The organism is Deinococcus betulae (assembly GCF_020166395.1).
Taxonomy (GTDB): Bacteria; Deinococcota; Deinococci; order Deinococcales; family Deinococcaceae; genus Deinococcus; species Deinococcus betulae.
The window spans coordinates 55,038-110,379 of sequence record NZ_JAIQXU010000003.1; the positions used below are offsets into that span (position 1 = coordinate 55,038).

Consider the following 55,342-nt stretch of genomic DNA (forward strand, 5'->3'; position numbering starts at 1 on the left):
TGGGTAACCCGGCGGCCTTTCACCTCGTTGTGGCCGAGATGCACGCAGCCGTAGAAGCCTTCGCCGCGCTACCCATCCCAGTGGTGGCGGCCGTCCACGGCTGGTGCATTGGGGCTGGGCTGGAACTGATGGCCGCCTGCGACCTGCGCCTGTGCAGCGCCGACGCGCGCTTTTCATTGCCGGAAGTGCGCCTGGGCATCACCGCCGATCTGGGCGGCCTGCAGCGCCTGCCCCACCTGGTGGGGCAGGGCCGCGCCGCCCACCTGGCCCTGACCGGACTGCCCATCGACGCCGCTACTGCCGAGCGCTGGGGCCTGGTGACCGAGGTCCTCCCCACCCCTGACGCCCTGTTTGCCCGCGCCGAAGAACTGGCAGCTTATCTGGCTACCTCACCCCCCAGGGCCCTGGAAGGGACCAAACGGACGCTGCAAGACGGCCTGTCCCACACGGAGAGCCTCCACGCGGCCGTGGCCTGGAACGCCCAGCACATGACCGCCGAAGGGCTGATGAACGCGCTGAACCGGGATGTGAGGGGGACGCAGCAGGAAAAGCCGAACCCGTAAACTCTCTGACCTTTCAACCTCTTGCAAGGAGCCTTATGACCCAGAATTCCCCCCTTTCCTCGACCTTTCGTCCTGACCTGCTGGCGGGCAAGCACGCGCTGATTACCGGCGGCGGCAGCGGCATTAACCTCGGCATCGCCCAGACCTTCGCCGCGCATGGCTGCGCCGTAACGCTCCTGGGGCGCAACCTCGACAAAGCCCAGACGGCGGCCCAGGGCATCGTGGCCGCCGGCGGGCGCGCGTTGGGTGTCAGTGCCGACGTGCGCGATTTTGCGGCGCTTCAGGCGGCGGCCGCGCAGGCGATCACCGAGTTTGGTGAGCTTGACATCGTGCTGGCCGGGGCCGCCGGCAACTTTCCTGCCCCTGTGGACGGCATCAGCCCCAACGGCTTTAAAACGGTGGTGGACATTGACCTGCTGGGCACTTACAACACGATTAAGGCAGCCGCGCCCCACCTCAAAACGCCCGGCGGCAACGTCCTGAGCATCAGTGCTTACGGCGTGCCCATCCCCATGCAGGCGCATGTGGTGGCGGCCAAAGCCGGTGTGGACGCCCTGACGCGCACGCTGGCCGTGGAGTGGGGCCTGCGCGGCATTCGCGTGAACGCGATTATCCCTGGCCCTATTGACGGCACCGAGGGTATGGCCCGCCTGGCCCCCGACGAGAAGACGCGCCGGCAGTTTATGGGCACTGTCCCGCTGGGCCGCTTTGGGGTGCCGCAGGACATCGCCAATGCTGCCCTGTTTCTGGTGTCGGACGCCGCCAGCTACGTCACCGGCGTGATTCTGCCGGTGGACGGCGGCCAGAACATGCTGGGCGGCGCTCCGCAGTACCAGATGTATCAGGCGATGGGTCTGGCCCTGCCGAAGCAAGAAGCGTAAAGACTTACGCCAGAGCGCCGATGCCCAGCCTGGCCACTCGGGGCAGCATGGGCACATGAGGCTGCTGCACCTTGAAGAACGTCCATTTCACCGCCTGCGATTCCTCAATGCGGGGAAAAGGGGTGGAACCGAGACGCAGCAGCTGCCGTTTCTGCGTGGGGTTGTAGACACCTTGCCTGATGGGGTGGACGTTCTCGTCCTGACCAGTGACCTTCAAGGCGTGGTGCGGGACTGGGCCGGCGCTTCCCAGCTGCTTGGCGTAGTCCTGAGGAACGAACTTCAAACGCTGATGTCTCAGGGGCTCCTCCCACCACTGGCCCGCACCGGAGCTGTTCTGGCCGGTGACCTTTACTCGGCCCCTGGCGCTGACCAGCGCGGTGCCTCTGGCGATGTCTGGCCAGTTTGGTCTGCGTTTGCGTCGGCCTGCGCCTGGGTGGCCGGCGTTCAGGGCAATCATGACCAGTACAGCCAGGACGTTCATGACCTGCCCAACGCCTGGCTGCTGGACGTAGAAGAAATCGCTCTGGGCGGCCTGCGGATCGCGGGGATCGGCGGTGTGGTGGGCGACCCAACCAAGACCGCGCGGCGTTCCGAGGAGGACTATCTGGCTGCCGCCGAACTGGTGCTGGCTCACTCACCCGACCTCCTTATCCTGCATCAAGCGCCACAGGGGGGAGCCGGACAACGAGGCTGGGCGGCGCTGACCGCCGCTCTTCGAGAATGCCCCGTGTCTCTGACCGTCTGCGGCCATGTTCATTGGGAACAGCCGCTCTTTCGCCTAAGTTCTGATCAGACGGTGCTGAATGTGGATAAGCGGGTCATCGTGCTGACGACCTCACCTCACTTACACAGGTCTGCCGCACATACGTCCAACACGGCGTAATCCTTGTCCTTCTGCACGACCAGTTTCAGGTACAGGGTGCCGCCCTCGTAGGCGTAGCTGTCGCCCGTGGTCGCCGCCAGGTTGGCCAGGGCCACCTTTTTCAGCCGGTTGCGGTTGTCCACCCACCAGTCGCGGTACAGCACCGGCTCGGCGGCGGCGGGCAGCGACAGGCGCAGTGTGTCGCCCGGCTGGCGCCCACTGAAGCCCAGTCGCCACTGGGCGCTGGTGTTTGTTGGGGTCACGGTGTAGGTCTGCCCCAGGCGCGCGGTGGTGCTCACGGTGGTGAAGTTGCCCGGCGTGCCCGTCAGGCTGACCTGCCCGTGGGGCCCGGCCACCGTCACGGGGCCAGGCTTGCCGCCCTTGACGTCCTGCAGCCACAGGCGGGCGTAGGTGCCGGCGCAGACGCTGGCATTCCAGGCGGCGCGCACCTGGCAATCTGGGGCGCCGGCCAGCAGGGCGCTGCCCGTGACGCTCAGGCCCGCTGTGCCCGTCACGCTGCCGTCGCTGTCCACGAAGGTGGCCGACTTATCGCCGTCCTTATCGGCCTGCGCGGCGGGCAGGTACACGCGCTGGCTGCCGTCCAGCCAGGTCAGCCCGCGTGCCTGATTGGCTGGGTTGAGGGGAAAGGCATTTTTCGTCTGGTAGCCCACCCCGCTGGCCTGACGCACGCTGCTGGGCGCAAACGCCGCAATGGCCGCGTCCTGAATGCTGACCTGACCGTCGTAGAACTGAAACCCGCGCACCGGAAACGCAGCGTCCCAGGGCCGGGGCAAGCTGCGGCCCCCCTCGCCCTTGGCTTCCCAGCTTTCAGGCTGGCCCACGTTGGGGGTCTCGCCCACCAGCAGGCCCCCCTTAAACACCGAGAGATTCGAGGCAAAGGTGGCGCCCACGGCGTTGTCGGCCAGGACAGCGTTCAGCAGCGTGTGGTTTTCCCCGCGCAGCCAGACGCCGTGGTCGCGCTGTTTGTAGGCCGTAAAGTCGCTGAAGATGGCGGGCACGGCGGCGCTTTTGGGGTCAGCGGGGGTCGTCACGGGGTCGTAATACGCAGTCTCGGTGGCGCTGCCGTCGGCCGCTGGGCCGTTGTCCACATTCAGGCCACGGTCTCCGCTGTGGGCCACATTGCCACTGAATTCGCCCAGCGGCGTGCGCCGGGGCCAGAGGTTGGTCTTGCTCGCCGCTAAGCCGGTGGGATGCTCGGCCAGTCCGTACCAGAAGCCCGTGCCGTCCACGCCCGCCGCCACGTTGTTCTTGACCGTGTTGGCCGGGTTGGCAATCCAGAAGCCGGACGGGCGCTTGTCGCTCTCCAGCAGCGGGTTCTGGCCCTGCTTGCTGTCGGGCGCCTTGACACGCGTGACCAGATTGCCCTGGATCAGGGTGCCGGTTTCGTCGCCGTCTTCCAAGAAAATGCAGTGGCCCAGCGTGTCGTAGGTCACGTTGTCCTGCACGCGCAGGTCACTGGTGCCGTGCACCACCACGCAGCGGTTGAAGCTGGTGTGCAGGCTGTTGCCGCGCAGGTAAGAGGCCGGCGCGCTGCCCAGCTGGTGAAAGTGCACGGGGTAACGCCGCAGGGTGTTCAGCTGCCCCACCCGCACGAACTCGGTGCCTTCCAGGCGCGCGATGCTTTTCCCCATGACCATGACGTGGGCGCCCACGCGGCTTTGCACGGCGTCCTCGGTGGCTCCTACGACGATGTTGCGGCTCAAGAGGCCCACCTCGGCCCGCTCGTTGACGGCGCGGCCGGCCACCGTGATGGCCTCGCCCCAATGGGTGTACTTCAGCGGCGCACCCAGCGTCACGGTCGTCCCCGAGACGCGCTGCACCGTCACCTGTTCGGTCTGACCGGGATTGAAGTCAGTGCTGGCCAGGGTCAGGCTGTCGCCGCCCTTCCAATCCGGGGCGCGGTCCAGGGTCAGGGTGCTGCTGCCCGCCTTGGCTGTCGCGGCCAGGCGAGTCCAGGGCAGGCGCGGCTGGCCGTGCAATTCCAGCGTGCCGTCCATCACGCCCAGCGCGCGGTCGCCCATCCCCATGATGTCCTCGCCAGGCACCGTGTTGGTCAGCAAAATCTCGGCGTGGTGGGCAAACGGCTGGTCTTCGCGGCCCACCCGCAGTTCGCCGTGCACCATGATCCATTCGCTTTGCAGGGTCAGGTCTTTCTCGGCGAAGTCCAGGGCGCTGCCTGTAGGGATAGTCAGGCCAGCCAGCGCTGGAGGCGAGACGTCCAGAATCACGCGCTTGCCCGCCGGAAGGGTCACAGTGGCGCCGGCTGCTGGTACCGCCCCGCCCCAGGTCGCCGGGTCGCTCCAGGCGCTGCCTGACTGGGTGGGGGCCGGCGCAGGCGAAGGACTCGGAACAGCCGGAGAGGTGGGCGTGGCAGGGGCGGCCGGGCTGGTCGGCGCCGGCTCTCCGCCAGCCGACTGTCCACAGCCAATGAGCAACGCAGACAACGTGAGGGCCAGAGGCCAGCGGTGCTTGAGCATAAAGAGAGTGTAAATGAGCGGTCAGTCAGCCGCCGTGAAGGACTTCGCAGGGCAAGTGTAACCTTTAGCACCGTACAGCACACGGTTTAGCTCCAGAGCCGAAATCTCCCAAACTCAGCAGGATAGATTTTCTATATCTCATAGTTTTCATAGTTAACTTTTTAATTATGAGTCATAAGAAGTTTCGCCCGAGGAGGCACTCCCATGATTCCACTCAGCGACGACAACCTGATCCTCGACACCGACAGCTACAAAAGCAGCCACTTCCTGCAGTACCCGCAGGGCACCACCCGGCTGTTCTCCTATCTGGAATCGCGGGGCGGCCGCTACCCCGTAACACGCTTTTTTGGGCTGCAGTACATTCTCGACCGCTACCTGACGCGCCGTGTTACCGCCGAGATGGTTGAAGAGGCCCGCGCCCTCATTGAAGCGCATGGCGAACCCTTTCCTTACGAAGGTTGGATGCGCGTGGTGAACATGCACGGTGGGCGGCTGCCGCTGGAAGTGCGTGCCGTCCCCGAGGGCACGCTGGTCCCCATTCACAACGTCCTGATGAGCGTCACCAACACCGACCCCGAATTGCCCTGGCTGGTGGGCTGGTTCGAGACCATGCTGATGCGGGTTTGGTATCCAACCACCGTGGCGACCCAGAGCTACCACATCCGCGAAATTATTCGGGTGGCGCTGGAGAACACGAGTGACCGCGCCGCCGAGGAGCTGCCCTTTAAACTGCACGACTTCGGCAGCCGGGGCGTGTCCAGCCGCGAGAGCGCCGGCCTGGGCGGTCTGGCCCACCTGATTAACTTCCTGGGCAGCGATACTCTGGAAGCCCTGCGCGTGGCCCGCAACCACTACAGCGCCGACATTGCCGGGTATTCCATTCCGGCGGCCGAACACAGCACCATTACCAGCTGGGGCAAGGAACACGAGGTGGACGCCTACCGCAATATGGTGACGCGCTTTGGCAAACCCGGTGGCGTTTACGCCGTGGTCAGCGACAGCTATGACCTGAAACACGCCATCAACGTGCACTGGGGCGAAACCTTGAAAGAGCAAGTCATCCAGTCGGGCGGCACCCTGGTCGTGCGCCCCGACAGCGGCGAACCGGCCGCGATGGTTCGCCTGGCCGTGAATGCCCTGGCCGCCAAGTACGGCACCACCACCAACAGCAAGGGCTATAAGGTCCTGAACCACGTACGCGTCATTCAGGGCGACGGCATAGACGAAGGCACCATCCGGCAGATTCTGGGCAACCTGGAAATTGACGGCTACAGCGCTGAAAACGTGGCCTTTGGCATGGGCGGGGCGCTGCTGCAAAAGGTGGACCGCGACACGCAGAAATTCGCGTACAAGGCCAGCGCCGGCCTGATTGACGGAGCGTATCGGGGCATCTACAAAGACCCGGTGACCGACCCCGGCAAGCGCAGTAAGGACGGCGTGCTGGACCTGGTGCTGGAAGGCGAACGCATGGTCACGAAGGCCTACAAAACCTTTGACACCGACTTTCCGGGCAGCCTGATGCGGACGGTGTACCGCGATGGGGAATTGTTGGTAAGAGATACGCTGGATGATGTGCGGGGGCGAGCGTGAGTTCAGTCATTAATGCCGCCGCTGCATTGAAGAGTGCAATAGCCAGCAATGTAGCTCCTTCAGCTGGAACGTCAGCCCGACTAGTTAGTCGATTTATAGAGTCTTACTTTAGTATCAAAGACGATTTGATTTCGGAGATAGATCCGCCCAAGGGGATGCTGTCCTCTAAGCACATCCCTGAGACTTACGATGTGGGAACAGAAGAGCAGTACTATTATTCCGACGATGTTCAGGCAATCGCAGATGAAATAGGTATCCTTTTATCGCTTTGGAGTGAAAATAACTCACAAGGCTCCAAGCTTTCACCCAAGCCTCGGAGGGTTTTTATCTCCCATGGACGCGATGGCGCATGGAGAGAAGTTCAAGAGTTCATCGAAAGAACTCTCAGAATACCAACCCTCGAACTAGCCCAAGAGGCAAATAGGGGGAGAACTATTTTTCAGAAACTCATTGACGAATCAGATAATTGCGGTTATGCAGTTATAGTAATGACAGGCGACGATAGAGTTGAGGAAGAGCAGATCCGCGCACGCGAGAACGTTATGCATGAAATAGGATATTTTCAGGGCAAGTATGGTCCAGATAGGATATGTATATTGCACGAGAGCGGCGTAAATATTCCAACCAATATTCAGGGGATAGTTTATATCCCTTTTCCAAAGGATGGAGTTGCGGCAGCGCTTGGCGGCCTAACACGCGAACTCAGTCATCTATAAATGTCGTCCATACACTTAATTACCAGAGTATTAGATGTCTTGTCCACAGCATCTGATACCGCAAATCTAACTGAAAAATTAGCCAGGCATATTGGTATTTACGGAAGTGGTTTAGCATCTGGCCTACTGGATGAAACCTACCTTTCCTCCCCCGCTTTTCAAGCCAACATTGCCCAAGCTCTCCGCGCGGCCGAAATCGCTGAATCCGACGACAAGCTGGGGCTGATTGCGCGGGCGCTGGCCGGGTGCGCGCTGGCCTTTCCGCCGCCCACACCAGATAAAGTCCAGACCCTGCGCATCGTTGAGGCGCTGTCTATGCGGGAATTTCACGCCCTAGCGGCTGTCTTTGACCGGCTTGACCCGATTGATCCTTACGCCGATGCCCTCCCCGTGGAAGGCGCCTCTGCCCCCGGATTTTCGCGGCAGGAGTTCGAGGCCGCTCTGCTAGGGCTGGGGCAACTGGGCCTACTGATGCGAACAGAGCAGCGGCGAGAGCCCTACGCCTGGGCAAACGAATCAGCAGCGAATGTGCCGGTCTGGCGGCTGACCGCGTTGGCGAGGCAGGTCGCCCTGCTGATACGCCTGCAAGGAGCAGAGCAATGACCTCCAACTGGCTGGACACCCTCTTCCCCAGCAACGCCGAGCGCACCGTGCCCTGGCCGGCGGTCGGCGAACTCGTCACGCTCTACCGCCCCACGGGCCTGCAAGAGCTGCGCTTGGTGGCGCAGAGCGGCTGGCGAGCCTGGCCGCCGCGCCCGCCGGACCAACCGATCTTCTATCCAGTGCTGAATTTTGACTACGCCGAGGAGATCGCCCGCGATTGGAATGCCAAACGCAATGACCCGCCCGTCGGCTTCGTGACGGCCTTTGACGTGCGCGCCGAAGAGGCGACCCGGTACGAGATTCAGGTGGTCGGCGCGCAGGCGCAGCATCAGGAACTCTGGGTGCCTGCCGAGGAATTGGACCGCTTCAATGCCGCTATCGCAGGGCCCATTCGCGTACTGGCCCACTACGCCGGCGCAGGGTACACGGAACCGATCAATCCAGATACGCATCTGCCCATCCACTTTTAGATATGGCCCCTGCACAGGCGTCCCACGGAGTCCCCTATGACTGCATCCGACCTCAACAAAGCCCTGCAACTCAACCGCCTGACGGCGTTCATCGAAGGCCAGGCCGAGGCGCCTGTCGCCATCACCGGCCAGCTCACCGCCGACGGGGTCTACCTGCTGCCAGGGGAAACCCCACCGGATTCGGCGGCCCTGACAGAAGCCCTGGCTTTTGCCCACCACCTCGCGGACATCCTGAGCAGCGCGCAGGTCTACGAATCCAGCGACACGGACACGCCATATGTGCCGTTTGTGCTGCCCCACGCCTTTTCGCCAGCAGCGCTGGCCGAGCAAGCCCCCAACTGGCTGGGGCTCCTTGCTCTGCCCGAAGGCCAGGCGGTCGTGGACATTGATGAGTCGTCTTTTCGCGCGGCCGAGAAGTTAGCGGTCCACGAACAGGACGAGGATGTGGAGGATTACTACGAACCCGAGGAGATAGAGGCCATTCACGCGGCAGCCGACCTCTTCAATAACTCTTCAGACCGCCGCTTGGTGCAGCTGACCGCCGGCTACGTGGCCATCCTGCTGCTGGATCTGGCGCAACTGCCTGGCGGGTTCTGGGCGGGGGTCGCCACCTTGCGCATCGACACCTGACCAAGGCGCGCGGCGGGTTCCAGGCGTGGAGTATGGGCGCGACGCTGTGCTGAGTTCCCCGCATGACCGACAGAATTCCTAAAAGGAGACCCCATGACCCTGTTCGGCCTGACCATTCCAGCTCTCGCCCTCGACCTGGCTGGCGGCCTGTGCGTGCTGGTCAGCCTGTACTACCTGTGGGCCAAGAGCAGCACCTACTGGCACTGGAGCAATGCGTCCCTGCTGCCTTACTTCCTGTTGTTTCTGTCCGGCAAGCAGTGGATGTTTGCGGGCTTGCAGGTGACATACCTGCTGTTTGGCCTGCACGGGCTGTACCTGTGGCACCTGGAAACGCGCCGGGCACGCGGCGAGATTCAGTTCAACGAGCGCGGCTGGTACGGCGTGACCTGGGCCGCCAGCCTGCTGATTTTTGCCTACACCGTCGCCGCAACCGATTTCAGCGCGGCCTGGAACTGGGTGCAGTTTGCGGCCGTCACGTTGGCCCTGGTCGCCAACTTTGGCACCACGCGCCGCTGGTCGTGGTCGTGGCCAGTCTGGGTAGCCGTCAACGCCGTGCAAGCGGTGTACTTCTGGCATCTGGACTACTGGGTGCTGTTCGGGCTGCAGTTCGTGCTGGCGGCCATGAGCATGTACGGCTGGCGGCAGTGGCGGCGCGACGACGCGCGGGAGGTGGCCTTTGCCTGACGTGCCACACCGCTTTCAGCACGGACTGGTTATTGGGAAGTTTGCCCCCCTGCACCGGGGCCACCTGTGGCTGCTGGACACGGCCCTGGCGCAGTGCGAGCAGGTCAGCGTGTGGGTCTATTCCCGCCCAGACTTTCCCGACATGCCCACGCCGCTGCGCCGGAACTGGCTGCGCGAGCTGTACCCGGCGCGGCTGTTTCCGCACCTCACCTTGCTGCCGGACGCCCCCAACCCGCCCCTGAACGACGAACCCGACGCGGTGCATCAGACCTACGTGCGGGGCGTGCTGGAAGGCTGGGGCATTCAGCCGGACGCCGTGTTCACCTCCGAACACTACGGCGACGCGCTGGCGGCCGGGTTGGGGGCGGCGCACGTCTGCGTGGACCTGCCGCGCGCGGCCTTTGCGGTCAGTGGCACGGCGCTGCGGGCCGATGTTCACGCGGGCCGAGCGATGCTGGACCCCAGCGTCTACGCCCACTTTGTGCGGCGGGTGGTCATCCTGGGCGCCGAAAGCACCGGCAAAAGCACCCTGACGCGCGTCCTGGGCGAAGCCTACGGCACGGCGTGGGTGCGCGAGTACGGCCGCGACGTGTACGAACGCGAGCAGGGCGCCCTGTCGCCCGAGCATTTTTTAGAAATCGCGTGGGGCCACCGGGCTCTTGAAGACGAGGCGGCCCGCACGCCGGGCGTCCACCGCTGGGTCTTTTGCGACACGGACGCCGCCACCACCCTGATGTGGTCGTATCTGCTGACCGGCACCGCGCGCCCCGAACTCCACGCCCTGGCCGCCGACTGCGCCGCGCGGTATACCCACACGTTCCTGTGCGACACCGACCTTCCACACGAACAGGACGGCTGGCGCGCCAACACCGAAGTGCGGGCAGTACAGCAGGCCTTTATCCGGCAGGACCTGGGCACACGCGGGGTGCCGTACACGCTGCTGCGCGGCACTGTGGCCGAGCGGGTGGCCGGGGTGCGCGCGGTGCTGGACGCCAGCGCATGAGCGGCGAGCGCGAGGCCGCCAACGCCCGGCAATTTGACGCCCTGGCCTCCACCTACGACGAGGTGGGATTTCTGACGCTGGCGGCGCGGTTGACGGCCACGGCAGCGCAGGTCCGCCCCGACGAGGCCGTGCTGGACGTGATGACCGGCACGGGCACGGTTTTGGCCGCACTGGGCCAGCATGACGGGCCGCTGGTGGGCACCGACCTCTCGGCGGGGATGCTGGAGGTCGCGCGGAGGCGGGTTCCAGGGGCCACGTTCATGCAGGCCGACGCCGCAGCCCTGCCCTTTCTAGCTGCAACCTTCGACACCGTGATCTGCGCCGCTGGCCTGTTTTTCATGCCGGACATGGCCGGGGCCGTGCGGGAGTGGGGACGGGTGCTGCGGCCCGGCGGCCGACTGGTGGTTTCGGTGTTTGGGCGGGGCCTGCTGGGCGAGTTGCCAGGCCTATGGCGGGCCGAGTTGGCCGCTGTGGGCCTCAAGCCGGGAGCGCCGCCTCTGGGCCGCCTGCCCACGCCTGAAGCCCTGACCGGCGTGCTGCAAGAAGCTGGGCTGACCGACACTCGGGCCGATCTGACCCCACATCCCTACACCCTGCCGGACCCCAGCGCCCGGCTGGCCGACATTCGCGCGGGGCTGGAAGGACTGCCGATGCGCGACCTGCCACCAGAAGCACGCCTGGCACTGGACACTCAGCACCGTGCCACGCTCACGCCTCTATTTGCCGCTGGGCCGCTGACAGTCCCGCTGCCCCTCATCGTCGGCACGGGACATGCATCTTCCGGGGGACGCAACGCAGGGGCAAAGTGTCGCGTACTGTGAAGCATGACCAACCCTGACGACAAGACGCCTGCCCCGGCCCCCGATACGGCGCCGTCCTGGGTGGATGACGTGCTGAACTCCTCCAGCCAGGCCGGTGCCCCCACCGATCTGCGGATTTCTGAGGGGCCTCGCCAGAGCGCACCGGCACCGGCCTGGTTAGAGAAGCCGGCGGCCCCTCAGCCCGCCGCCCCCGCACCCTCCTGGGTGGATGAATTGGCGGCCTCGCCCACGGCGCCGCTGCCGCCGTCGTCCCAGCCGCCTGCCGCGCCGTATGACCCGGCCAGTGGCGCCCCCACCAACGACGACTGGGTCACCCGCGCCACTGGCGGCGCGCGCAATCCGACCGTTCCGCAGGGACCGCCGACGGCCCCGGCTGCCAGCCCCCGCCCCTTTGACGCCTTTGGCGACCCCTCGCGCCAGATGGCCCCCTCCTTCGGCGCGGGGCCGCTGTCCAGCGACGTGTCTCAGAAGAAGATGATTGCGGGCTTGCTGGCCATCTTTCTAGGCAGCCTGGGCGTGCACAAGTTCTTCCTGGGGCAGACCACACCGGGCCTGCTGACGCTGGGCGTCAATGTGGGCGTGTGGATTGTGGCCCTGCTGCTGGGCGTGCTGACGCTGGGGGCCGGCCTGCTGCTCACCATTCCCCTGGCCGCACTGGTCAGCAGCGCCCTGGGTCTGCTGGGCCTGGTGGAAGGCATCATCTACCTGACCAAGAGTGACAGTGAGTTCCAGCGCGACTACCTGCTGGGCGGCAAAGCCTGGCTGTAATGCTTTACCTTTGCCAGTGACTGTCAACCGTTTACAGTGCCTGCTCGATGTCCGCCTGTAAATCGGCCAGCGCCTCCACGCCCACGCTCATGCGGATGGTCAGGGGCGTGACGCCCGCTGCGTACCGGGCCGCTTCGGGGACACGCCCGTGGGTGGTGGTCCAGGGGTGCACCACCAGGGTACGCACGTCACCCAGATTGGGGGCGATCCGCAGGACCCCCACACGCGACAGGAAGGCCGAGGGGTCCGGCACCTCAAAGGTCAGCACTGCCCCTTGCCCGCCCCGCAGATAGGTCTGGGCCAAGGCGTGGTGCGGGTGATCCGGCAACCCTGGGTAGCTCACTTTGCCCACCTTCGGATGCTCTGACAGCCAGCGGGCCAGCGCCAACGCCGTCTCGCTCTCGCGCGTCAGGCGCAGTGGCAGGGTTTCCAGGCCCTGGGCGATCAGGAAAGCCGAGTGCGGCGCCAGGGTCATGCCCAGCTGGTGTGCGCCCAGCCAGCGCTGGCGCCAGGCCAGGGCCGCGTCGCCGCGCACGTTCAGGATGCTGGCCTCGCCGCCCTCGGTGAAGATGGGGTTGCGGGTCAGGTCATGCCTGGTCCCCACCGTCACGGCGCCGCCCAGGACGCTGCCGTGCCCGCCGGCCCACTTGGTCAGCGACTGCGTCACGATGTCTGCGCCGTGCTCCAGCGGCCGGCACAGAAAGCCCACGCCTCCGCAGGTGTTGTCAATCGCCAGCAGGGCGCCGTGCTCGTGGGCAATATCGGCAAAAGCTGCAATGTCCGCAATGTCGCCCGCCGGGTTGCTGATCATCTCGGCCCAGACCAGGCGGGTCTCCGGCCGTAGGGCCGCGCGGATGGCTGCCGGGGTGTTCTTGGTCAGCGTGGCCGAGATACCCATCAGGGGCAGGATGTTGCTCAGGAGGCCCGTGCTGCCGCCAAACAGACTGGACGCCGACACCACATGATCCCCTGCGCGGCACACGCTGAGAATGGCGGTGAGGGTGGCCGCCTGCCCACTGGCAACCGTGACGGTGGCGGCCCCGCCTTCCAGGGTGGTCAGGCGCTCTTCGAGGGCGCGCACCGTGGGGTTTTGCAGGCGCGCGTAACTGAGACCCGTGTTCTGCCCAAATTCGGCCTGGGCCTGTTCCAGCGTGTCGAATTGAAAGGCCGCCGCCGCGTGAATGGGAAAGCCGATGGTCTGCCCCAGGCCGCGCGGAATGGCGCTTTGCACGGCGGCGGTTTCGTAGCTCCAGTCGGCTGGTTCGGGGGCGCGGGCGTCGGTCATGCGCCCACGCTACGCCGCGCGGCGGGATAAGGTACGCCCCATGTCCGACCCACCTGGATTGTCGGTTGGCGTGAGTGTGCTGCTGCAAGACGAGGCAGGCCGGGTGCTGCTTCAGCGCCGGGGCGACGACGGCCGCTGGGGCACACCGGGCGGGCGCCTGAACCCCGGCGAAACCTTTCTAGCGGCGGCCCACCGGGAACTGCACGAGGAAACCGGCCTGAGCTGCCCTGGCCTGACCCTCCTGCCGCTGCCGGACGGCCTGGTGGACGGCCCCAGCTTCCGGCACGACTACCCCAGTGGGCAGACCGTGTTCATGGTGGGCCTGCGCGCCTGGGGGATTCTCCCGGCGGCCGCAGTGGAGGATGCCGCGCCTGACGACAGCGGCGAAACGCTGGAGCTGCGCTGGTTCGCCCTGGACGACCTGCCGGCCCTGAGCGGCGCGGTGAACGTGGCGAGCATGAATCTGCTGCGGGCGCGCGCTGGACTGGGGCCGCTGGTCAACTTTGCATGACAGAGAGATGAAGATTCCTTAAGCTGCTGCTGATGAAACGCACCCTCGCTGTCCTGACCGTCTTTAGCCTGCTGCTGGCCGCCTGCCGCCCTCAGCCTGTGCCGACGCCCATTGACCCGGCCACGGTTGAACCTGTCGCCCCCGTGGTGGGGCAGGCGCTGGAGGTGCAGCAGATTCCCGGCACCGTCGAGAGCGCCGCCAAGCAGCTGAACGCCCTGCTGGACCCCAACAACCCCGACATAGATCCTGACCTGAAAGCCCTGCTGGCCGTCTTTGGTCCCGGCAGCGCCATGCCCCTAGACTTGAAGCAGCCCACCCAACTGGGCCGCAGCTTGGTTCAGAATTTTGCCGCCCACGCCCGTGGTCAGCTGCAGGTGCAGGGCGTGACGACGCTGAAGCAGACGCTCCCCACCGGCACGACAACCGTGGACCGGACGGGCCGCTCGACCTACCAGAGCACCCCTGCGGACGGCTACGTCATCATCTTTGAAGCACAGAACCTGCGCGTAGACGTGAAGTGGAAAGTGGGCGGCGCCGCCACCGTGTTTGTTCCAGCCGGCATGGCCTACAACCCCAGCACCGGCCAGTGGAGCCCCGCCGAGCAGGAACTGCCCACCAACGCCAGCGCCACGCTGACCCGAGGCACCCAGGCCGCCGCTGGCGCCACCTTCACCATGACGCCGGGCGAGTGCCTGTCGGCCCTGGGGCCCACCGCTCTGAGCTTTAACGCCTGGGCCGGCCGCGCCGTGAACAGTCCCGCTGCCCTGAAGCTGAACTACGCCTGGACCGACGCCAATATCAGTCTCAGCGGCGACGCCCTGTACACCACCACCAAGCAGAAGGCCAGCCTGAGCGCCAAACTGGACGTGCGCGGCACGACCGTTAACCGCTGCACGCCCGCCACCTTCGCCTTCCGCCCCACCCGCGCCGACCTGACCGCCAGCGCCGAAGTCCCCAGTCACAAGCTGGACCTGGCCCTGTACCTGCGCGACCTGAGCAACCTGGAATTCAGCGCCGACGCCCTGAATGCCCAGAACCCCCTGGCCAAGGTGGGCGGCACGGTCAATGGTCGCCTGAGCTTTAACGGCCGCAGCCTGCTGACCGCTTTCGGGCCGCTGGCCGACGGCGCCGACACCAACCTCCAGCCCGGCGATCAGGTGAAGGTGAAGTACGTCCAAGACGGCAAGTTGGTCGAAACCGACCTACCCGGCGCCCTGGACGGGCTGGGCACGCTGTTCCTGCCGTATTGATTCTCCACCCGACTCTGGCCCCACCCGCGCTTAGCTGGTGGGGCCGTCTTCATAGCGGCCTGAAGGCTGCGGTAACGTGACCCATGCGCATTCAGGACATGAACTGGGACATGGTTGAGGCGGCACTGAGGCGCGATGACCGCTGCGTGCTGCCGCTGGGCTGCACCGAGCAGCACGCCACCCTGAGCCTGGCCACCGACACCCTGCTGGCTGGGCGGGTGGCCCGCGAGGCCGCCGAGGGCCTGGGCGTTCCTGTCTTTCCGACGCTGCCCTACGGCATTACACCGACTTTTACGGCTTACCCCGGCACCCTGAGTGTGAGCGTCAACACCTATCTGGCCCTGTTGGACGACCTGCTCCGTGGGCTGCACGCCCAGGGCTTCCGGCGCATTCTGGTGGTCAACGGCCACGGGGGCAACGCGCCGGGCCAGGGTTGGCTGGGCGAGTGGCTGGCCCGGCACCCGGACGCGCGGGTGCAGTGGCACAACTGGTGGAACGCGCCGCGCACCTGGGCAGCGGTGCAGGCCACCGACGAACTGGCCAGCCACGCGAGCTGGATGGAAAGTTTTCCCTGGACCCGGCTGGAAGGCGTCAGCGCCCCCGAAGAGCGCAAGCCGATGGTGGATCTGAATGCGCTGCGGCAGCTGCCTCCCGCCGGGGTCCGGGCCCTGCTGGGCGACGGCAATTTCGGCGGCCTGCACCGCCGCCCCGACCGCGAGATGCTCCGGATCTGGCAAGAAGCGGTGGCTGAAACGCGGGCGCTGCTGGAGACCGGCTGGGCCTAAAGACCATGTGGGGCTGATCTGATCTAGAGCCAGCGCAACCTCTGAATTCCGGCAAGAGCGCAGCCCACATGGCTTCTCTCTGTTTCGTTAACAAATCGGGAGAACACCAGTTCGCAAGCTCCACGCCTGGAACCCGCTTTTCTTCTTCTCACTCCGCTGCGTAACCGGTCTTGAATCGTTTTGGTCAACACTTCAAGCGGCGTCCGTATGGGTCGATTCGCAAGTCAACAAGACAAGCCGAGGCCCGGCGACTCTAGGGCCGCCTCCTGTGGCAGAGAGCATCTTAGGCCGCCGCACCGATCTCCCATATAGAGAAGACCAGGCTCTTGAGCGCCACATCTCACTCTTGCCCAGCTGCCCTCTTCATCTTTTAGGAACCAGAGTTCGTCTCGGCCCAGCCTTAGTTCTCGTCTAACTCGGCAGCCACAGCGGCCAGTGCACCTGGCCGACCAATCCGAGCGCGGCCGTCCGCTTGCGCCGCCTGGAACCGGGTCGGGTCAGTGCCGAGGCTCTGGACCGCAGCGGCAACCGCCTGCGCCGTGGGCGCGGTAACGGTCAGGGCCTGACCCAGCAGGCGCGTCTGCCGCGCGGCAAACCCCGCCACGTACTGCGGCCCTGGCGTGGGGAAGCCCACGACGGGGAGGCCCAGCCCAGCCGCCTGTTCGTTGGCTGTGCCGGCTGTTCCCAGGGCCAGGGCAGCCCGGTGCAGCACCGCCGAAAAAGCGCCGCGCAGCACCAGCACTCGCGTCTCGCCGCGCCGCAGCCACAGGGTCGCCTCATCCACCTGGCCAGCTGTCCAGCCGGGCAGCGGCGGCAATTCGGCGAATGGGCGGGCAAAGGCCACAGCGGCCTGCCAGGCGGGGAGCTGCGCGGCGGCCTCCAGCATGACCGGCAGGGAAAACGCCGCGTCTCCGCGCTGGCCGGGGAGCAGGGCCAGCACCGGCCGCCCGTCCAGCAGCGGCCCCAGGTCGCGTTCGGGCTCGGGCAGCACATCCATCGCAAAGCCGCCCCGGTACGCGGCATTCACGCCGCGCCGGGCCAGGTGAACGGCCGAGGGCTGGTCCCGCGTGTACACCCGCCGCGCCCGACGGGCCAGGGCCACCTCCCAGGGCATAAAGAGGTTGGCGCCCAGGGCGTTCAGTTCACGCAGGTGGGCCGCCGGGGTCATGCCCTGCGCGTAGAACGACGACACCAGCGGCTGAAGGTGCGTCAGTGGCAGGCGGGGGCCAGCTGCCCGACCAGCTGGCCGCGCCACCACCCGCGCGGCCAGGGTGCCCACCGCCAGCGCGTAGGTGTCGCCCACCACAACCACCCGCGCCACCTGCCCCCCCAACCGCCGCGCCGCCGCCCACTGCCGCAGCGAGACGGTCAGCAGGCCCGCCTGCACATCCGCGCGCAGGTTTGCCAGGCTGCCAAAGGGAAAGCCGCCCGAAGGCAGCGCCAGATGGGGGCCCTGAAGCTCGGCAGTCCCCGCATACGCCGTGCCCGACCCGACCAGCGGGAGGGCCAGCACCGGCCCGCGCCCGGCCCGCGCCAGTTCACACGCCAGCCCGGCCCCGATCAGGTCCTCGGCGTACCCATTGGACACCAGAAGGGTCGCGTCTGTTCGCCGAAAAGTGCTCGCCACGCCCCGTAGGCTAGCGTAGGGTGGCGGCCATGAGTCTCATGGAACTGCGGCGGGTCTGGGGCACGCGCCCGCTGATTGGCGCGGCGGTAGGCGTGCTGCTTCAGGACGAAAGCGGGCGCGTGCTGCTGCAGCGCCGGGGCGACGACGGCCTCTGGAGCGAACCCGGCGGCGCCCTGGAACCAGGCGAGGATTTTCTGACCGGCGCGCGGCGCGAACTTCTGGAAGAAACGGGCCTGACCTGCCCCACTTTGCGCCTCTTGCCCCTGCCGGGCGGCCTGCAAAGTGGCCCTGAGCTGTACCACCGCTACCCCCACGGCGACGAGCTTTACATCGTGGGCATGCGGGCGCACGGCACCCTCCCGGCCGAGGCCCTGAAGGGCGCCCAGCCCGACGACAGCGGCGAAACCCTGGAGCTGCGCTGGTTCGCTCTGGACGACCTGCCAGCGCTGAGCAACAACGCCAACAAACAGTCTATGAACCTGTTGCGCGGCTGGGAGGGCCTACCACCTTTGCCACTGCACCCCACGCCGCCCCCACCGCCACCCGGCAACTTTCTGCTGGACCTGCGAAAAGTCATTGGCCACCGGCCCTGGTTTGCGCCTGGGGCCAATGTGCTGGTGACGGACGAAGCGGGGCGCCTTCTGCTGCTGCGCTGCGGGCACACCGGGCGCTGGACCCTGCCCGGCGGCAGCCTGGAACCCGGCGAGAGCTTCGCAGAAACGGCGGCGCGGGAACTGCTCGAAGAAACGGGCCTGACCGCCGCCCGCCTGGACCCACTGGAGATGTTCGCCGGCCCTGAGTACCGCTTCACCTACCCGAACGGCGACGTGGTGGACTACGTGTCGGTGCTGTACCGCGCTCACAGCGTGACCGGCACCTTAGTTCCGCAGTCCGGCGAGGTGCTGGAGGTGGGCTGGTTCGGTGCGGATGAGCTGCCGGACGACGCCGACCTGAGCGGCGCGCTGATTCAGGCCAATTTGCGGGACTGGAAAAAGCTGAGGGGCCAGCCAAACAGCTGACCCCCCTCGCCTTCTTCTCTGCTTATCCCTTTACCGCTCGCGGATGCTCCAGCCCTGGGCCTTCACGGCCGCAATCTGGCGCTGGAACACGCCGTCAATCTCCTCTTCGGTCAGGGTCCGCTCGCCCTGATAAGTCAGGCGCACCGCCACCGAGCGGTTGCCTGCGCCAATCTGCTCGCCCACAAACACGTCAAAGGGCTCAACCTGTTGCAGCAGGGGACCGCCCTCCTGCCGCAGCGCCGCCGCCACCTCGCCGTAGCTGACGGCCTGCGGCGCAATGACCGCCAGGTCACGCCACGCCGCCGGGGCGCGGCTGGGGTCGCGGAAGGCCCACTCGCGCCCCGGCAGCGGCAGGGCGGCTTCCAGCACGAAGGTCTCGCCTTTCAGGCCGAACGCCTGCGCGATTTCTGGATGCAGGGCACCCAGCCAGCCCACGGACTGCCCGTTCCACACGACCTCGCCGGCAATGCCGGGATGGAGGGCCGGCGGCACTGCTGCGCCGCGCAGTTGCCGCACCTCCAGCCCTGCGCCCAGCGTGCCCGCCAGGCTTTCGACCAGGCCGCGGAAGGCGCGGAAATCGCCGGCTACCCCGGCTTCATGGGTTTTGGCGGCCAGAGGGCCGCGCATCAGCAGCCCCAGGCGCTCGGTTTCGCCGCTGGCCGGGAAAATGCGGCCGATTTCGAACAGTAGCGTGCGCTCGCCGCCGGTCTGCATGGCCGCCGCCTTCAGCAGGCTGGGATACAGCGCGGTGCGCATGCCGGTGCGGTCGGCGGTCAGGGGGTTGCGCAGGCGCACACCGGGCTGCTCGGCGCGGGCCTTCTCAGCTTCCTCGTCGCTGGTGAAGGTGTAGGTCACGACCTCCTGAAACCCCAGTCCGGCCAGCGTGCGGCGCAGCCCTGCGCGGGCCACCCCTTCCCGCTCTGCCCCCACATTGCTTTCGTGGACGCGCAGGGTGGGCAGCTGTTCGGGCAAGTGGGCGTAGCCGTGCAGCCGGGCCACCTCCTCGGCTAGGTCCTGCCAGATGGCCATGTCAATGCGCCACGACGGCGGCACCACACTGAGCTGGTCGCCCTCCCCCTCGACCGCGCAGCCCAGGCGAGTCAGGATGTCCCGCATTTCAGCAGTGACCACATCCATGCCCAGCAGGGCGCGAATCTGGGTGCCCGTGGCCTCAATCCGGTTCGGCACCTCTGGCTGGCCCACCACCGTGGCGCCGGGGTGGACGGTGCCGCCGGCCTCGCCCAGCAGGCCCACCAAGCGGGCAGCGGCGCGGGGCGGTAGCAGGGGGTCTACCCCGCGTTCATAGCGGTAGACGGCGTCGGTTTTCAGGCCCAGGCGGGTGCTCGTGCGGCGCAGCAGCACCGGGTCAAAGTGCGCCACCTCGACGACGACGTCGGTGGTATCGGCACGCACATGGCCGTGGTCGCCCCCCATGATGCCCGCGATACCCAGCACGCCCTGACCGGGCTGCGGCTGGCCGGCGTTCTCAAAGGCTTCAGCCACCGTGGAAATGGGGCGTTCCTGGCCGTCCAGAATGAGCAGGTCCTCGGGTCCTACAGTTTGCTCGTGGCCCATCAGGTCGCGCACGGTCTCGCCCTGGCGGCGGCCAAACGCCACGAGAATCTGGTCGCCTGCCACGTCGCGGCGGTCGTACAGCGCGGTGGGCTGGCCCAATTCCAGCATCACGTAGTTGCTGGTATCCACAATCAGGTCAATGGCACGCATCCCCGAGAGGGTCACGCGGCGCTGCATCCACAGGGGCGCGGGGCCGTTGCACAGACCGCTCACCGTCCGGGCCACGAAATGGTCGCAGCCGAAGCGCAGTTTCCGGGTCGGGTCACGCTCAATGACGCGGCCTTTGTCGGGCAGCAACACGCGAATCTCGCCTTCGCCCTTGGCAGCGGGGCCAGCAGGTGGCTCGTTCAGGTCCAGCTTCAGGAACGCGGCCAGGTCGCGGGCTAGGCCCAGGGCGCTCAGCACATCGGCGCGGTTGGGGGTGACCTCCACATCCAGCACCTGATCGGCGGCCCACAGGTCGCGCATGGGCGTGCCAGGCTTGGCCGTGCCCACCGGGAACAGCATCAAGCCCGCGCTGCTTTCACCCACGCCCAGCTCCTTGGCGCTGGCGGCCATGCCCCAGGACTCCACGCCTTGCAGGGCGCGCACGCCGTAGGTCATGCCGCCCAGTGTGGTGCCAGGGCTGACCAGAGCGACCACCGTGCCCGCAGGCAAACCCACGGCGTTAGGGGCGCCGCTGGCAATCACGCGCTCGCCGTGGGGGCCAGCGTCCAGGGTGAGCCTGGTCAGCTGGGTGCCTTCTATCGGCTCAGCGGCTGTGACGGTCACCAGCAGTACGCCTTCGGGCGGCGCGGGCACGTCTTCGATGCCTTCTAGGGGTAGGCCCAGTTGGGCAAACACAGGTTCCAGTTCAGTCAGGGGCGGCAGGGCGGGAACAAGTTCTTTGAGCCAGGAGTAGGGGATGTTCATAGAGGGGACCTCGGTGGGATTGCCCCCACCCCGGCCCTCCCCCCTGAAGGGGGAGGGAGAAGGGCGGCGGGCCTTAGCTTGGTGTGCGGTCGTTCAGAGCCGTCTGAATTCGTTCCAGTACGCTGGGCAGATTGGTGCGGACTTCGTTGTTCCAGAAGCGCAGGGTCAGGAAACCATGGGCCAGCATGTCGGCATCTCTGGCCTGATCTTCAGGGCTGTTCAGGTGCTGGCTGCCGTCCAGTTCAATCACCAACTGGCGTTCATAGCAGACGAAATCGGCGACGTACCGGCCCATTGGTTCCTGCCGGCGGAAACTGACACCTAATGCTTTGCGGCGCAATTTTTGCCAGAGCAGCAGTTCCTCTGGGGTCATGCGCCGCCGGAGAGTACGAGCTATTTCTGTTGAAGGACTGGTACATTCCCAAGAACCGCCGCCAGATCTTTTGACTCCCTCCCCCTTCAGGGGGGAGGGTTGGGGAGGGGGCGCACGCCGCGTCACCCCGCCAGCCCCCGAACCAGCCCCCGCACCTGCTGGGGTACCAGATTTACGGCGTTCAGTTCCTGCCTGCTGACCCAGGCAGGTTCATACGAGTTGGCTTCGCTGTGGCGCACACCCTCGGGGCCGTCGCCCAGACGCATCTCGCCGCCCTGCCAGGTCACCAGAAAGTAGTGTTCGCGGTTGCCCAGATTCTCTAGAACCAGCACTTCGCGCTCCACCTGAACCGTCAGGTTCACCTCTTCCAGCATCTCGCGAACGCAGGCTTCGGCGGGGGTCTCGTCGCCTTCAATGCCGCCGCCGGGCAGGGTGGCATACACACGGCCTTCTTTGCGGCGGAGCATCAGCAGCACTTGCCCCTGGTCGTTGAGGAGGATGCCCACGGAACGGGGTCTCACGACGCACCTCCCAAAAGCCACTCCACCGCCGCCTGAGCATGGAGGGCGGTGATGTCAAAGGTGGGCACAGGTGAGTCCTCAGGACCGACCAGTAACGGAATCTCGGTGCAGCCCAGGATGATGCCCTGCGCCCCCTGAGCGGCCAGGTCGGCCATCACCGCGCGGTAGCGCTCGCGGGAATCGGCACGGATGTCGTTGCGGCACAGTTCGTCGAAGATGACGCGGTGAACCTCGGCGCGCTGGGGGGCCTCGGGCACCAGCGTTTCAATCCCGAACTTCTCGCGCAAGCGATCCTTGTAGAAAGGCTGTTCCATCGTGAAGGCCGTCGCCAGCAGCCCCACCCGCTCAATGCCCGCCGCTTTCAGAGCCGCGCCCGTACTGTCCACGATATGCAGCAGCGGTATCTCCAGTCGGGCCTCCAGTTGCGGCGCCACCAGATGCATGGTGTTCGTGGCAATGAGCAGAGCGCCCGCACCGGCCGCCTGCAAGCCCTGGGCGGCGTTGCCCAGGAGCTCGGCGGCCTCGTCCCAGGCGGCAGCTTGTTGCAGGGCCACCACCCGCGCGAAGTCAAAGGAGTGAATCAGCAGGGGCGCCGAATGCAGGCCGCCCCGGCGCCCAGCATACGCGGCGTTGATCTGGCGGTAATACTCGGCGGTGCTGGTCCAGCTCATGCCGCCCAGGACACCCAAGAGGCGCTCGGCACTCACCCCAGTTCCCCCCGGAACTGTCCAATCACCCTCGGATCGTTCGCGTAGAAATACCGAATATCGGGAATCTTGTACTTCAGCATGGCAATGCGCTCGGGGCCCAGGCCAAAGGCGAAGCCGGTCTTGCCCTCGTACACGCGCGGCTTGCCGGCCGCCTCGCGCAGATCATCCACCGCCTTAAACACATTCGGGTGAACCATGCCGCAGCCGCCCAGCTCCAGCCATTTGCTCTCGCCGCGCGGGTTGTCCCAGTACACGGCAAAGTCGGCGCCCGGCTCCACGAAGGGGTAATAGCTGGGCTGAAAGCGCACTTTGGCGCCCGCGCCGTAGAGGCCGCGCGCCATCTCGGCAATCGTGCCTTTCAGGTCGGCCATGCTGATGTTGTCCCCAACCACCAACCCTTCAAGCTGGTGAAACATGCTCTCGTGGGTGGCGTCGGTGGCCTCGTAACGGTAGACCTTCCCGCGCACCACGATTTTCAGGTCCGGCTCGTGGTCCACCATGTAGCGAATCTGCATGGGGCTGGTGTGGGTGCGCAGCAGGCGGCCGTCTTCCAGCCAGAAGGTGTCTTGCAGGTCGCGCGCGGGGTGATACCAGGGCACATTCAGCGCCTCGAAGTTGTGGTGCTCGTCTTCGACCTCCGGGCCTTCGACCACCGTGTACCCCAGCCGCTCGTAGATGTTCACGAGGTCGTCGTACACGCGGTTAATCGGATGCAGGCCACCTGCTGGCAGCGGCAGGCCCGGCAGGGTCACGTCAATGGCCTCGCTGGCCAGTTTGGCGTCCAGCGCCTCGCGCTTCAGGGTCGCCTCGCGCTCATCCAGCGCGGCCTGAATCGCCTGGCGCACCGCGTTGATTTCGGCCCCACGGGCCTTGCGCTCCTCGGGGGGCAATTTGCCCAGGGTGCCCAGTTCCTTCGTGACCAGACCACTTTTGCCCACGTACTTCGTCTTGACCGCCTGCAAAACGTCCAGGCTGGCGGCGGCGGCAATCTCACTCACGGCTTCGTGCTGCATGTGTCCTCCTGCGGACCAAAGAAAAACCCCGCCTCGCATGGGTGCGGGCGGGGTGACGCGCTGGACCTGGGGCTCAGGTCAGCACCACCCCAGGGCCGAAAAACGGCGAACGTGGACCAGCCAGGGGTGTCATGCCGCCCAGGGTAGCAGATAGGGCGTGCATGAAGAAACCGCCGGGCTGACCCAACCCGCCAAATGACACACTCATTACATTCACCCTGAGAATAGAGGTCCGATGCAATCCAATCTGCCTCTTCGGCGCGGCCTTGTGCTGCTGGCGTCCCTAGCTATGGTCCTGTCGGCGTGTGGCCGCGCCCCCACCGGGCCGGCCCTGGCCCCGCTGGCGGCGGCCGGCGAACCTGTCCTCAACGAGGTCTACTTCGACGCACCGGGTACCGATACGGGCACCTTCATCGAACTGAAAGGGCCTGCGGGCAAGAGCCTGAGCGGCTACAGCCTGGCGGCCTTCGACACGGCGGGCACGCAGTACCGGACCATCACCCTCTCGGGCAGCATTCCAGCCAGCGGGTACTCTGTGGTAGCGCAGGACAGCACGGTGCCGGGCCGCACGATGATAGATGCAGGCGCCGACCTCAACAATGGCAGCGGCAGCCTGCGCCTGCTCAGGGGCGGCGCCGTGGTGGACGCCCTGGCCTACGGCAGCCCCAGCGCGGGCCGGGGCGAGGGCAGCCCGGCCCCCACCACCGGGGCCGGCAAAGCGCTGGCCCGCGTGCCGGACGGCCAGGACACCGGGGCGAACAGCGCCGACTTCAAGGTGCAGGCGGCCACGCCCGGCACGGCAAACGGCGGGGGCACCGGGGGCGGCACCGGCAAGAAAGTCCTGTTTGACCTCACCAAGGCCGAGGACGCGGGCAACGCCGACTGGCGCATTGACGGGGCCTACAGCGACTATGCGGGCGCCCTGCGGGGCCTGGGCTACACGGTGGCGTCGGTGACGGGCAGCGCCATCACCTCGACTAACCTTGCTGGTGCCTCGGTACTGGTTATTCCTGAGCCGCAAAACCCGTTCAGCGACAGCGAACGCGCGGCCATTCAGGCGTTCGTGCAGGGCGGCGGTGGGCTGTTCCTGATTACTGACCACCGCACCAGCGACCGCAACAACAACGGCTGGGACAGCCCAGAAGTCTTTAACGGCTGGGACGGCAGCACGCCCGCCAGTGTGGCGAGCACCTTTCAGAAGAGCCTGGACGCCGACACCCTGTTTGGCCTGGGCGCGTCGTTCAACTCCAGTTTCAGCGATCCGGTGTATACAGCCACGCCGACCACCTCGCACCCCATCCTGAACGGGGTGAGCAGCGCGGGGGTGTACGTGGGGACCAGCGTAGACGTGCGGGCAGGCACCGCGCTGATGGGTGCAGGCGGCAAAACCTACCTGGCCGTGAACAGTGTCGGCGCGGGGCGGGTCGCCATGTGGGGCGACAGCAGCACCTTTGGCGACAACACGTACTCCGATGGCAGCACCGGCCAGTACAACAACTGGCCCAACCTGAGCAACGCGGCGCTCGGCAAGAACGTGGTGCGCTGGCTGGCCGGCGACCTTTAAGAAACCTTAAACTTTCTGGGCGGCCCTCTGTCCTGGGGGGCCGCGTTCTTTTTGAGCGCCCAGACGCATGCCACCATGCCGCTATGAGTGTGTTTACGATCCCGCCCACCTGTCCGGGTCACCCGCATGGGTGAGGTTCACGCCGAAGCCTACCTGCTGGCTGCCGGGGTGCTGCTCATCATCAGCCTGGTGGTCAGCCGCCTGGGGGGCCGCCTGGGCATTCCGGGGCTGCTGCTGTTTCTGGGCGTGGGCATGCTGTTTGGCAACGACGGCCTGGGCATCCAGTTTCAGGATTACGGGCTGGCGCAGGCCGTAGGCACGGTGGCGCTGTGTTTCATCCTGTTTCAGGGGGGCCTGGACACCAACTGGGCCAAAACCAAGCCGGTGGTCAAGCGCGGCCTGAGTCTCGCCACGGTGGGCGTGCTGGTGACGGCCGGGGTCATGGCGGCCTTTACCCACTACGCCTTCGGCTTTTCCTGGCTGACCGCGTGGCTGCTGGGCGCCATCGTCAGCAGCACGGACGCCAGCGCCGTCTTTTCGGTCCTCAAGGAACGCAACCTGGGCCTCAAGGGCGACATCGACCCCCTGCTGGAATTCGAGTCGGGCGGCAATGACCCGATGGCCGTCTTCCTGACGGTGGGCATTCTGGAACTCATCGCCCACCCTGAGCGCGGCGTCCTGAGCATCGCGCCTCTGTTTCTAGAAGAGATGGTGCTGGGCGCTGTCTTCGGGTTGGTGCTGGGGCGCGGCGCCCTGTGGCTGCTCAACCGCGTGCAGCTGCAGTTTGAAGGCCTGTACTCGGTGCTGACCCTGGCGCTGGCGCTCACCATCTTTGCGGGCACAGCGGTGGCGGGCGGCAGCGGCTTTCTGGCCATCTACATTGCGGGCGTCATTCTGGGCAACGCCGACTTTATTCACAAGCGCTCGCTGATTAACTTTCACGACGGCCTCTCGTGGCTGATGCAGGTGGGCATGTTCCTGACCCTGGGCCTGCTCGTCAGCCCCAGCGAACTGCTGCCCACCGCCGGGCTGGCGCTGGCCTGCGCGCTGGTGCTGGTCTTCGTGGCGCGGCCAGTCAGCGTCTACCTGGGGCTGGCCAACGCCAGGATGCCGCTGAACGAGAAAAGCATGGTGGCCTGGGTGGGCCTGCGCGGCGCGGTGCCAATTGTGCTGGCCACTTTTCCGCTGCTGGCCGAGGTGCCGCAGGCGCAGACCCTCTTTAACATCGTGTTTTTTATCGTGCTGACCAGCGTGCTGCTTCAGGGCACGACCCTGACCCTGGTGGCGCGCTGGCTGCGGGTGCGCGAGGAGATTCCGGCGCGCGCCACCTACCCGATTTCCTACACCCCCACCGGCCATAACAAAAACGAGATGGTCGAGGTGGAGGTAATGCACGGCAGCCGCGCCGACGGCGCGCGCATCGTGGACCTGCACCTGCCGCCCGAGGCCCTGGTGATTCTGATTCACCGCGCGGGCGAATTCCTGATTCCCAAGGGGGCCACCGAACTGCTAGCCGGCGACAGCGTGCTGGTGCTGGCGGGTGATGAGGAATTGCAGGAGGTACGAGGGACGCTGGGCACGTCAACGTAAATCCTGGGCCTTTTCCCCCTCGCGTATCAGTCACAGTTCTCGTGAATCAGAATGCCTGGGCCGTAAGCGGTCAGCACTGGAATCCAGGCTTCGGTCAGCTCATCCAGGCGGGTTCGGTCGAAGGCCAGGAATGCCCGCTCATCGCCAGCCCTGGTGGTGCGCCAGAGCGGAATCTGGGCCACGATATCGGAGAGGTCATTTAAATCTTTTTCCATCCACCCGTTGAACGGCGTACCCCGATAAAGCGGATTGCCGTGGTAGCGCCCAAACATTCGCACCAGCGCCTGCACATGCTGAGGATTAAAAACCGGGACAGCAAAGCCCTCAACGCTTCGTTCCTCATTGGTATGCCCACCGACCTAACTGGCGTACGTCACGCCTGTCGGCGCCTGCACCACAACGGTGGCGCCAGAACCCTCAGTGCCGTCTGGGTCAAGAAAGATATAGGCCAGTTCGTTCTTCACGCTCAGTCATCCTGTCCAGGCAGTTCTGCTTTTTCAATCCACCCCCGCCCACGTCTGCCCTGCAAAGACACGCCGCCCGGTCTCTCTGGGCGGCGGTGTTACCGTGACCCTATGACCAGCACCGCCCAGCCCCCTGCCCAGCCGCGCGACACGGCCGTCTTCGACCTGATTGCCCAGGAAGCCGAGCGTCAGCGGCTGGGCCTGGAACTGATCGCCAGTGAGAACTTCACCTCGGCGGCGGTGCGCGAGGCTCAGGGCAGCATCGTGACCAACAAGTACGCCGAGGGCTATCCCGGCAAACGCTGGTACGGCGGCTGTGAGGTCGTGGACCGCATTGAGCAGCTGGCCATTGATCGCGTCAAGGAACTGTTCGGCGCCGCGTGGGCGAACGTGCAGCCGCACTCGGGCAGCAGCGCCAACCTGGCCGTGTACAACGCCCTGATTGAACCGGGCAGCACGGTGCTGGGCATGGACCTGTCGCACGGCGGGCACCTGACCCACGGCAACCCCGTGAACTTTTCGGGCCTGCGCTACAAGATTGTGGGCTACAAGGTCAACCCCGAGACCGAGCTGATTGATATGGAAGAAGTGCGCCGCCTGGCCCACGAGCACCAGCCCAAGATGATCATTGCCGGGGCCAGCGCTTACAGCCGCACCATCGACTTTGCCGCCTTCCGAGACATTGCCGACGAAGTGGGCGCCATTCTGTTTGCCGATGTGGCCCACATTGCGGGCCTGATTGCAGCGGGGCTGCATCCCAACGCGCTGCCCCACGCCCATGTGGTTGCCAGCACCACCCACAAGACCCTGCGCGGGCCACGCGGCGGCATTATCCTCAGCAACGACCCCGAGTTGGGCGCCAAGATTGACCGCGCCGTCTTCCCGGGCTACCAGGGCGGCCCGCTGGAGCACGTCATCGCCGCCAAGGCAGTGGCCTTTGGCGAAGCGCTGACGCCCGAATTCAAGACCTACGCCGCGCAGATCATCAAGAACGCGCAGGCACTCGCCGCTGCCTTTCAGGACCTCGGCTACCGCGTGGTCTCGGGCGGCACCGACAATCACCTGCTGGTGCTGGACCTGCGTCCTCAGGGGCTGAACGGCACCAAGGCCACCAAGCGGCTGGACGCCAACCACATCACGATTTCCAAGTCCACCCTGCCCTACGACACCGAAAAAATCCTGCACGGCGGCGGCATCCGCATCGGCACGCCCGCTGTGACCACGCGCGGCATGACCGAAGAGCATATGCCGCGCGTGGCGGACCTGATTCACCGCGCCCTGGCTGGCGAGGACGTGCAGGCCGAGGTTCACGCTTTCGCTGGCGGCTTTCCTCTGCCCTGAGCGGCGCCGACTAGAGAGGGGGTGGGGTCTCAGGGCCCCGCCCCCTTTTTGTGAAGTTTTCTTCAATGTGTCATAGTGAACAGCACCATGACTGCGGCCGACGTCACCGGCGACTTCGCGGAGCTGACCTTACGGCTCACGCGGTTGGGGCTGACGGCGCCGGACCTGGGCAGCGCCATGCAGCCGGTGCTGGACGCCCTGGTCACACACACTGGCGCCCAGGGGGCCGGTTATTACCAGTGGTGGGCGCCGGACAACGTGTACCGCGCCCGCACCGCCAGTGGCCGCCTGCCACCTGGCCTGCACCCACGGGGGCTGTCGCCGCAATTGCCGCTGCTGGGCGCCCTGCGGCGCTCGCCTGAACCTGTGTTTATTGCCGACGTGCGCAGTCATCCGGCGGCGCGCACCTTCGCCTTTCCCGGCGTGTGCTCGCTGATTGCGGCGCCCATTCATGACCGGAGCGGGGGGCTGATCGGCGCGCTGCTGCTGCTGGCCTCTACCCCGCAACAGTGGCGCCCCCCCGAGCAGGCGCTGGTGCGCAGCGTCACGGGCGTCATGGCCCTGCTGGCGGCGCGCCTGGACGCCGAGGAACGTGAGCGCGAAGCCCATGAACACGCCCTGCGGGCCCTGGGCCTGTGCCTGGAAGCCCGCAGCGCCGAGACCCACGGCCACACCGACCGCGTGACCCGCCTGGCTGTAGAAGTGGGCCAGGCGCTGTCCCTGGCCGAGGGCGACCTGTGCGCCCTGCGCTGGGGCGCCTACCTGCACGACATCGGCAAGCTGAGCCTGCCCGACGAGATCCTGCACTGCCCCGGCCCCCTGACCGGTGACATGCGCGACCGCATGCGCACCCATGTGGAAGAAGGCGTCAATCTGGCCCGGCAACTGCCTTTCCTCCCCGGCGAGGCCCTGAATGTCATTGCGGCCCACCATGAACGCTGGGACGGCACCGGCTACCCCCAGGGCGTGCGCGGCGAGGCGATTCCGCTGACGGCGCGCATTTTCGCCGTATGCGACGTGTTTGACGCCCTGACCAGCGCGCGCACCTACAAGGCCGCCTGGACGGCCAACGACGCCCTGAACTTTGTGCAGGCCGCCAGCGGCACCCACTTTGACCCGCATGTGGTCCGCGCCCTGACCGGCGTCCTGCACCGCGTCCAGGCGTGAAGGGCCCGACCACACACCACCAGGAAGGGCTGGAGAGGATATTCTTTGCCGCTCTGTGAGTTCCGCACCGGGGGAACTTCGCCTTCTCTCCCGGTCACCTCGCAGAGAAGGCGGCACCTGCCTGGCCACGTCCCCTCTTTTCCCACTCCCCACTGCCCACAACCCACTTCCCCCCTCACGTCACAGACGCGTCACCCGGCCCGCCTATACTCGCCCTCATGAAACGCGCCGCCTTCCTGCTGCTGGGCCTGCTGGCCACCACCGCCGCCGCGCAGCGCACGGTGACCATTGGCCTGGGCTACAACCCCGACGTGCAGTTCACGCCCTTTTACGTGGCCGACAAGCTGGGCTATTTCGGCGCTGAAGGCCTGAAGGTGACCTACCAGCACGGGTACGTCTCGCAGCTGCTGCCCCTGCTGCTCCAGGGCAAACTGGATTTCGTGGTGGGCGACCCCGAGGACGCCATTTTTGCGCGCAACCAGGGCGCCGACGTGCGGTACATCATGACCATGTACCAGAAAAACCCGGTCACCGTCTTCAGCCTCTCGCCGCTGAACAGCGCCGCCGACCTGAAGGGCAAGGCCGTGGGGCTGCCTGGGCCTTTTGGCAGCTCGTACCATGCGCTTCAGGCCCTCCTGGACAGTGCCAATCTGACCGAAGGCCGGGACGTGCGCCTGGCCAACATCGGCTTTACACAGGTGGACGCCGTGCGCGCTGGGCGGGTAGACGCGGCGGTGGGCTACGCCAACAACGACGTGTTGCAACTGGCCCGCACCAGTGGCAAACGCGTGTATACCCTGGATATTTCGGGGGCCTACCCGATGGTCGGTGTGGGGCTGATCGGCAGCGGCAAGAGCCTGCAAGGGGACCTGGCCAAAAAGGTGGTGCGCGCCGCCCAGCGCGGCCTGAAGTTCACGGTGGCGGACCCTGCGCGCGCCTTCAAGCTGGCCCAGCCTGTGTTTGGTGCCAGCGGCAGCCTGGACGTACTGCGGGCCAGCACGCCGCTGATGACCGGGCCGTATACCCAGACGGCGGGCCTGGGCGCCATGAATCCGGCCGCCTGGACCAAGGCGGTGGCGGCGCTGGTGAAGCAGGGCAAACTGCCAGCGGGGGCAAAGGCCAGCGACTACTACACCAACGCCTTTATCAGCAAAACCCTGAAATAAGTGTCTTGTTCAGAGGCCGCGTCCAGCTGGACGCGGCCTCTTTTTGGCTGTTCTGGCCGCGCCTGCCAGATCCACTGCGGGGCAAACAACCACCTCAAGTTCGTTGGCGCCCCCGCCCATTCCAAAGACTCACCCCGTTCGCTCCAGAGCGGGTGGGCGAGGGGTCTTCACCCGCTCTGGGTTCCGTTTTGACATCGGCCAGGCGTGCTAGGCGTGATGGCCTAGCCGCCCAGTTCTTCGTGACAGGGGCCGCTTTTGCCTGCTACGCTACCGCCATCACCGAAAGGAGGTGCTGCCTATGACCAACATCACTGACATCAAGACCGCCCGCGCACACGGAGTCTTTGTTCCTGCCAACAGGAGTGATTTTGAACAACCACGTCTGGCCACCTCTGCCTTCGGGCGGCCCACACGACCATAACCGCAGCGGGCGCCCATGAGCGCCCAGTGGCACCACGCCTCAGAAGACTTCTGGGATGACCACCCTGAAGCCCCGCGCCGCCGGAGCAAAAAGAAGCCGCTCGGGCGCCGCCAACTGGCCCACCTGACCAGCACCGACGACATCGACGTTCAGGACGACATCATTCGCCGCCTGCAAGACCTCGGGCATATCACCGAAGTCGTTGCCGAGCTGAAAAGCGGCAAGGAAGCCACAGCCTACGTGGCGCGCGGTCCCAGAGGCAGCGTTCTTCTGAAGCTCTACCGCGACCTCGAAGCCCGTTCATTCAAGGACGACAGCGTGTACCGCGCGGGCCAGGTGATTCTGGACGTGCGCGCCAAGCGGGCCATGGAAGGCCGCACCCGCAAAGGCCTGGAGATGCTCCAGCATGACTGGGTCAACGCTGAATACGCCCGTCTATGGCAACTGTGGCAGGCCGGTCTGCCCGTCCCCGAACCCCTGGTGGGGCCTCACCCTTACGACTACGCCCAGACCGTTCCCGCCGTCCTGATGCGCCTTGTGGGCATCGAAGACGACATCGCCCCGCGCCTCAGTGACGCCCCGCTCACCCCAGAACAGGCCCAGAGCGCCTGGCGGCAGAGTGTTCAGGGCATGGCGGATCTGCTGCGGCTGGGCTACGCGCACGGCGATTACAGCACCTACAACCTTCTCTGGTGGGAGGACACCGTGACCATCATCGACTTTCCGCAACTGACCACGCGCCAGAACCCGCACTTCCGCGACCTGCTGGCCAGAGACGCCCAGAGCCTCGTGACCAGCTTCCGCAAACACGGCATTCAGGCCGACGCCGACGCAACGCTCCGCGAGGTGCAGCGCCGCGCCCTGGGCCCAGCCCCCACCCCCCGCTTGCTGCTGCCGTGACCGGCACTTCCCGCCGGGCACCCCAGGAATGGAGGTGCCCGGCGTGTTTTGTGGTTGCTGGCTAGAACGCCTGGCACCAAGTAGGCTCCTGCCCGCTCTGTCAGCCTCGGAGTCTGTATTGCTAGGCCGACAGGGTGGCCCGGAGCCGCCAGAGCTGCCCCCAGGCGCCCTGGAGCGTCAGGCGCGTGATGGGCTGGGCCGACAGCAGCAGACTGGTGAAACTCACCTGACCGCCCGCCGCAAACACCTCCAGCGAGCAGGTGTCGAGGATGACCCGCAGCTCTCCCTCTGCCCCAGCAGGCAGCGGGGCCATAAAGGTGCCAGCAAAGCCGTCCAGCCCAGCGGGGGCCGGCCGGGTCAGGCGCAAGTGGCTGCCCTGAACACTCAGGGTCGCCTCCTGGCCCGCGTCGGACCGGAAGTGCACCTCGGCGCCCTCGGGCAGGGTCAGCGCCAGGTCGAGGGCCTGCCCGGCAGAGAAGGAGAACGTCTGCCCGCTGTCCAGGTGCTGGCCCTGGTCACGTAGGTCTGTCAATTCCCGAAGAGGCTGCTGGATCAGCGCCCACTGCCCGCCGCTGCGCACCAACCCCAGTTCTCGCGGCAGGGTCAGGGCGCCGCGCCAGGGGTGGGTGGGCAGGTCGTTGGCGTAATCCCAGGCGTTCATCCAGGCCAGCCAGACCGCGCGCGCTGGCCCCTGCGGCAGGTCGCTGTAGGTGATGGCCGCGTAGAAATCCTTGCCCCAGTCGGCCCAGCGCGCCGGCTGCGAGGGCGTGAACACCGCGCCGTCAAAGGTGCCGACCCAGTACTGCGCGCCTGTGCCGCCCTGCGGGCCACCGGCAAACACGTCCACTTTCATGACCCAGATAGGGTCGCCGTCCTCACTAGGCAAGGCGAACAGGTCCGGCACTTCCCAGATGCCGGCCACCGCGCCGGCCGGGCCAAACAGGCTGAGGCGTGTCCAGCGGCGCAAGTCAGGCGAGCCGTACACGCCAATCTGGCGCTCGTTAGGGTGGGCGACCACACTGATCCACTGCGCGGTGGCGGCGTGCCAGAAGGTCTTGGGGTCACGGAAATCTTGTTTGTGTTCGTCCAGCACTGCGGTCGGCCCCACGAAGGCCCAGTGCGCCCCACCGTCGCGGCTGAGCGCCAGATACTGCGCCTGATGGTGGTCGCCGTTCCCCGTGTACATGGCCACCACGGGCGGGTGCGGGTCGCCGGGCTGGCCCAGCCCACTGGTGTTGTGCCTGTCCACCACCGCACTGCCGGAATACACGTCGTGCCCTTGGCGCCAGGGCAGGGCGACCTCATGCTCTTGCCAGTGCAGCAGGTCTGGGCTGGTGGCGTGGCCCCAGCTGAGGTAACCGTGGTGATTAGCGCGGGGATTGTGCTGGTAAAAGAGGTGATAGTGCCCGCCCGCGTACACCAGGCCATTGGGGTCGTTGAGCCAGTGCTGCCGGGCGGTGAAGTGCAGAGCGGGGCGCAGAACCATGCCCTACTGTGCCGCGCCCCCGATACTGGGCGCATGCCCCGCCCTCTGAAGTTCCTGCTCATGCTGCTGCCGTTTGTATTGGGCAGCAGCGCCGCCCGCCGGACACCGCGTGACCGCTAAGCCCCGCCGTCTGCGCTCGGTGCTGTATGTGCCCGGCGACAACCCCCGCGCCCTGGACAAGGCCCGCACCCTGGGGGCTGACGCCGTGATTCTGGACCTGGAAGACGCGGTGGCCCCCGAACACAAGGCCGCCGCGCGGGAAGGCGTGCAGGCCGCCCTGGCCAGTCCCTGGCCCACCCCAGTTCTCCTGCGCGTGAACGCCCCCGGCACCCCCTGGCACGCCGACGACCTGGCGCTGGCCCGGACGCTTCTGCTGGCCGGCGTGGTGCTGCCCAAGGGAGAAGCGCCGCCCAGCCTTGACCTCCCTTTGCCGGTCTGGACCATGATTGAAACGCCTCTGGGGGTCCTGAATGCCCCAGCTATTGCGGCGGCGCCCGCAGTGGCGGGCCTGATTGCGGGCACCAACGACCTCGCCCGCGCCCTGCGCACCCGCCCCCACCCGTCGCGTGAGGGCCTGCTGCACGCCCTAAGTGCCGTGGTACTGGCCGCCCGCGCCCACGGCAAGGTGCCTCTGGACGCGGTGTTCAACAACGTGCGCGACCCGGACGGCTTTGCCCAGGAGTGCGAGCAGGGCCGCACCATAGGCTTTGCTGGCAAGACCGTGATTCATCCCAGCCAGATTGACCCTGCCAACGCCACCTACGGCGTGCGCCCCGAAGCCGCTCAGCGCGCCCGCGCCCTGCTTGCCACCTGGGACGCCGCCCGCGCCGCTGGGCAGAGCATTGCCACCTTTGAGGGCGCCCTGATCGAGCAGATGCATGTGGATGAAGCGCGGGAATTGGCGGAGGAGGACGGCGGGTAGCGAAGATGGAGCGCGGTAGGGGCAGGGTTGTGGGGAGTGGGCAGTAGGAAGTGGGAACAAAGGAAGGTGAGGAATGAGCAGGGACGGAGGCTCGGACGCTCTCCTCTGCCCACACACAGGGGCCAGGAGAAGCCGCCCTTCATCTGTTCAAAGTCGAACCTACCGAACGCATCAAGCCTTCTTGCCCCGTTCCCCCCCAGGTCCAGGCGAGGCCATTGTGCGCGTAGCGCGCAGGCCCTTGCGGTGGGGCAAAGGATGGCGTCGAGGCCAGACACGTCAACGAACAGAGCAAGCTGGCCGACGCCAGTCAAAACTCTTGCCGAGCGCAGCGATTGCTCCCCCTGCCCCTCTGGGGGAGGGGGCTGGGGGGTGGGGCAAACGCCGTTTAAGAAACCCCCTAACCATCCAAAGCCACCGCCCTCACCTTCCCCCCATTCCCGCCCAACCACACCCGAAACGCCCCCAACCCCTCCTCACTCAGCTCCCCTCTCACCACGCCGTCTGCCCCCACTATCCACGGCCGCCGGTTCGCATCTTCCGGCAGGCCATCTAGCCGGTAGCGCCCCGCCCCCACCCCCGCCAGCCGCGCCGTCACCACATGCGGGTAATACTCCTGCTCAAAGCGCCGCTGCAGCCGCGCCTCGCGCCCGTGGTCTACACCAGAAATCCCGAAAAACAGAAACACAGGCCCAAAGTCCACAAACGGCCGCAGCCGGCGCCGCCGAACCGAGAGGACCTGAAAGGCAGACACCACAGGCTCTGTCATGCGTCTTGTCTACCCCTGAGCCGGCCGGGCATTCCAGCCCTGTCCTATGCTCACCCTATGGACGCGGCGCGAATTCTTTGGCTGTCAGGGGCACCCACCTGACCGCCCGCGCGTGGTCTGTCGCCCCCGAACAGGTGTTCGGGGGCTCTTGCTTGGAGGCGCCCGCATGACTGAATCCTCTGGCCTGACCTGGCTCACCCACTATCCCGGCGACCTGAGGGCAGGCGACGTGCTGCGCCTGGCCCTGACGAGCAAGGTCTACGGCGCAGCTATCGAAACGCCCATCAGTGAAACGCCGCGCCTGAGCGCCAGAACCGGCAACCGCGTGCTACTCAAACGCGAAGACCAGCAGCCCATCTTTTCCTTCAAATTGCGCGGGGCCTACAACAAGATGGCCCAGCTTTCGGCCAAAGAACGCGACCAGGGGGTCATCTGCGCCTCGGCGGGCAACCACGCGCAGGGCGTGGCCTACGCCGCCCAGCGCCTGGGGCTGCGGGCGGTGATTGTCATGCCCGAAACCACCCCCGACATCAAGGTGGCCGCCTGCCGCGCGCGCGGGGCCGAGGTGGTGCTGCGGGGGGATTCATTCAGTGACGCCGAAGCCTATGCCTATACCCTGCAGGCGCAGCTGGGCCTGACCTTCGTTCACCCTTACGACGACCCCCTGGTGCTGGCGGGGCAGGGCACGGTGGCCCTGGAACTGCTGCGCCAAGTCGAGACCGACGGCCCGCTGACCGTGTTCGTGCCGGTGGGCGGCGGCGGCCTGATTGCCGGGGTGGCCGGCGTTCTGAAGGCCCTGCGCCCAGACATCCGCGTGGTGGGCGTGGAACCCGAGGACAGTGACGCCATGTTTCAGTCGGTGCAGGCCGGCGAGCGGGTCAGGCTGGAGCAGGTGGGCATTTTTGTGGACGGCGTGGCCGTCAAGCAGGTGGGCGCCTACACCTTTGACCTGGCCCGGCGCTATGTAGACGACTGGGTGCGCGTGACCACCGACGAGGTCTGTGCGGCCATCAAGGACGTGTTTGACGACACGCGGGCCGTTATGGAACCCGCCGGGGCCCTGGCCGTGGCCGGGCTCAAGCGCTACGCTGCCGAGCAGGAACTGCGGAACGAAACCCTGGTGGCCCTGACCTGCGGCGCCAACGTCAACTTTGACCGCCTGCGCCATGTGGCCGAGCGCGCCGAGATCGGCGAGCAGCGCGAGGCGATTTTCGCCGTGACTATCCCCGAGCGCCCCGGCGCCTTCCGCGCCTTTATCGAGGTGGTGGGGGCGCGGGCCGTCACCGAATTTAATTACCGCTTTGCGCCGCGCGCCCAGGCCCAGATTTTTGTGGGCGTGCAGCTGGCCCAGCCCAGCGAACGCGCTGCCCTACACGCCGAGCTGACCGCGCAGGGCTACCCGGTCCTCGACCTGACCGACGACGAACTGGCCAAAGTTCATGTGCGGCATATGGTGGGCGGCCGCGCCCCCGAGGCGGCCCATGAGCGGGTGTACTCGTTTACCTTCCCCGAGCGGCCCGGCGCGCTGCTGGCCTTCCTGACCCACCTGCACGGCCGCTGGAACATCAGTCTGTTTCACTACCGCAACCACGGCAGCGCGCACGGCCGGGTGCTGGCCGGCCTTCAGGTGCCCCCCGGCGATGAGACGGCCTTTGCGGCGTTTCTGGCCGGCGTGGGGTATCCGGCCACCGACATGACCGCCAACCCCGCGTACCGCCTGTTTTTGACCTGAGGCGGCCAGAGCCCAGGGCCGCACATAAAGGGCACCTGGGGCCGTCCTCATCCTGCGCGCTTCTGGACATGGCCAGATGGAGGACATGGCAGAGTCTGCGACCACTTCCAACGCGGTGTTGCGCCTCAGTGGGGCGTGGCAGGGCGAAGCCACCGACCCGGCGCGTCAGTTTCAGGGCCAGGTGTTGGTCTCCAGCCTGGAAGCGCTTCCCGAGGGCACGGCTGTCGAGGTGAGTTTCCAGGACAGTGGCCGCCGGGTCAGCGGGCCAGGCGACCACGGCGCCTATGTGCTGCGCGCGCTGGGACAGTCGTGGCCTGTGCTCCGCCTGACTCAGCACCCCAGCGCCGTGGGCCAGAACCGCGATGACCGGGTGCCGTCGTCCGAGTGGGTGGCGGAACTGGTGGTGGGCCGGCCAGGCACCTGAGCTTGCGCCGCGCCGGGCCAGCTGCTTAGGCTAACCCATGTCGCCTTACCGCCTGCTGGACGTGCCCCCCACCGACCCGCGTGTGCAGGCCCTGATGAACGCCCAGCAGCGCGAACTGCGGGCGCTGTATCAGGACACCGATGAGCGCACCGAACCCTTTGACCCCATGACCCTGACGGGCGAGGGCTGCGTGTTGCTGGCCGCAGAGGAAGAAGGGGAGTTGGTGGCCTGCGGCGCCCTGAAGCGCTGGGACGCCGAATCGGCCGAGGTCAAGCGGATGTATACCGTTCCTGACGCCCGTGGGCGGGGCATTGGCCGCGCGCTGCTGGAAGAATTGCAGGCGCGCGGCCAGGCCGAGGGGTACGCCCGCCTGGTGCTTGAAACAGGTGACCAGCAGGCGGCAGCCCTAGCGCTGTACGAACGCGCGGGTTTCCGGCGCATTCCCAACTTCGGGTATTACGAGGGCATAGAGAACAGCCTCTGCTTTGCCTTGCCGCTGAAGCCCGCCTGAAGCGTTGTCGCATCCGGCTTTGCCGCGAGGGAGAAGGTCGAGTATGGGGAAGGGGCTCTTTCGCCTCTCTCCGCGTTGACCACACCCTCGAAGAAGGCTCGGTGCGGCCACTCCTTCACCCCTCTGGGCGGCCCAGGGCCGTCGGTGGATAAAGCCTCAATAGCGCTGGGGACTGTGATCAGCCTTGCCTGCCCGGAATCTGTCACGGTGGGCCATGACCTTCCTTAGTCCCGCCACTCACGCCTGTATTGACACCTGCTTGACGTGCCTGAGCGCCTGCGAAACATGCGCCGCCACCTGCCTGAATGAGCCGGACCTGGAGATGATGCGGGCCTGCATTCGCCTGGACCGCGACTGCGCCGACCTGTGTGCCCTGACGGCCCGGCTGCTGCTGCGGGGCAGCACCCTGCACCCGCAGGCCTGCGCCCTGTGTGCCGCCGCGTGTGACGCCTGCGCCGCCGAGAGCGCCCAGCATCACTATGACCACTGCCAGCGCTGCGCCGAAGCCTGCCGCCAATGTGCCCAGGCGTGCCGGGTGCTGGCGGCGTAAAAGTCGCCTGTTGTTTCCCAGCAACCCGGTAGGGTGGGGCTGTGAATGCCAACTGGGCGGGGGTGGTGCTGGGGGCGGTGGCCGGGGCGCTGTATGGCCTGGGCGTGTACCTGTGGCTGCATGTGTTACAGCGCAGCAGCGAGGGAGCTGCCGGCGTCATGGTGGCGTCGTATCTGTTTCTGGTGCCGTTCGTGCTGGGCCTGCTGTCTGCGGCGCTGGCGCTTCGCCCCCGGCCCACCTTGCCCCCGCCAGAGCCCGACGCTTTTGGCGAGGTCCGCGCCGCCCAAGCTCCTGGTCTGCTGGCCGCCCTGGGGGTGGCGGCGCTCTCCACCACCGTCTTTCTGGTCACGGCCCTGGTGCTGGGGTTCGAGGGCGTGCTGTGCGCCTTTCTGGCTGCTCCGGTGATGTACGTCATGGCGGGCCTGGGGGCCGCGCTGGCATACGGCCTGCGGCGCTGGTGGGGACGGGGCCAGGCCGGCGCCCTGCTGCTGACCGCCGCGCTTCCCGCCCTGCTGGGGCCACTGGAAGGGCGGCTGGCCCCGCCAGTCGTCTACCGCGTCGTCACCAACGACGTGCTGATTCAGGCGCCTCCTGAACTCGTGTGGACCCAGATTCGCAGCGTGCCGCGCATTGAAGACCGCGAGATTCGGGCCGGCTGGGCGCACGCGGCCGGGCTGCCGCGCCCGCGCGAGGCCGTGATGAGCCGCACTGGTGTGGGGGCCGTCCGCACCGCCACCTTTGACGGCGGGCTGAGCTTCACCGAGACCGTGACCGACTGGCAGCCGGGGCGCCTGCTGTCCTTCCGCATTCAGGCCAGCGACCCCGGCCAGCTGGACCCCCACGTACGGGTGGGTGGCCAGTTTTTCGACGTGATCAGCGGCACTTACCGCTTGGAAGAACTCTCGCCCGGCGTGACCTTGCTGCACCTGAGCAGCACCCAGCGGGTCAGCACCCATTTCAACGGCTACGCCGCCTACTGGACCCAGGCCATTATGCGCGACCTGCAGCGCACCATTCTGGAAGTGGTGCGTGACCGCACCGAAGCCCAGGCGGGCCGAATCTGAGGGCCGCTTTCCACTGCCTTGTTGACGGGACCACACCCCTCTCCAGTCCACGAAATCCCCTGTTTTGGAGCAGAGACCCGCTCGGCAAGTCTACACGCCCCAGGCGACATCAAGGGACAGTTCATCGGTGACTCCAGGGGCCGACTTGAGGACCCCAAGCATGTCCCGCCGCCCCTGACTGCACGCCCTCACACTGGACGCCCGGTTTCGCTTTGGCCTATACTGATGCGAGGTTGTTATGCTTAGAGCAGAAATCATCAGTGTAGGGACGGAACTGCTGTTCGGAGAAATTGTGGACAGCAACGCCGCGTTTCTGGCCAGAGAGCTGGTCGAGCGCGGCGTGACCCTGCACCGCAAAACTGTGCTGGGCGACAACCTGCCCCGCCTCACCGAAGCCATTCAGACGGCCCTGGGCCGCGCCGACCTGCTGATTCTGGGCGGCGGCCTGGGACCGACCGACGACGACCTGACCCGCGAGGCGATTGCCGCCGCGCTGGGTGAAATCCCCCACGAAGACCCCGACCTGGTGGCGTGGCTGCGCGGCCTGTACGAGTCGCGCGGGCGAACCATGCCCGACCTGAACCGCAAGCAGGCCTGGCTGATTCCCTCGGCCCAGGCGCTGCCCAACCCTATTGGCACCGCGCCGGGCTGGTGGGTGCAGACAGGCGGCCAGCACATTGTGGCCCTGCCCGGCCCCCCGCGTGAAATGCAGCGGATGTGGCGTGAGCAGGTGCTGCCCCGGTTGCCGGCGCCAGCGGCGGCGCTGCGCCACACCACCCTGCACACCTCTAGGATTGGCGAGAGCAACCTGGCCGAACGGCTGGGCGACCTGACGCGCGGGGCCAACCCCAGCGTGGCCACCTACGCCCGCCTGACCGGCGTGGACGTGCGCTTGGCCGCCAGTGCCCCCACCGAGGCCGAGGCGCTGGCCCTGCTGGGTCCCGTGCGCGAGCAGGTACGCGCGGCTCTGGCCCGCTGGACCTGGGGCGAGGACGACCAGACCCTGGCCGGCGCCGTGGGTGAGGCCCTGACTGGGCGGACCCTGGGCGTCATTGAAGCCGGCAGCGCGGGCGTGCTGTGTACCCTGCTGGCCGACCAGCCAGGCTTTCTGGACGCTGCCGTGACCCAGGACCACCGCCGCTTGATTACCCTGGGCCTGACCCCGGTGACCCTGCACGACCAGGGCCTGGTCAGCGAGCAGGCCGCCCGCGAACTGGCGGCGGGCGCCCGTGAACACCTGGGGGCCGAGGTGGGGCTGGCCGTGGTCACCTGCACCGCAGGCGAGCGTGCTGGCCAGGCCTACGCCGCGCTGGACACAGGCCAGAATGTGGAGGTCACCCAGGTGGACTGGCCCGGCGAAGCCGCCCAGATCCGGGAACGCGCCGCCGTCTCGGCACTGGCCCTTGCGCTGCGGGGTCTCCAGGCAGAAGGATGGCCGGCGTGAAGCTCAAGAAGACCTCCGCCCGCCCACCGCAGGCACCCGCCCCCAAGAGCGCGGTGCCCCGGACGGCGGCGCGCCCCAAGCCCGAAGCAGCGCGTTCCCAGGCCATGCCTACGCCCACCCCCAGCACCGAACCGCACGTTCCCGGCACGCAGCGGCTGTTCTATGCCTTCAAGGTGCCGGCCAATCTGGTGGGGCCGCTGCGCGAGGGCCAGCGCAAGCTCAAAGGCAACTGGCGCATCGTGCAGGGCGACCAGCTGCATGTCACGCTGGCCTACCTACCCGCCGTGCCGCCCGACCGCGTGGACGACCTGAAGCGCCTGGGCACCCGCCTGGTGCAGGAGCTGGCGCCGCTGACCCTGCATCTACGCGGCACCGGGTACTTTCCCAACGAGGGGAGTCCACGCGTGTGGTTTGTCAAGGTCGAAGGCGAGGGCCTGGCCGAACTGGCCGCCGCCCTGCGCGACGGCATTCACGCGCTGGGCCTGGCCACCGACGACCTGCCGTTTAAAGCCCACGTCACGCTGGCGCGCAAGAAAGGCCCGGCGCCGCGCGTGCCGCCGCTGGTGTTTACCCAGCAGTGGCCCGCAACCAGCGTCACCTTGCAGCGCAGCATTCTGCGCAAAACTGGCCCCATCTACGAAACCGTGAGTTCCTTTCGCCTGCGCGGCGAAACGCCCCCACCCCCCGAAACCGCCCTCACCCCTGTTCAGGAGACGCCATGAGCAAAGAAAAAGAAATCGCCGCTACCCCCACCGACGCCAAGGAACGCACCAAGGCCATCGAAACGGCCATGAGCCAGATTGAAAAGGCGTTCGGCAAGGGCAGCATCATGAAGCTGGGCGCCGAAAGCAAACTGGACGTGCAGGCCGTATCCACCGGCAGCCTGAGCCTGGACCTGGCACTGGGAATTGGCGGCGTGCCCAAGGGCCGCATCACCGAGATTTACGGCCCGGAGTCCGGCGGCAAGACCACGCTGGCCCTGAGCATCCTGGCCCAGTCGCAGCGGGCCGGCGGCACCTGCGCCTTCATTGACGCCGAACACGCCCTGGACCCCGTGTATGCCCGCGCGCTGGGGGTCAACACCGACGAACTGCTGGTGTCGCAGCCCGACAACGGCGAGCAGGCGCTTGAAATCATGGAGCTGCTGGTGCGCAGCGGCGCCGTGGACGTGGTGGTCGTGGACTCGGTGGCCGCGCTGACCCCCCGCGCCGAAATTGAAGGCGAGATGGGCGACAGCCTACCGGGCCTGCAGGCCCGCCTGATGAGCCAGGCGCTGCGCAAGCTGACGGCCATCCTGAGCAAGACGGGCACCGCCGCCATCTTCATCAACCAGGTGCGCGAGAAGATTGGCGTGATGTACGGCAACCCCGAAACCACCACCGGCGGGCGCGCGCTGAAGTTCTACGCCTCGGTGCGGTTGGACGTGCGCAAGATTGGCCAGCCGATCAAGGTCGGCAACGACGCCGTGGCCAACACCGTGAAGGTCAAGACCGTCAAGAACAAGGTCGCCCCGCCCTTCAAGGAAGTCGAACTCACCCTGGCCTACGGCAAGGGCTTTGACCAGCTCTCGGACCTCGTGGGCCTGGCGAGCGACATGGACATCATCAAGAAGGCCGGCTCGTTCTACTCCTACGGCGACGAGCGTATCGGCCAGGGCAAGGAAAAGGCGATTGCCTACATCGCCGAGCGCCCCGAGATGGAGCAGGAAATCCGCACCCGCGTGCTGGGCGCCATCAAGGATGGCCGCGACCCGCTGGCGGCCGTGCCCACCGTGGCTGAATAAGGGGAAGCAAGCAACGCCGCGCGGCATTCAGTCCACGCGGCGTTGTGCTGCCTCTTGAAAGCCTGCGAATCAGTCCGAGGAGCCGTTCTCTGCTGGAGAAGTGCTTGTCGCCTCCGTACCTGTATCCTGCGAGTCTTTGCCGTCACCGGTCACCCGAGCCAGGGCAAAGGTCACGAGGTCCCAGGCATTGCGAATCCCCATGACCAGCAACACCAGGGCGGTCAGTCCGGTGAGATTCAGGGCCGCGTGCGAGTGCCTGGAGAGGGTCAAGGTGCCCGACCACAGCAGGAGCACGCACGCTCCTATAGGCGCGGCGGCGTACCACAGCCAGTCGGCCAGGTCCCAGCCGCGCATCTGCACGCGGCGGTGCAGGTGGCGCAGCACCACCGTCAGGTACACCAGGCCCAGACCTCCGGCACTGAGCAGCAGGGTGCCCAACCACTCGCGCGTCAAGCTGGGGATCAATAGGGCGGCGCTGAGAACCAGATTCAGCACGAAGGCCAGCAGGGCGGGGTCACTGTGCATACGCAAAATGGGCAACCGCTGCCGGTCGGTGGCGCGTTCACCTACAGTCACCGCCACGAACATCAGGCCTGCCAGTGTGGCGCCGGCGGTCCCGGTCAGCAGATAAAACGTCTCCCATTCCCGCACCAGCGTCTGAAATTCCTGCATCTGGCCCTCCCCTGTCTTCCTCCCCCATTGTGCCTATCTTCCACTGCACCTTTCGGCGGATGCCTGCGCCGCCCCTATGCGGGCACACTGTAGACACGCTTGGGGCCGGGGTTTCCGCACGGGAGACATTGACAGCCCTGCCCACAGCAAAGCCCCCACCCGAGTGAAGGTGGGGGCTTTACCGTGCAGCCAACGGACTGCCATTGATTTCTGGAATAACCGAGAAGGAGAGTGGCTGCTGCCGCTTCAGCGCTGTTGCCAGGCCCTCTCTTTCTCTGTCTTCCAGCGAATTCGCAGCACTGGGTCACGCTGCTCTACAGCTCGGCGGGTGCTCTTAGGCGAGTCAAACCCGAAGCATGTTTCGGAGTGGAGCAGACTCCGTCTTACTTCCGAATCAGGGCCCAGACGCCGGGCAGCAGCAGCGCGGCCAGCACCAGCTTCAGGGTGTCGCCCAGCAGGAAGGGCGTCAGGCCAGCGGTCAGCAGGGCGCCGCCTTTCAGGCCAGTCAGCGTCGCCAGGACCGGCAGGCCAAAGGCGTAAATCACGGCGCTGCCCGCCAACATGGCCAGGCAGGTGCCCAGGAACTTGCGGTCCAGCGCAAAGCGTTCCACCAGAAAGCCCACCAGCGCGGCGGCCAGCGGGTAGCTGACCAGGTAGCCCAGGCTGGCGCGCAGGCCACCCGTGGTGGGGGAATACAGGCCAGCGCTGCCGCCCGACAGGATAGGCAGCCCCGCCGCGCCGGCGGCCACATACACGGCCAGGGCCGCAAAAGCGCGCTTCCAGCCCAGGGCCGCGCCCACCAGCAGCACGCCCAGGGTTTGCAGGGTCAGGGGCACAGGCTTGAGGGGAATCTCAGCCTGGGCCAGCACCGCAACGAAAGCGGCGCCGCCCAGCACCAGCGCGATATCGCGGACCAGGCTGCGGGAAGGAACGAGGGTGCGGGCCAGGGTGGGGTGCAGAACAGTCATGGGAAACTCCTTTGAACAGAGAGGCAGAAAAAGAAGGCGGTAGGTGGTCAGGCGTGAGCTAAGGCGCTGGCCCGTCCAGGGTGCCCACCAGTTGCACGTCCCCGGCGCTGATGGTGCGCAGGCCGCTGGCCGTCTGCACAAGCAGGCTGCCCTGGGGGTCAAGGTCGGTGGCTAGGCCCTCCAGCAGGCCCGCCGGGGTCTGCACACGCACGGCGCGGCCCAGGGTGAGGTTGTGGGCACGCCAGGCCACCAGAATCTCGGCGGCCGGGGCGGTCAGCCAGGTGTGCAGTTCATGCAGCAGCCCCGACAGCAGCGCCGCGCGGGTCAGGTCAGGGCGGAACTCGCGCAGATGGGCTGCTTCTGGCGGCGCCGCCGAAACATTGATGCCGATGCCCAGCACCGCCCGCCGCGCTTCCTCGCCGCGCAGGTCGGCCTCCAGCAGAATGCCGGCCAGCTTGCGGCCGTCTTCGGTCAGGAGGTCGTTGGGCCACTTCAGGCGACCAGCCCCGGCGGCGCGCGCGGTGGCCACGCCCGCCGCCAGCGGCAGCAAGGCCAGTTCGGGCAGCGTGAGCGGCGCGCCGCTGGCCCCCTGCCGCAGCAGCACCGAGAAGACCAGCGTGCCGTGGGTGGTGTCCCAGGCCCGGCCCCGACGCCCACGCCCAGCAGTCTGGCGCTCGGCCACCACCACGGCGCCCTGGGGCGCGCCGCCCGGCGCCTCATCGGCCCAGGCGCGCGCCTCATCCTGGGTGCTGGTCACCGTGCCCCGGTAGCGCAGGGCGGCGCCCAGCAGACCGCCAGCGCGAACGAACTGCGGCGCGGGTGTGCCGGCCGCCAGCGCGTAACCCGCGCGCGAGACCTCCACCGGCACGCCGCTCTCTTGCAGGCGGCGGGCCAGGGTATTGACCGTCACGCGGCCCACGCCCAGCGCCTGCCCCAGCGCGTCCCCGGTCTGGGGCGCGGCAGTCAGCAGAGGCAGAAGGCGGTCGGGCATGGCCGTTCAGGGTTTTACGCGCTTTGCTGAACGAAGGCAATGAACCGGGTACAGAGTTGTGAGCTTGAGGGGCGCCGGGGCGGTCATCCGCCCGTCACACTGGCTTTGATAAACTGGCCCTATGACGATGGTGCGGCAGACCAAGCAGCGCTCGGCCGTGGTGGAGGTGCTGCGCGCCGCCCGCTCACACCCGGACGCCGCGTGGATCCATGCTCAGGTGCGCGCGCAGCTGCCCAGCGTGAGCCTGGGCACCGTGTACCGCACGCTGGACGCCCTGGTGCGCGACGGCGTGGTGGTCACGCTGGAGCGCGCCGGTCAGGCCACCCGCTACGACTACAAGCACGAAGGCCGTCCTCACCACCACGCCGTCTGCCGGACTTGCGGCGCCATTTTTGATGTGGACGCGGGCGACGTGCCGGCGCTGCCCGCTTCGGCCCTGCCGGCCGGGTTTCAGGTGACCGACGTGCGCCTGGAATTCATGGGCGTGTGCCCCGACTGCCAGCGCGGCTGAGAAGCGGTTCCACCGCTCCTGCCTGGAGGCGAGAGGCTCTAGTAGGACTCCTGCGGGTCAATCCCCTTGATTCACAGTCAGACGGCGCAAGCCATCCTCACCGTCACTGAAGGCCACCACATCACCGCCTTCCAAGTGCAAGACAACATCAAACCACCGGCACTGCTCGTCGAGTTCAAGGAGCCAGTTCGGATGCATGATCTCCAAGTCAACGGCAACGGGGAGGAGGAAGAGCGTGGCGCGAAGCGGGAACGTGCGGTGCGTCAGCACGGCGGTTATCCAGGTGGCGCGGTCAGTGCCGTCATGGTGGGGACGCCAGACCTTACCTGTCGAATGGTCGATTCGCATGAAGGCCTGCCAGTGCGGTTGAAAGGATTGGGGGAAGGCGGCGACTTCATACAGGTGCAACACCTGAGCAGAGGGTGTCTTGGCCAGGAGGGCTGTCGCGTGTCTCTTCGCCTGAAGCAATTGGGCTTTGTGCTGAGCAGGCGAGCGCATGTGCTTCAGTGTAAATATGTTAGCTCAAGCGCCTGCAGGGCGCCACACTAAAGTGTCAAAGTCCTGCTCACTCCTATGAGCACAGCCTCCCAGGCTACGCGCTGTAAAACAATGGAGGGCGACTCTCCATCCCTCTGAACACCACTTCAACACCCCGCCACTGGCCGCCCCACTGAACGGCGTTCAGACCCGAACGACGCCCAGACCTCAACCGTTTAGGGTGGGGCATGGAAGAACTGGTTTCGCTGGGCCTCTTTGTGCTGCTGGCCCTGCTGGTGCTGCCGGTGGTGGCCTTTGCGTATGCCCGCGCAGCTCGGCGGCGGGTGCGCGACCTGGCCGCCGAGTTGGACGCCCTGCGGGAGCGCCAGCACCAGCTAGAAGCCCAGGTGCGGCGGCTGGGTCGTCCCGGAGACCGGGCACCAGAGGCCCCGCAGGCGGCGGCCGTCACACCAGTTCCGCTGCCCGCGCATGAGACTCTGCCGCCGGCCATCCCGGCAGCGCCAGAACCGCCGCGCTGGCCGGAGGACGACCGGCCTCAGGCCGCGCCGCCCAGGCCGCCGCGCGGACCCTCGGTGTGGGGTCCAGAATTCAGCCAGGCGCGCATCAGCATTATCGGCAGCCTGCTGGTGCTGGGAGGCCTGGCGTTTACCCTGCGGGCCCTGGGCGCCCCGGCGTGGACCCTGCTGCTGCTGGTCTTTACGTTCGGGGGCGTGCTGTACGGAACGGCGCGGCGGGTGCCGTGGCCAGTCTCGGGGGCGCTGCGCGGCCTGGGGTACGGCGTGGCGGCCCTGGGCCTGGGCAGCGCCGCCCAGAGTGTGCCTGACACCTGGGGACCGGGGGCGGTGCTGCTGGGCCTGCTGCTGCTGAGCGGCGCGCTGGTCTGGGACAGCCTGCGGCGGCGTGAACCGCTGCTGGGCGCCGTGGCCGTAGGCGGCGCCGCCCTGAGCACCTGGATGCTGACCGACGACCTGGGCTGGGCCTCCATTCCGGCGGCCGGCGCCGCGCTGCTCCTGGGGGCCGTGGCGGTGTGGCCAGGCCGCGTGGCAGGCGTGACCGACCTGCCAGTGCCTGCCAACCCGCCGCCGGGCACCGCCCACCCAGGCGCGCGTCCCCTGACCCTGCTGGCCACGGCGGCGGTGCCGGTGGGCTGGCTGGAGGCGGCCCTGAGCCACGCCGAGGCCGTCACGTTTACTGGCTGGCTACAGCAGGGCCTGAAGGTGGAGGCACCACTGGGCCTGTGGCCCTGGCTGGCCTTCACCCTGCTGGCCCTCACTGTGCCAGCGGCGCTGCGCGGCGGCCCTGGAGGCACCCCACCGCGCCCAGCCGAGCGCCTGACAGCGGCCGGGGCCACCCTGCTGCCCCTGACCCTGGTGGCGCTGGCGGTGGGAACGGCCCTGAACGGCGCCCCTGTGCTATCCGCCACGGCGGCGCTGGGCCTGGGGCTGGCCCTGCTGCCCGCCGCGCTGGCCTGGCCCGGCTGGCAGGCGCGGCGGCAAGCCAGGCCCAGTGAAGGCGCAGAGCCTGGCCTGGCATCCACCCTGACCAGCAGCCTGACAGCTGGGGCCACCAGTGTCCTGGGCGCGGCGGCACTGGCCCTGCTGGGCGGCGGTGCCCAGTGGACGGCCCTGTCGGGCATCGGGGCGGCGCTGCTGGCGCTGGGCCTGGCTGGGCACTCGCGCACCTGGGGCCGCGTGGGGGCGGGGGTGCTGGCCTTCAGCGCCCTGTGCGCCGCAGGTCCCTCGGCTGAAGTCCTCAGCGGCGCCGTAGACAGCTGGCCCCTGAACGAACTGGACACGGCGCTGCTGACTGCTCCGGCCCTGGTAGCAGTGCTGGGAGCATTACGACTAGGCGGCAGTAGATGGTGGTCAGCGCCCCGCCCGGTTATCCCGGCGCCCAGACCAGAGGTCACCCCCCTGCCGCCGCTGCCGCGCCTGACTGGACCGCTGCTGGGCCTGGTCGGTGCGGCGGCCGGCACCCTGACCCTGGCCGCCGTGGGGACCTGGCCACTGGCCCTCTGGGGCGCGCTGGCGGCGGGGGCGGCTCTGCTCCTCCGCCGGACGGCGCCCGGTGGGGTGGCGCTCGTGGCCCTGACGCCCGCTGCCGCCGCCAGCGGGGCGTGGCTGCTGAGCCAGGACAATGGGGCAGAGGTGGCACTGGGCGTGGCCGTGACCCTACTGGCAGCGGCAGCGGTGCAGGGAGGCTTGGCACGCGTGCCTACGGGGCGTGCCCCTGTGTGGGCCTGGGCTGTACCGGCGCTGCTGGCCCTGACGCTGGGGCGAGCCGCCGCCCTGTGGTGGCCCGCACTGGGGGTGCCGGGTGGCCTGGCCCTGGCTACCCTGATGAGTGCTCTGCTGCCGTCGCCCCTGAGCCACCGCCGGCTGGACCTGCTTCTTGGGGCCGGGGTGCTGGCCGCGCTGCCCTGGGTGCAGGCCGATGGCCGCCCTGTCAGCGCGGCGCCCGTGCTGGGCGGGGCCCTGCTGCTGCTGGTCTGGGGCGCCCTGCGGACCCCGGTGGGAACAGTGCGATTGGGCCGGCTCGGCCGGGGGCGGCCAGTTGACCCGCAGGGCCCCGCCGAGGCGGTGCTATGGGGCGCGGTCCTCCTGAGCCTGCTGCCTATGCTGGCCGGCGCGGCGCTGGGCACCACACTGATGACCCTGGGCGGCTGGTGGCTGCTGGGCAGCGCGGCGGTGCTGGCCGTGGGCCTGCTGGCCTGCTGGACGGGACACCGCCACCCCCAGCGGACAGTGTGGGACGCCGGCCTGGCCCTGCTGCTGGTGGCTGGGCTCAAGGCGGCCTTGCTGGACGCACAGCTCTTGCCCAACCCCAGCCCGGTGATGGGCCTGGCCGCGCTGACGACCGGCCTGGCCCTGCTGGGGGTGGCGGTTTTTGCGCCGCGCCCACCAGGGACCACGGCCTCAGTCCCCAGTGCCCCAGCCGCCAAGGACGGCCCCGCCTGACGCCGCTGAACCAGGCCTGAGGCGACAATGGGGAACACTCAGAAGGAACCTTTCTTCTCCCGCTTCATACCTGCTATTCACCGCGTTGTGCGCCGCCGGGCGTGGAAGAGATAACCCGCTTCTACGCCACACCGATGACCTAGAAACCCGCACTTGGCCGCACTTCTGGTGGTGTCCAGAGGGGCTTGAGGAACGAGCTTGAGATGATCTCCCCTCCAGCATGAACCGCGTCGCGCGGCTGCTCAGCGCCTTCCCTCCTGGCATTTCCGCTCTCTGGCCGGGACGCGCGCCCTGGGGAAGCCGCGTTAGGCTGCGGGGATGACGGCGCCGGCTCCCTCTTCCCTGCCCGGCGACCCGCCGGCTTTTCCCACCTACCGCCTCCAGACCTTTTTGCCCGCGTTTCTGCTGGGCTGGGGCCTGGGGGCCGCCCTGACGTTTGCGGTGCGGGGAGCCGGCGCGGCGCTGCTGGCCGGTCCCTGTGAAGGCCGCACCCTGCTGGCGCTGCTGGTGCCGCTGCTGCTGGGCCCAGGGGGGCTGGCCTTTACGGCGGCCAATTGGCGCCGGCCGCGCCGCGCGGCGCTGGGCCTGGGGTTGGTGGTGGCCTCGCTGCTGCCCGCGCTGTTTGTGGGGGCCCAGGACATCGGCGGGTTGCGGCGAAGTGGCTGCGCGGGCGGTTATGTGGTCCTGGCAACGCTGCAAGGCGGGCAGCCTGGCGACAGCATCAGTACCCTTAGCCTGCCCGCAGGCGGCACGCGCACCCTCAGCGCACGCATCGGCGGCTTTACCTCGCAGACCCATCCAGGGGTCTTCACGCTCACCGGGGCCAGCAGCGCGCCGGGGCTTCAGGTGAGCCTTCCCCGCACCCAGGTCAGGGCAGGCGAACTGTTCACCCTGACGGTGAGGGCAAGCCCAGCGACCCCCGTAAATTCGTACACGGTGGGCGTGCGCGCCGTGACCACCCAGCAAGACCACAAGGCCGAAGCCACGGCCACTTTGGAAGTCAACGTGCGACCGGCGCCCGCACCATGACCCGGCCTAGAAGCGTAAAGGGTGAGCGCGAGGCGTAATGTAGAGCCTGTACCTCCACTGGACAGATCAGCTTCCCTACCCTGTTGTCCCGCTAGGTGCGTGGCACAATCGGGGCATGGTGGTGCCGCCGATTCCTGAACTGCTGACAACAATCTCGGCAACCTTCCTCACCATGCTGGTCGTGATGGACCCAATAGGCCTGGCGCCGCTGTTTATCGGCCTGGCCGGCAACCGGCCCAGTTTCGAGCGGCGGCGGGTGGCCCTGAAAGCCTGCGTGGTGGCGGGGATCATCATCCTGCTGTTCGGCCTGTTTGGGCGGGGCTTACTGGACCACCTCGGCATCAGCCTGAGTGCCTTCCGCATTGCCGGGGGCATCCTGCTGTTTCTGATCGCTCTGGACATGGTGTTTGCACGCCCCAGCGGCAGCAAGGAAACCGCCGAGGAAGAGCAGGAAGCCCACGAACGCCAGGACATCAGCGTCTTTCCGCTGGCCATTCCCCTGATTGCCGGCCCCGGCACGCTGGCCAGCATCATGATTCTGGCCGGGGACGCCCACGGCTCGCCGCTGCTACTGCTGGCGGTGTTCGTGGTGACGGCCGCTGTCCTGCTGCTGTGTTACCTGGCCCTGCGCCTGTCCGGGCAAATTGCGCGCGTCATTGGCCTGACGGGCGTGCATGTGGTCACGCGCGTGCTGGGTGTGCTGCTGGGCGCGCTGGCCGTGCAGTACGTGGCCGACGGCACCCTGGAACTGCTGCGCGGCGGCCTGAGAACAGGGTTCGTCTGGCCCTGGGCCAGCCTGGGCTGAGGGCCAGGGCCTTCTCAGGCAGGGTCAGGCGTTCCAGCCGCTTTGAAGCGGGCTGACTTAGACGGCAATGAACGGCTCTACGACCACCTAAGGATTTAGTCTGTTTGAAGTGGCCCCGCTGCTCACCTCAGCCTACTTCTCTCGTTTCCATCTCACCCGAAGAGACGCGGTGTTGCCAACCACACAATTGGCCCTTCTCTAAGCCATTGTCTCAAGCGGCCTGGGGGGTCTCTAAGCGTCTCAGCGCAACATTTGCTTGACGGCGCCGCTTTAGAATGCCGGGCATGATTTCCAGAAAGGACGTGCAACCCGAGCCACGACGACCGGCCGCCCCGGCTGACCTCAACGCGCCGCGTGTGCTGGTGCTCAACGCGTCCTACGAACCGCTGCATGTTACGAGTGCCAAGCGGGCCATCACGCTCATTCAGTACGGCGTGGCGGAGATTCTGGAAAACAGTGAGGACGTGGTGCGCTCGCCCAGCACCGTCATGCCCGTGCCCAGCGTCATTCGGCTGCGGCGCTACGTCCGCCGGCCGCGCGTACATCCGGTGCCGTTTAACCGGCGCAATGTGCTGCGGCGCGACACCTTCACCTGCCAGTACTGTGGGGCTGCCGAGGAACTGACGCTGGATCATGTCCTGCCCCGCTCGCGTGGTGGACGCCACACCTGGGACAACGTGGTGACCGCCTGCCGAACCTGCAACCAGCGCAAGGGCAACCGCACCCCCGAGGAAGCCGCCATGCCGCTGCGGTCTCGGCCCCGCGCGCCCAGCTTTGGCGTGTATGCCCACGGGCAATTTGCCCACTGGCAGCCGCAGTGGACGCGCTACCTGGGCGTCTAAGACGGCCTGCCGCCCTATGACGGCACTGCAAAGAAAGGCACCAGCTGCGCCTCCATCTCTCTTCTACGAAGCTCTTTGAGTCTGCTGCGCCGCTTTCTCAGGCGACCCGATCCAACCGGAGTCCATCTGGCTCTCGTCGGCTGCCCGCGCTCGCCTCCACGTCTGGGGCGGGCTGTTTTGTAGGGCACCGTCTGCACCTAGACTGCCGGGCATGAACCGCGACCAGGCGTATGCCCTGATGGTGCAGCACACCCCCTCGGCCTCGTTGCAGCGCCACATGCTGAATGTGGAAGCCGCCATGCGCGCCTATGCCCACCACTGGGGCGAAGATGAAGAACTGTATGCCGTCACTGGCCTGCTGCACGATTTTGACTACGAGGCCCACCCCGACGAGCATCCGGTCTGGGGAGTGACTTACCTGCGTAACCACACCGATACGCCGCCCGAGGTGCTGGACGCCATTCTGGGGCACGCCACCTTCACGGGCACGCCGCGCACCACCCGGCTGGCCCAGACCCTCTTTGCGGTGGATGAACTGACTGGTCTGGTGCAGGCCGCCGCCCTGATTCGGCCTGACAAAGATGTGCGGCAGGTCGAACTGCCCAGCCTGAAGAAGAGGTTTAAAAACCGGGCGTTTGCTTCGGGCGTCAACCGTGATGAGGTGGAGCAGGGCGCCCAAGAACTGGGCGTGGCACTGGACGACCACATGGCGCGGGTGCTCGCCGCCCTGCAGGCCATGCCTCCCGCAGGGGCCATCTCCATTCCATAAGAACTGCTGAGCGCGGTGTCAAGAACAGCTTTACGCATGGGTCTGCAGCAAGAATCACAATGCAGAGGTCAAATGTCGCTGCCCGTCGCCCCTGGGCCGGCCCATCAAGGAGACCCCATGAACAAGACCCTGCTGACTCTCGCGCTGTTTTTTGCCGCCCCCACTGCCCTGGCCACCGCGCCACAGCCCACGCTGATTCAGGTACAAGACACCAACAACAATGGCCAGCAGGACGATTTTGGTGGCACCCCCGGTGAGGGCCAGGAAGGCGTCGCCGAGGAACTGGGGGAGAACATTGACCAGGCTGCCCAGAACACAGGCGAGGCGCTGAACGACGCCGCACAGGCAACCGGTGAAACCGTCAATGACGCTGCTGCCGCCACCGGCGAAGCCCTGAACAATGCAGGTGAGGCGGTCAACGACGCTGCCCAGGCCACCGGCGAAGCCGTCAACGACGCTGCCCAGGCGACGGGCGAAGCGGTCAACAACGCAGGGGAAGCCGTCAACAATGCTGTCGACCCCAACGGCGACGGCGTGGTGGACACCAACAATGACGGCGTGGCCGACACCCGCCAGTTCCCCTGGGGCCTGCTGGGTCTGCTGGGCCTGTTCGGGCTGCTGGGTCGCAACCGCCCCGCTGCCACCACGACCTACAACCCCACCACTGGCACAACGACCACCACCGACCGCCGCTAAACACGGCAGAGCACACGCCCGGAAGGCCCTTATGTGGCCTTCCGGGCGCGTTTGGTGCCCGTTCCGGTTTAGCCCTTGGTCAGAATTCGGACGCTCAGGACCTGGTCGGCCACGGCGCCCTCAACTGGGGTTTCCTGGCCGGTGCTGGTGTCGCTGGTGCGGGTCAGCTTGGGCAGGACGTCGTCGCCCGTGACCACCTTGCCGAAGATCGTGTGTTTACCGTTCAGGCCGTCGGTGGGCCCAAAGGTAATGAAAAACTGGCTGCCGTTGGTGGCCGGGCCGCTGTTGGCCATGGCCAGAATGCCGGCGCTGTCAAAGGTCAGGCGGGTGCGGAATTCGTCGGCAAACTGGTAGCCGGGGCCGCCCGTGCCCCATTCAGCCTTCTTGGCTTCGTCCACGCTCTTGGGGTCACCCGACTGCGCCATAAAGCCGTCAATCACCCGGTGAAAGCGGATGCCGTCAAAGTAATGGTTGCGGGCCAGGAACACAAAGTTATTCACGGTGACGGGCGTTTCCTGCTCGTACAGGTCGGCCAGCAGTTGGCCCCGGTTGGTGTCAATCAGGGCGTAGTAGTCCTTGCCGTCTTCCAGGGTCAGTTCGGGTTCGCTGGTAAATTCGCGCACCGGCTGTTCGCTCAGGGCGGCCACCTGCGTGTAGCCGGTCGGGACAGCGCCCGGCTTGGTGACCGCAGCGGCGGGGGTTTCGGTGCTGGCGGCGTCGGTTCCAGTGTCAGCAGTAGTGGTCTCGGGGGTGTCGGTGCCCGTCTCGCTGCCGGTGGCCGGCGTGGTGTCTGCCGTCTCGGTGGTCGTCTCGGTGGTCGTCTCGGTGCCCGTGGTCGCCTCATTCCGGTTCTGGCAGGCGGTCAGGGCAAGCAGGGCAGTCAGAATCAGCGCAACGTGTTTCATGGTCTGCCCCAGTGTAGCGGGCCTGGCCAGGGGCCGGGCATCCATCAGAAGGTGCAGCGGCCGGGCCCGGGCAACCTCTTCTGTTTCGCCTGCAGGCGCTAAACTGCACAGTTGATGATTGTGACGATAGACGGCGTGGCGGCCAGCGGAAAATCCAGTGTCTCGGCTGGGGTGGCGCAGGCGCTGGGGGTGCCGTATGTCAGCAGCGGCCTGCTGTACCGCGCCGCGACCCTGCTGGGCCTGGAGGCTGGAACGGACCTGGGCGACGCCGCGGCACTGCTGGCCTGTCTGGAGGCAGCCCCGCCTCGCCTGGAGCCGCTGGCCAGCGGCAACCGCGTGTGGCAGGGCGGGCGCGACCTGACCCCCGACCTCCATTCCAGCCGCGTGGACAGCGGTGTGAGTGTGGTTGCGGCGCTGCCGGGCGTGCGGGCCTGGGTGGACGCCCAGCTGCGCGCCCTGCCGCAGCCATTTGTGGCTGAGGGCCGCGATATGGGCACCGCCGTCTTTCCGCAGGCCGGAGCCAAGTTCTACCTGACCGCCAGCCCCCGCGTCCGGGCCGAGCGCCGCGCCTCTGAGCGCCCCGAGGAAGTGGACGCCATTGAGGCGGCGCTGGTCGAGCGTGACCGCCTGGATACCCTGCAAAGTGTGCCTGCCGAGGATGCCCAGGTCATTGACACGGGTGGCCTGAGCCTGCAGGGTGTGATTAACACCATTCTGAACGCTCTACACTGACA

The 55,342-nt window shown here is 67.1% G+C and carries 55 protein-coding genes and 1 pseudogene (1 of these 56 running past the window's edge); 38 read left to right on the forward strand and 18 right to left on the reverse strand.

All coding sequences use genetic code 11. The annotated features are described in order from the left end of the window. Together K7W42_RS03740 and K7W42_RS03745 are read left to right on the forward strand one after the other, a co-directional pair. Positions 1-563: the 3' portion of an enoyl-CoA hydratase-related protein gene (locus K7W42_RS03740; protein WP_224572412.1), read on the forward strand. 214 nt of this gene lie to the left of the window's left edge; 563 of the gene's 777 nt are visible here — the last part of the coding sequence; its start codon lies off the left edge, out of view; its stop codon occupies positions 561-563. 35 nt (positions 564-598) lie between these two features. Further along, on the forward strand, positions 599-1,444 hold the full coding sequence (locus K7W42_RS03745; RefSeq protein WP_224572414.1) for an SDR family oxidoreductase: 846 nt from the start codon (positions 599-601) through the stop codon (positions 1,442-1,444). Between the two features lie 4 nt (positions 1,445-1,448). On the opposite strand, the gene K7W42_RS03750 is transcribed toward K7W42_RS03745, so the two are convergent. After that, positions 1,449-2,078, reverse strand: a complete 630-nt coding sequence (locus tag K7W42_RS03750) for a hypothetical protein (protein WP_224572416.1) — start codon at positions 2,076-2,078, stop codon at positions 1,449-1,451. A gap of 206 nt (positions 2,079-2,284) precedes the next feature. Beyond that, positions 2,285-4,804 (reverse strand): G8 domain-containing protein, encoded by a 2,520-nt coding sequence (locus K7W42_RS03755; protein ID WP_224572418.1) that lies wholly within the window; start codon positions 4,802-4,804, stop codon positions 2,285-2,287. Between the two features lie 204 nt (positions 4,805-5,008). Between K7W42_RS03755 and K7W42_RS03760 the strand changes: the two genes are divergently transcribed. The 9 genes from K7W42_RS03760 (at position 5,009) to K7W42_RS03800 (ending at position 12,089) form a co-directional block, all read left to right on the forward strand. Then, positions 5,009-6,394 (forward strand): nicotinate phosphoribosyltransferase, encoded by a 1,386-nt coding sequence (locus K7W42_RS03760; protein ID WP_224572420.1) that lies wholly within the window; start codon positions 5,009-5,011, stop codon positions 6,392-6,394. Next, positions 6,391-7,110 carry a TIR domain-containing protein gene (locus tag K7W42_RS03765; protein WP_224572423.1) on the forward strand — a complete coding sequence of 240 codons (720 nt, stop codon included), beginning with the start codon at positions 6,391-6,393 and terminating at the stop codon, positions 7,108-7,110. Before K7W42_RS03760 ends, K7W42_RS03765 begins: the two co-directional genes overlap by 4 nt. After that, a complete protein-coding gene (locus K7W42_RS03770) occupies positions 7,111-7,713 on the forward strand; it encodes a hypothetical protein (protein ID WP_224572425.1) in 603 nt (200 codons plus the stop codon). Beyond that, on the forward strand, positions 7,710-8,183 hold the full coding sequence (locus tag K7W42_RS03775) for a hypothetical protein (protein WP_224572427.1): 474 nt from the start codon (positions 7,710-7,712) through the stop codon (positions 8,181-8,183). Before K7W42_RS03770 ends, K7W42_RS03775 begins: the two co-directional genes overlap by 4 nt. A 36-nt stretch (positions 8,184-8,219) precedes the next feature. Beyond that, on the forward strand, positions 8,220-8,813 hold the full coding sequence (locus K7W42_RS03780; RefSeq protein WP_224572429.1) for a hypothetical protein: 594 nt from the start codon (positions 8,220-8,222) through the stop codon (positions 8,811-8,813). A 93-nt stretch (positions 8,814-8,906) separates the two neighbouring features. Next, positions 8,907-9,497 (forward strand): nicotinamide mononucleotide transporter family protein, encoded by a 591-nt coding sequence (locus tag K7W42_RS03785; RefSeq protein ID WP_224572431.1) that lies wholly within the window; start codon positions 8,907-8,909, stop codon positions 9,495-9,497. 1 nt (position 9,498) lies between these two features. Continuing rightward, entirely contained in the window at positions 9,499-10,500 is a 1,002-nt protein-coding gene (locus tag K7W42_RS03790; protein ID WP_224572643.1) for an AAA family ATPase, read from the forward strand. Then, positions 10,497-11,321: a class I SAM-dependent methyltransferase gene (locus K7W42_RS03795; RefSeq protein WP_224572433.1), complete on the forward strand. Its 825-nt coding sequence runs from the start codon at positions 10,497-10,499 to the stop codon at positions 11,319-11,321. Before K7W42_RS03790 ends, K7W42_RS03795 begins: the two co-directional genes overlap by 4 nt. Before the next feature lie 3 nt (positions 11,322-11,324). After that, positions 11,325-12,089: a TM2 domain-containing protein gene (locus K7W42_RS03800; protein ID WP_224572434.1), complete on the forward strand. Its 765-nt coding sequence runs from the start codon at positions 11,325-11,327 to the stop codon at positions 12,087-12,089. Between the two features lie 31 nt (positions 12,090-12,120). Here the strand turns inward: K7W42_RS03800 and K7W42_RS03805 are convergent, their stop codons facing one another. Continuing rightward, on the reverse strand, positions 12,121-13,374 hold the full coding sequence (locus K7W42_RS03805; protein ID WP_224572435.1) for an aminotransferase class V-fold PLP-dependent enzyme: 1,254 nt from the start codon (positions 13,372-13,374) through the stop codon (positions 12,121-12,123). Positions 13,375-13,414: 40 nt separating this feature from the next. On the opposite strand from K7W42_RS03805, the gene K7W42_RS03810 reads away from it, so the two are divergent. From K7W42_RS03810 to K7W42_RS03820, 3 genes are all read left to right on the forward strand, one after another. Next, a complete protein-coding gene (locus tag K7W42_RS03810; RefSeq protein ID WP_224572436.1) occupies positions 13,415-13,885 on the forward strand; it encodes an NUDIX domain-containing protein in 471 nt (156 codons plus the stop codon). Positions 13,886-13,917: 32 nt separating this feature from the next. Further along, positions 13,918-15,135, forward strand: coding sequence for a hypothetical protein (locus tag K7W42_RS03815; protein WP_224572437.1), 1,218 nt, complete (start codon positions 13,918-13,920; stop codon positions 15,133-15,135). 83 nt (positions 15,136-15,218) lie between these two features. Continuing rightward, complete coding sequence (locus K7W42_RS03820; protein ID WP_224572438.1) at positions 15,219-15,920, forward strand: creatininase family protein; 702 nt, start codon at positions 15,219-15,221, stop codon at positions 15,918-15,920. A 400-nt stretch (positions 15,921-16,320) separates the two neighbouring features. Here the strand turns inward: K7W42_RS03820 and K7W42_RS03825 are convergent, their stop codons facing one another. Next, a complete protein-coding gene (locus K7W42_RS03825; protein WP_224572439.1) occupies positions 16,321-17,547 on the reverse strand; it encodes a lipid-A-disaccharide synthase-related protein in 1,227 nt (408 codons plus the stop codon). Between the two features lie 29 nt (positions 17,548-17,576). Between K7W42_RS03825 and K7W42_RS03830 the strand changes: the two genes are divergently transcribed. Beyond that, positions 17,577-18,566, forward strand: coding sequence for an NUDIX domain-containing protein (locus tag K7W42_RS03830; RefSeq protein WP_224572440.1), 990 nt, complete (start codon positions 17,577-17,579; stop codon positions 18,564-18,566). Between the two features lie 30 nt (positions 18,567-18,596). On the opposite strand, the gene K7W42_RS03835 is transcribed toward K7W42_RS03830, so the two are convergent. From K7W42_RS03835 to K7W42_RS22875, 6 genes are all read right to left on the reverse strand, one after another. Beyond that, on the reverse strand, positions 18,597-21,053 hold the full coding sequence (locus tag K7W42_RS03835; RefSeq protein WP_224572441.1) for a phenylalanine--tRNA ligase subunit beta: 2,457 nt from the start codon (positions 21,051-21,053) through the stop codon (positions 18,597-18,599). Between the two features lie 73 nt (positions 21,054-21,126). Beyond that, complete coding sequence (locus K7W42_RS03840) at positions 21,127-21,450, reverse strand: endonuclease domain-containing protein (protein WP_369411319.1); 324 nt, start codon at positions 21,448-21,450, stop codon at positions 21,127-21,129. Positions 21,451-21,548: 98 nt separating this feature from the next. Beyond that, on the reverse strand, positions 21,549-21,947 hold the full coding sequence (locus K7W42_RS03845; RefSeq protein WP_224572444.1) for an NUDIX hydrolase: 399 nt from the start codon (positions 21,945-21,947) through the stop codon (positions 21,549-21,551). Further along, on the reverse strand, positions 21,944-22,654 hold the full coding sequence (locus tag K7W42_RS03850) for an aspartate/glutamate racemase family protein (protein WP_224572446.1): 711 nt from the start codon (positions 22,652-22,654) through the stop codon (positions 21,944-21,946). Before K7W42_RS03850 ends, K7W42_RS03845 begins: the two co-directional genes overlap by 4 nt. Further along, a complete protein-coding gene (pheS, locus tag K7W42_RS03855) occupies positions 22,651-23,670 on the reverse strand; it encodes a phenylalanine--tRNA ligase subunit alpha (RefSeq protein ID WP_157457942.1) in 1,020 nt (339 codons plus the stop codon). The genes K7W42_RS03850 and pheS overlap by 4 nt, the downstream gene beginning before the upstream one ends. 73 nt (positions 23,671-23,743) lie before the next feature. Next, positions 23,744-23,878 (reverse strand): hypothetical protein, encoded by a 135-nt coding sequence (locus tag K7W42_RS22875; RefSeq protein WP_255639020.1) that lies wholly within the window; start codon positions 23,876-23,878, stop codon positions 23,744-23,746. Between the two features lie 27 nt (positions 23,879-23,905). Here K7W42_RS22875 and K7W42_RS03860 point away from each other — a divergent pair, with 27 nt between their 5' ends. Continuing rightward, positions 23,906-25,234 carry a motility-associated ABC transporter substrate-binding family protein gene (locus K7W42_RS03860; RefSeq protein ID WP_224572448.1) on the forward strand — a complete coding sequence of 443 codons (1,329 nt, stop codon included), beginning with the start codon at positions 23,906-23,908 and terminating at the stop codon, positions 25,232-25,234. A 126-nt stretch (positions 25,235-25,360) separates the two neighbouring features. Beyond that, positions 25,361-26,824 carry a potassium/proton antiporter gene (locus K7W42_RS03865; protein WP_157457944.1) on the forward strand — a complete coding sequence of 488 codons (1,464 nt, stop codon included), beginning with the start codon at positions 25,361-25,363 and terminating at the stop codon, positions 26,822-26,824. Positions 26,825-26,850: 26 nt separating this feature from the next. On the opposite strand, the pseudogene K7W42_RS03870 reads toward K7W42_RS03865, so the two are convergent. After that, a pseudogene (locus tag K7W42_RS03870) lies at positions 26,851-27,171 on the reverse strand (DUF6210 family protein); the annotation flags it as partial. A 228-nt stretch (positions 27,172-27,399) separates the two neighbouring features. Between K7W42_RS03870 and glyA the strand changes: the two are divergent. The 4 genes from glyA (at position 27,400) to K7W42_RS03890 (ending at position 32,283) form a co-directional block, all read left to right on the forward strand. Further along, positions 27,400-28,629, forward strand: a complete 1,230-nt coding sequence (gene glyA, locus K7W42_RS03875; protein WP_224572450.1) for a serine hydroxymethyltransferase — start codon at positions 27,400-27,402, stop codon at positions 28,627-28,629. A gap of 87 nt (positions 28,630-28,716) precedes the next feature. After that, positions 28,717-29,796: an HD domain-containing phosphohydrolase gene (locus tag K7W42_RS03880; RefSeq protein ID WP_224572453.1), complete on the forward strand. Its 1,080-nt coding sequence runs from the start codon at positions 28,717-28,719 to the stop codon at positions 29,794-29,796. A 218-nt stretch (positions 29,797-30,014) separates the two neighbouring features. Further along, the gene (locus K7W42_RS03885; RefSeq protein WP_224572455.1) at positions 30,015-30,962 is read left to right on the forward strand and encodes an ABC transporter substrate-binding protein; all 948 of its coding nucleotides are present in this window, start codon (positions 30,015-30,017) and stop codon (positions 30,960-30,962) included. A 436-nt stretch (positions 30,963-31,398) separates the two neighbouring features. Beyond that, on the forward strand, positions 31,399-32,283 hold the full coding sequence (locus tag K7W42_RS03890) for an RIO1 family regulatory kinase/ATPase domain-containing protein (RefSeq protein WP_224572457.1): 885 nt from the start codon (positions 31,399-31,401) through the stop codon (positions 32,281-32,283). Positions 32,284-32,404: 121 nt separating this feature from the next. Here the strand turns inward: K7W42_RS03890 and K7W42_RS03895 are convergent, their stop codons facing one another. After that, the gene (locus tag K7W42_RS03895; RefSeq protein WP_224572459.1) at positions 32,405-33,769 is read right to left on the reverse strand and encodes a glycoside hydrolase family 32 protein; all 1,365 of its coding nucleotides are present in this window, start codon (positions 33,767-33,769) and stop codon (positions 32,405-32,407) included. 109 nt (positions 33,770-33,878) lie between these two features. Between K7W42_RS03895 and K7W42_RS03900 the strand changes: the two genes are divergently transcribed. Beyond that, complete coding sequence (locus K7W42_RS03900) at positions 33,879-34,691, forward strand: HpcH/HpaI aldolase/citrate lyase family protein (protein ID WP_224572461.1); 813 nt, start codon at positions 33,879-33,881, stop codon at positions 34,689-34,691. A 397-nt stretch (positions 34,692-35,088) separates the two neighbouring features. Here the strand turns inward: K7W42_RS03900 and K7W42_RS03905 are convergent, their stop codons facing one another. Beyond that, entirely contained in the window at positions 35,089-35,457 is a 369-nt protein-coding gene (locus K7W42_RS03905) for a hypothetical protein (protein WP_224572463.1), read from the reverse strand. 166 nt (positions 35,458-35,623) lie between these two features. Between K7W42_RS03905 and ilvA the strand changes: the two genes are divergently transcribed. The 8 genes from ilvA (at position 35,624) to recA (ending at position 42,965) form a co-directional block, all read left to right on the forward strand. Further along, entirely contained in the window at positions 35,624-37,189 is a 1,566-nt protein-coding gene (ilvA, locus tag K7W42_RS03910) for a threonine ammonia-lyase, biosynthetic (RefSeq protein WP_224572465.1), read from the forward strand. Positions 37,190-37,274: 85 nt separating this feature from the next. Then, entirely contained in the window at positions 37,275-37,613 is a 339-nt protein-coding gene (locus K7W42_RS03915; protein WP_224572467.1) for a hypothetical protein, read from the forward strand. A 37-nt stretch (positions 37,614-37,650) separates the two neighbouring features. Beyond that, positions 37,651-38,124, forward strand: a complete 474-nt coding sequence (locus tag K7W42_RS03920) for a GNAT family N-acetyltransferase (RefSeq protein WP_224572469.1) — start codon at positions 37,651-37,653, stop codon at positions 38,122-38,124. Between the two features lie 214 nt (positions 38,125-38,338). After that, a complete protein-coding gene (locus K7W42_RS03925; RefSeq protein ID WP_224572471.1) occupies positions 38,339-38,674 on the forward strand; it encodes a four-helix bundle copper-binding protein in 336 nt (111 codons plus the stop codon). Positions 38,675-38,715: 41 nt separating this feature from the next. Further along, positions 38,716-39,738, forward strand: coding sequence for an SRPBCC family protein (locus K7W42_RS23190; RefSeq protein ID WP_224572473.1), 1,023 nt, complete (start codon positions 38,716-38,718; stop codon positions 39,736-39,738). A gap of 238 nt (positions 39,739-39,976) precedes the next feature. Continuing rightward, the gene (locus K7W42_RS03935; protein WP_224572475.1) at positions 39,977-41,182 is read left to right on the forward strand and encodes a CinA family nicotinamide mononucleotide deamidase-related protein; all 1,206 of its coding nucleotides are present in this window, start codon (positions 39,977-39,979) and stop codon (positions 41,180-41,182) included. After that, positions 41,170-41,904 carry an RNA 2',3'-cyclic phosphodiesterase gene (thpR, locus tag K7W42_RS03940; RefSeq protein WP_439648849.1) on the forward strand — a complete coding sequence of 245 codons (735 nt, stop codon included), beginning with the start codon at positions 41,170-41,172 and terminating at the stop codon, positions 41,902-41,904. Before K7W42_RS03935 ends, thpR begins: the two co-directional genes overlap by 13 nt. Beyond that, complete coding sequence (gene recA / locus K7W42_RS03945; RefSeq protein WP_157457959.1) at positions 41,901-42,965, forward strand: recombinase RecA; 1,065 nt, start codon at positions 41,901-41,903, stop codon at positions 42,963-42,965. Before thpR ends, recA begins: the two co-directional genes overlap by 4 nt. Before the next feature lie 69 nt (positions 42,966-43,034). Here recA and K7W42_RS03950 read toward each other — a convergent pair whose 3' ends face one another. From K7W42_RS03950 to K7W42_RS03960, 3 genes are all read right to left on the reverse strand, one after another. Then, on the reverse strand, positions 43,035-43,637 hold the full coding sequence (locus tag K7W42_RS03950) for a hypothetical protein (RefSeq protein ID WP_224572476.1): 603 nt from the start codon (positions 43,635-43,637) through the stop codon (positions 43,035-43,037). Between the two features lie 383 nt (positions 43,638-44,020). After that, positions 44,021-44,605 (reverse strand): biotin transporter BioY, encoded by a 585-nt coding sequence (locus K7W42_RS03955; protein WP_224572477.1) that lies wholly within the window; start codon positions 44,603-44,605, stop codon positions 44,021-44,023. A 58-nt stretch (positions 44,606-44,663) separates the two neighbouring features. Then, positions 44,664-45,596, reverse strand: coding sequence for a biotin--[acetyl-CoA-carboxylase] ligase (locus K7W42_RS03960; RefSeq protein ID WP_224572478.1), 933 nt, complete (start codon positions 45,594-45,596; stop codon positions 44,664-44,666). 121 nt (positions 45,597-45,717) lie between these two features. Between K7W42_RS03960 and K7W42_RS03965 the strand changes: the two genes are divergently transcribed. Beyond that, positions 45,718-46,107 carry a Fur family transcriptional regulator gene (locus tag K7W42_RS03965; protein WP_224572479.1) on the forward strand — a complete coding sequence of 130 codons (390 nt, stop codon included), beginning with the start codon at positions 45,718-45,720 and terminating at the stop codon, positions 46,105-46,107. Between the two features lie 57 nt (positions 46,108-46,164). On the opposite strand, the gene K7W42_RS03970 is transcribed toward K7W42_RS03965, so the two are convergent. Continuing rightward, positions 46,165-46,605, reverse strand: a complete 441-nt coding sequence (locus K7W42_RS03970) for a hypothetical protein (protein ID WP_224572480.1) — start codon at positions 46,603-46,605, stop codon at positions 46,165-46,167. Positions 46,606-46,832: 227 nt separating this feature from the next. Here K7W42_RS03970 and K7W42_RS03975 point away from each other — a divergent pair, with 227 nt between their 5' ends. From K7W42_RS03975 to K7W42_RS04000, 6 genes are all read left to right on the forward strand, one after another. Then, positions 46,833-49,562, forward strand: coding sequence for a hypothetical protein (locus K7W42_RS03975; protein WP_224572481.1), 2,730 nt, complete (start codon positions 46,833-46,835; stop codon positions 49,560-49,562). Between the two features lie 318 nt (positions 49,563-49,880). Next, complete coding sequence (locus tag K7W42_RS03980) at positions 49,881-50,591, forward strand: hypothetical protein (RefSeq protein WP_224572482.1); 711 nt, start codon at positions 49,881-49,883, stop codon at positions 50,589-50,591. Between the two features lie 115 nt (positions 50,592-50,706). Further along, entirely contained in the window at positions 50,707-51,396 is a 690-nt protein-coding gene (locus K7W42_RS03985; RefSeq protein ID WP_224572484.1) for a MarC family protein, read from the forward strand. A 284-nt stretch (positions 51,397-51,680) separates the two neighbouring features. Further along, positions 51,681-52,238 (forward strand): HNH endonuclease, encoded by a 558-nt coding sequence (locus K7W42_RS03990; RefSeq protein WP_157457966.1) that lies wholly within the window; start codon positions 51,681-51,683, stop codon positions 52,236-52,238. Positions 52,239-52,449: 211 nt separating this feature from the next. Continuing rightward, a complete protein-coding gene (locus tag K7W42_RS03995) occupies positions 52,450-53,007 on the forward strand; it encodes an HD domain-containing protein (RefSeq protein ID WP_224572486.1) in 558 nt (185 codons plus the stop codon). 117 nt (positions 53,008-53,124) lie between these two features. Further along, positions 53,125-53,703 carry a hypothetical protein gene (locus K7W42_RS04000; RefSeq protein ID WP_224572488.1) on the forward strand — a complete coding sequence of 193 codons (579 nt, stop codon included), beginning with the start codon at positions 53,125-53,127 and terminating at the stop codon, positions 53,701-53,703. A gap of 68 nt (positions 53,704-53,771) precedes the next feature. Here K7W42_RS04000 and K7W42_RS04005 read toward each other — a convergent pair whose 3' ends face one another. After that, a complete protein-coding gene (locus K7W42_RS04005; RefSeq protein WP_224572490.1) occupies positions 53,772-54,608 on the reverse strand; it encodes a peptidylprolyl isomerase in 837 nt (278 codons plus the stop codon). Positions 54,609-54,722: 114 nt separating this feature from the next. Between K7W42_RS04005 and cmk the strand changes: the two genes are divergently transcribed. Beyond that, entirely contained in the window at positions 54,723-55,340 is a 618-nt protein-coding gene (gene cmk / locus K7W42_RS04010; RefSeq protein ID WP_224572492.1) for a (d)CMP kinase, read from the forward strand. Positions 55,341-55,342: the final 2 nt, after the last annotated feature.

What these genes read in the sequence shown, in the direction of transcription:
- K7W42_RS03745 (WP_224572414.1), top strand. Translation starts at nt 599, where the DNA reads ATGACCCAGAATTCCCCCCTTTCCTCGACCTTTCGTCCTGACCTGCTG.
- K7W42_RS03755 (WP_224572418.1), bottom strand. Translation starts at nt 4,804, where the DNA reads ATGCTCAAGCACCGCTGGCCTCTGGCCCTCACGTTGTCTGCGTTGCTC.
- K7W42_RS03760 (WP_224572420.1), top strand. Translation starts at nt 5,009, where the DNA reads ATGATTCCACTCAGCGACGACAACCTGATCCTCGACACCGACAGCTAC.
- K7W42_RS03770 (WP_224572425.1), top strand. Translation starts at nt 7,111, where the DNA reads ATGTCGTCCATACACTTAATTACCAGAGTATTAGATGTCTTGTCCACA.
- K7W42_RS03775 (WP_224572427.1), top strand. Translation starts at nt 7,710, where the DNA reads ATGACCTCCAACTGGCTGGACACCCTCTTCCCCAGCAACGCCGAGCGC.
- K7W42_RS03780 (WP_224572429.1), top strand. Translation starts at nt 8,220, where the DNA reads ATGACTGCATCCGACCTCAACAAAGCCCTGCAACTCAACCGCCTGACG.
- K7W42_RS03785 (WP_224572431.1), top strand. Translation starts at nt 8,907, where the DNA reads ATGACCCTGTTCGGCCTGACCATTCCAGCTCTCGCCCTCGACCTGGCT.
- K7W42_RS03795 (WP_224572433.1), top strand. Translation starts at nt 10,497, where the DNA reads ATGAGCGGCGAGCGCGAGGCCGCCAACGCCCGGCAATTTGACGCCCTG.
- K7W42_RS03800 (WP_224572434.1), top strand. Translation starts at nt 11,325, where the DNA reads ATGACCAACCCTGACGACAAGACGCCTGCCCCGGCCCCCGATACGGCG.
- K7W42_RS03805 (WP_224572435.1), bottom strand. Translation starts at nt 13,374, where the DNA reads ATGACCGACGCCCGCGCCCCCGAACCAGCCGACTGGAGCTACGAAACC.
- K7W42_RS03810 (WP_224572436.1), top strand. Translation starts at nt 13,415, where the DNA reads ATGTCCGACCCACCTGGATTGTCGGTTGGCGTGAGTGTGCTGCTGCAA.
- K7W42_RS03815 (WP_224572437.1), top strand. Translation starts at nt 13,918, where the DNA reads ATGAAACGCACCCTCGCTGTCCTGACCGTCTTTAGCCTGCTGCTGGCC.
- K7W42_RS03820 (WP_224572438.1), top strand. Translation starts at nt 15,219, where the DNA reads ATGCGCATTCAGGACATGAACTGGGACATGGTTGAGGCGGCACTGAGG.
- K7W42_RS03830 (WP_224572440.1), top strand. Translation starts at nt 17,577, where the DNA reads ATGAGTCTCATGGAACTGCGGCGGGTCTGGGGCACGCGCCCGCTGATT.
- K7W42_RS03835 (WP_224572441.1), bottom strand. Translation starts at nt 21,053, where the DNA reads ATGAACATCCCCTACTCCTGGCTCAAAGAACTTGTTCCCGCCCTGCCG.
- pheS (WP_157457942.1), bottom strand. Translation starts at nt 23,670, where the DNA reads ATGCAGCACGAAGCCGTGAGTGAGATTGCCGCCGCCGCCAGCCTGGAC.
- K7W42_RS22875 (WP_255639020.1), bottom strand. Translation starts at nt 23,878, where the DNA reads ATGAGTGTGTCATTTGGCGGGTTGGGTCAGCCCGGCGGTTTCTTCATG.
- K7W42_RS03860 (WP_224572448.1), top strand. Translation starts at nt 23,906, where the DNA reads ATGCAATCCAATCTGCCTCTTCGGCGCGGCCTTGTGCTGCTGGCGTCC.
- K7W42_RS03865 (WP_157457944.1), top strand. Translation starts at nt 25,361, where the DNA reads ATGGGTGAGGTTCACGCCGAAGCCTACCTGCTGGCTGCCGGGGTGCTG.
- glyA (WP_224572450.1), top strand. Translation starts at nt 27,400, where the DNA reads ATGACCAGCACCGCCCAGCCCCCTGCCCAGCCGCGCGACACGGCCGTC.
- K7W42_RS03880 (WP_224572453.1), top strand. Translation starts at nt 28,717, where the DNA reads ATGACTGCGGCCGACGTCACCGGCGACTTCGCGGAGCTGACCTTACGG.
- K7W42_RS03885 (WP_224572455.1), top strand. Translation starts at nt 30,015, where the DNA reads ATGAAACGCGCCGCCTTCCTGCTGCTGGGCCTGCTGGCCACCACCGCC.
- K7W42_RS03890 (WP_224572457.1), top strand. Translation starts at nt 31,399, where the DNA reads ATGAGCGCCCAGTGGCACCACGCCTCAGAAGACTTCTGGGATGACCAC.
- K7W42_RS03895 (WP_224572459.1), bottom strand. Translation starts at nt 33,769, where the DNA reads ATGGTTCTGCGCCCCGCTCTGCACTTCACCGCCCGGCAGCACTGGCTC.
- K7W42_RS03905 (WP_224572463.1), bottom strand. Translation starts at nt 35,457, where the DNA reads ATGACAGAGCCTGTGGTGTCTGCCTTTCAGGTCCTCTCGGTTCGGCGG.
- ilvA (WP_224572465.1), top strand. Translation starts at nt 35,624, where the DNA reads ATGACTGAATCCTCTGGCCTGACCTGGCTCACCCACTATCCCGGCGAC.
- K7W42_RS03915 (WP_224572467.1), top strand. Translation starts at nt 37,275, where the DNA reads ATGGCAGAGTCTGCGACCACTTCCAACGCGGTGTTGCGCCTCAGTGGG.
- K7W42_RS03920 (WP_224572469.1), top strand. Translation starts at nt 37,651, where the DNA reads ATGTCGCCTTACCGCCTGCTGGACGTGCCCCCCACCGACCCGCGTGTG.
- K7W42_RS03925 (WP_224572471.1), top strand. Translation starts at nt 38,339, where the DNA reads ATGACCTTCCTTAGTCCCGCCACTCACGCCTGTATTGACACCTGCTTG.
- K7W42_RS03935 (WP_224572475.1), top strand. Translation starts at nt 39,977, where the DNA reads ATGCTTAGAGCAGAAATCATCAGTGTAGGGACGGAACTGCTGTTCGGA.
- thpR (WP_439648849.1), top strand. Translation starts at nt 41,170, where the DNA reads ATGGCCGGCGTGAAGCTCAAGAAGACCTCCGCCCGCCCACCGCAGGCA.
- recA (WP_157457959.1), top strand. Translation starts at nt 41,901, where the DNA reads ATGAGCAAAGAAAAAGAAATCGCCGCTACCCCCACCGACGCCAAGGAA.
- K7W42_RS03950 (WP_224572476.1), bottom strand. Translation starts at nt 43,637, where the DNA reads ATGCAGGAATTTCAGACGCTGGTGCGGGAATGGGAGACGTTTTATCTG.
- K7W42_RS03955 (WP_224572477.1), bottom strand. Translation starts at nt 44,605, where the DNA reads ATGACTGTTCTGCACCCCACCCTGGCCCGCACCCTCGTTCCTTCCCGC.
- K7W42_RS03960 (WP_224572478.1), bottom strand. Translation starts at nt 45,596, where the DNA reads ATGCCCGACCGCCTTCTGCCTCTGCTGACTGCCGCGCCCCAGACCGGG.
- K7W42_RS03965 (WP_224572479.1), top strand. Translation starts at nt 45,718, where the DNA reads ATGACGATGGTGCGGCAGACCAAGCAGCGCTCGGCCGTGGTGGAGGTG.
- K7W42_RS03970 (WP_224572480.1), bottom strand. Translation starts at nt 46,605, where the DNA reads ATGCGCTCGCCTGCTCAGCACAAAGCCCAATTGCTTCAGGCGAAGAGA.
- K7W42_RS03975 (WP_224572481.1), top strand. Translation starts at nt 46,833, where the DNA reads ATGGAAGAACTGGTTTCGCTGGGCCTCTTTGTGCTGCTGGCCCTGCTG.
- K7W42_RS03980 (WP_224572482.1), top strand. Translation starts at nt 49,881, where the DNA reads ATGACGGCGCCGGCTCCCTCTTCCCTGCCCGGCGACCCGCCGGCTTTT.
- K7W42_RS03985 (WP_224572484.1), top strand. Translation starts at nt 50,707, where the DNA reads ATGGTGGTGCCGCCGATTCCTGAACTGCTGACAACAATCTCGGCAACC.
- K7W42_RS03990 (WP_157457966.1), top strand. Translation starts at nt 51,681, where the DNA reads ATGATTTCCAGAAAGGACGTGCAACCCGAGCCACGACGACCGGCCGCC.
- K7W42_RS03995 (WP_224572486.1), top strand. Translation starts at nt 52,450, where the DNA reads ATGAACCGCGACCAGGCGTATGCCCTGATGGTGCAGCACACCCCCTCG.
- K7W42_RS04000 (WP_224572488.1), top strand. Translation starts at nt 53,125, where the DNA reads ATGAACAAGACCCTGCTGACTCTCGCGCTGTTTTTTGCCGCCCCCACT.
- K7W42_RS04005 (WP_224572490.1), bottom strand. Translation starts at nt 54,608, where the DNA reads ATGAAACACGTTGCGCTGATTCTGACTGCCCTGCTTGCCCTGACCGCC.
- cmk (WP_224572492.1), top strand. Translation starts at nt 54,723, where the DNA reads ATGATTGTGACGATAGACGGCGTGGCGGCCAGCGGAAAATCCAGTGTC.